Source organism: Arthrospira sp. PCC 8006, assembly GCF_046480465.1.
GTDB lineage: Bacteria > Cyanobacteriota > Cyanobacteriia > Cyanobacteriales > Microcoleaceae > Limnospira > Limnospira platensis.
The window spans coordinates 1-57,671 of sequence record NZ_PKGG01000007.1 but is presented as its reverse complement, the minus strand read 5'-3'; the positions used below and the strand labels follow the sequence as shown (position 1 = coordinate 57,671).

The 57,671-nt window shown below is 42.2% G+C and carries 47 protein-coding genes and 1 pseudogene (1 of these 48 running past the window's edge); 19 read left to right on the top strand and 29 right to left on the bottom strand.

Going from position 1 to position 57,671, the window contains the following annotated elements; all coding sequences use genetic code 11:
• The 4 genes from B9T16_RS02400 to B9T16_RS02385 form a co-directional block, all read left to right on the top strand.
• Positions 1–573 carry the 3' portion of a glycoside hydrolase gene (locus B9T16_RS02400; RefSeq protein ID WP_410244036.1) on the top strand. 240 nt of this gene lie to the left of the window's left edge, so 573 of the gene's 813 nt are visible here — the last part of the coding sequence; the start codon falls outside the window, past its left edge; it ends in the stop codon at positions 571–573.
• A gap of 521 nt (positions 574–1,094) precedes the next feature.
• Positions 1,095–1,907 (top strand): sulfotransferase domain-containing protein, encoded by an 813-nt coding sequence (locus tag B9T16_RS02395; RefSeq protein ID WP_006619774.1) that lies wholly within the window; start codon positions 1,095–1,097, stop codon positions 1,905–1,907.
• Positions 1,908–1,968: 61 nt separating this feature from the next.
• Complete coding sequence (locus B9T16_RS02390) at positions 1,969–2,787, top strand: hypothetical protein (RefSeq protein WP_014276870.1); 819 nt, start codon at positions 1,969–1,971, stop codon at positions 2,785–2,787.
• 37 nt (positions 2,788–2,824) lie between these two features.
• Positions 2,825–3,889, top strand: coding sequence for a polysaccharide pyruvyl transferase family protein (locus B9T16_RS02385; RefSeq protein ID WP_410244035.1), 1,065 nt, complete (start codon positions 2,825–2,827; stop codon positions 3,887–3,889).
• 61 nt (positions 3,890–3,950) lie between these two features.
• On the opposite strand, the pseudogene B9T16_RS02380 reads toward B9T16_RS02385, so the two are convergent.
• From B9T16_RS02380 to trxA, 11 genes and pseudogenes are all read right to left on the bottom strand, one after another.
• A pseudogene (locus tag B9T16_RS02380) lies at positions 3,951–4,976 on the bottom strand (polysaccharide pyruvyl transferase family protein).
• An 85-nt stretch (positions 4,977–5,061) separates the two neighbouring features.
• A complete protein-coding gene (locus B9T16_RS02375; RefSeq protein WP_006619769.1) occupies positions 5,062–6,090 on the bottom strand; it encodes an Npun_R2821/Npun_R2822 family protein in 1,029 nt (342 codons plus the stop codon).
• Positions 6,091–6,119: 29 nt separating this feature from the next.
• Positions 6,120–7,001, bottom strand: a complete 882-nt coding sequence (locus B9T16_RS02370) for an Npun_R2821/Npun_R2822 family protein (RefSeq protein WP_006619768.1) — start codon at positions 6,999–7,001, stop codon at positions 6,120–6,122.
• A 14-nt stretch (positions 7,002–7,015) separates the two neighbouring features.
• On the bottom strand, positions 7,016–7,990 hold the full coding sequence (locus B9T16_RS02365) for an Npun_R2821/Npun_R2822 family protein (RefSeq protein WP_006619767.1): 975 nt from the start codon (positions 7,988–7,990) through the stop codon (positions 7,016–7,018).
• A 32-nt stretch (positions 7,991–8,022) separates the two neighbouring features.
• Positions 8,023–9,192: an acyltransferase family protein gene (locus B9T16_RS02360; RefSeq protein WP_014276873.1), complete on the bottom strand. Its 1,170-nt coding sequence runs from the start codon at positions 9,190–9,192 to the stop codon at positions 8,023–8,025.
• A gap of 15 nt (positions 9,193–9,207) precedes the next feature.
• Positions 9,208–10,167: a glycosyltransferase family 10 domain-containing protein gene (locus tag B9T16_RS02355; RefSeq protein ID WP_006619766.1), complete on the bottom strand. Its 960-nt coding sequence runs from the start codon at positions 10,165–10,167 to the stop codon at positions 9,208–9,210.
• Positions 10,168–10,184: 17 nt separating this feature from the next.
• Positions 10,185–11,387, bottom strand: a complete 1,203-nt coding sequence (locus tag B9T16_RS02350; protein ID WP_006619765.1) for a glycosyltransferase — start codon at positions 11,385–11,387, stop codon at positions 10,185–10,187.
• 14 nt (positions 11,388–11,401) lie between these two features.
• A complete protein-coding gene (locus tag B9T16_RS02345; protein ID WP_410244034.1) occupies positions 11,402–13,423 on the bottom strand; it encodes an ATP-binding cassette domain-containing protein in 2,022 nt (673 codons plus the stop codon).
• 26 nt (positions 13,424–13,449) lie between these two features.
• Complete coding sequence (locus tag B9T16_RS02340) at positions 13,450–14,625, bottom strand: glycosyltransferase family 4 protein (protein ID WP_014276876.1); 1,176 nt, start codon at positions 14,623–14,625, stop codon at positions 13,450–13,452.
• Positions 14,626–14,833: 208 nt separating this feature from the next.
• Positions 14,834–16,105 carry a glycosyltransferase gene (locus B9T16_RS02335; protein WP_410244033.1) on the bottom strand — a complete coding sequence of 424 codons (1,272 nt, stop codon included), beginning with the start codon at positions 16,103–16,105 and terminating at the stop codon, positions 14,834–14,836.
• Positions 16,106–16,227: 122 nt separating this feature from the next.
• Positions 16,228–16,554: a thioredoxin gene (gene trxA / locus B9T16_RS02330; protein WP_014276878.1), complete on the bottom strand. Its 327-nt coding sequence runs from the start codon at positions 16,552–16,554 to the stop codon at positions 16,228–16,230.
• A gap of 102 nt (positions 16,555–16,656) precedes the next feature.
• Between trxA and fabG the strand changes: the two genes are divergently transcribed.
• Both fabG and groL read left to right on the top strand, forming a co-directional pair.
• A complete protein-coding gene (gene fabG, locus B9T16_RS02325; protein WP_043469113.1) occupies positions 16,657–17,424 on the top strand; it encodes a 3-oxoacyl-[acyl-carrier-protein] reductase in 768 nt (255 codons plus the stop codon).
• Positions 17,425–17,575: 151 nt separating this feature from the next.
• Entirely contained in the window at positions 17,576–19,252 is a 1,677-nt protein-coding gene (gene groL, locus B9T16_RS02320; protein ID WP_014276880.1) for a chaperonin GroEL, read from the top strand.
• A 120-nt stretch (positions 19,253–19,372) separates the two neighbouring features.
• Here the strand turns inward: groL and B9T16_RS02315 are convergent, their stop codons facing one another.
• From B9T16_RS02315 to B9T16_RS02305, 3 genes are all read right to left on the bottom strand, one after another.
• Positions 19,373–20,482, bottom strand: coding sequence for a hybrid sensor histidine kinase/response regulator (locus tag B9T16_RS02315; RefSeq protein ID WP_006619756.1), 1,110 nt, complete (start codon positions 20,480–20,482; stop codon positions 19,373–19,375).
• A 90-nt stretch (positions 20,483–20,572) separates the two neighbouring features.
• Positions 20,573–21,679 (bottom strand): ATP-binding protein, encoded by a 1,107-nt coding sequence (locus B9T16_RS02310; RefSeq protein WP_006619755.1) that lies wholly within the window; start codon positions 21,677–21,679, stop codon positions 20,573–20,575.
• Between the two features lie 96 nt (positions 21,680–21,775).
• Positions 21,776–24,925 carry a PAS domain S-box protein gene (locus tag B9T16_RS02305; protein ID WP_410244032.1) on the bottom strand — a complete coding sequence of 1,050 codons (3,150 nt, stop codon included), beginning with the start codon at positions 24,923–24,925 and terminating at the stop codon, positions 21,776–21,778.
• Positions 24,926–25,286: 361 nt separating this feature from the next.
• Between B9T16_RS02305 and B9T16_RS02300 the strand changes: the two genes are divergently transcribed.
• Positions 25,287–25,601 carry a hypothetical protein gene (locus tag B9T16_RS02300; protein ID WP_006619753.1) on the top strand — a complete coding sequence of 105 codons (315 nt, stop codon included), beginning with the start codon at positions 25,287–25,289 and terminating at the stop codon, positions 25,599–25,601.
• A gap of 196 nt (positions 25,602–25,797) precedes the next feature.
• Here the strand turns inward: B9T16_RS02300 and B9T16_RS02295 are convergent, their stop codons facing one another.
• Both B9T16_RS02295 and rnc read right to left on the bottom strand, forming a co-directional pair.
• Positions 25,798–28,044: a tetratricopeptide repeat protein gene (locus B9T16_RS02295; protein WP_410244031.1), complete on the bottom strand. Its 2,247-nt coding sequence runs from the start codon at positions 28,042–28,044 to the stop codon at positions 25,798–25,800.
• A gap of 56 nt (positions 28,045–28,100) precedes the next feature.
• On the bottom strand, positions 28,101–29,288 hold the full coding sequence (rnc, locus tag B9T16_RS02290) for a ribonuclease III (RefSeq protein WP_006619751.1): 1,188 nt from the start codon (positions 29,286–29,288) through the stop codon (positions 28,101–28,103).
• A 441-nt stretch (positions 29,289–29,729) separates the two neighbouring features.
• Here rnc and B9T16_RS02285 point away from each other — a divergent pair, with 441 nt between their 5' ends.
• From B9T16_RS02285 to B9T16_RS02275, 3 genes are all read left to right on the top strand, one after another.
• Positions 29,730–30,392 (top strand): vWA domain-containing protein, encoded by a 663-nt coding sequence (locus B9T16_RS02285; protein ID WP_410244038.1) that lies wholly within the window; start codon positions 29,730–29,732, stop codon positions 30,390–30,392.
• A gap of 33 nt (positions 30,393–30,425) precedes the next feature.
• Positions 30,426–31,208, top strand: coding sequence for a PP2C family serine/threonine-protein phosphatase (locus B9T16_RS02280; RefSeq protein ID WP_410244030.1), 783 nt, complete (start codon positions 30,426–30,428; stop codon positions 31,206–31,208).
• 91 nt (positions 31,209–31,299) lie between these two features.
• Positions 31,300–34,428, top strand: a complete 3,129-nt coding sequence (locus B9T16_RS02275; protein WP_410244029.1) for a diguanylate cyclase domain-containing protein — start codon at positions 31,300–31,302, stop codon at positions 34,426–34,428.
• Here B9T16_RS02275 and B9T16_RS02270 read toward each other — a convergent pair whose 3' ends face one another.
• The 3 genes from B9T16_RS02270 to hetZ all read right to left on the bottom strand — a co-directional run bounded on the left by B9T16_RS02270 (position 34,429) and on the right by hetZ (position 38,997).
• Positions 34,429–36,771: a DUF3488 and DUF4129 domain-containing transglutaminase family protein gene (locus tag B9T16_RS02270; protein ID WP_410244028.1), complete on the bottom strand. Its 2,343-nt coding sequence runs from the start codon at positions 36,769–36,771 to the stop codon at positions 34,429–34,431.
• Positions 36,772–36,848: 77 nt separating this feature from the next.
• A complete protein-coding gene (locus B9T16_RS02265; RefSeq protein ID WP_410244027.1) occupies positions 36,849–37,844 on the bottom strand; it encodes a hypothetical protein in 996 nt (331 codons plus the stop codon).
• On the bottom strand, positions 37,837–38,997 hold the full coding sequence (hetZ, locus tag B9T16_RS02260) for a heterocyst differentiation protein HetZ (RefSeq protein WP_410244026.1): 1,161 nt from the start codon (positions 38,995–38,997) through the stop codon (positions 37,837–37,839). Before hetZ ends, B9T16_RS02265 begins: the two co-directional genes overlap by 8 nt.
• Before the next feature lie 191 nt (positions 38,998–39,188).
• Here hetZ and B9T16_RS02255 point away from each other — a divergent pair, with 191 nt between their 5' ends.
• A complete protein-coding gene (locus B9T16_RS02255) occupies positions 39,189–39,677 on the top strand; it encodes a hypothetical protein (protein ID WP_006618858.1) in 489 nt (162 codons plus the stop codon).
• A 289-nt stretch (positions 39,678–39,966) separates the two neighbouring features.
• Positions 39,967–41,406 carry a CHASE3 domain-containing protein gene (locus B9T16_RS02250; RefSeq protein ID WP_410244025.1) on the top strand — a complete coding sequence of 480 codons (1,440 nt, stop codon included), beginning with the start codon at positions 39,967–39,969 and terminating at the stop codon, positions 41,404–41,406.
• Between the two features lie 91 nt (positions 41,407–41,497).
• Here B9T16_RS02250 and sds read toward each other — a convergent pair whose 3' ends face one another.
• Positions 41,498–42,469, bottom strand: coding sequence for a solanesyl diphosphate synthase (sds, locus tag B9T16_RS02245; protein ID WP_410244024.1), 972 nt, complete (start codon positions 42,467–42,469; stop codon positions 41,498–41,500).
• A gap of 733 nt (positions 42,470–43,202) precedes the next feature.
• Between sds and B9T16_RS02240 the strand changes: the two genes are divergently transcribed.
• Positions 43,203–43,325: a hypothetical protein gene (locus B9T16_RS02240; protein WP_006625852.1), complete on the top strand. Its 123-nt coding sequence runs from the start codon at positions 43,203–43,205 to the stop codon at positions 43,323–43,325.
• 460 nt (positions 43,326–43,785) lie between these two features.
• Here the strand turns inward: B9T16_RS02240 and B9T16_RS02235 are convergent, their stop codons facing one another.
• From B9T16_RS02235 to B9T16_RS02225, 3 genes are all read right to left on the bottom strand, one after another.
• Complete coding sequence (locus B9T16_RS02235; RefSeq protein WP_006618861.1) at positions 43,786–44,400, bottom strand: 7-carboxy-7-deazaguanine synthase QueE; 615 nt, start codon at positions 44,398–44,400, stop codon at positions 43,786–43,788.
• Positions 44,397–44,762, bottom strand: a complete 366-nt coding sequence (locus tag B9T16_RS02230; protein WP_317270874.1) for a translation initiation factor — start codon at positions 44,760–44,762, stop codon at positions 44,397–44,399. Before B9T16_RS02230 ends, B9T16_RS02235 begins: the two co-directional genes overlap by 4 nt.
• 136 nt (positions 44,763–44,898) lie before the next feature.
• Positions 44,899–45,477, bottom strand: a complete 579-nt coding sequence (locus B9T16_RS02225; protein WP_410244023.1) for a pentapeptide repeat-containing protein — start codon at positions 45,475–45,477, stop codon at positions 44,899–44,901.
• 311 nt (positions 45,478–45,788) lie between these two features.
• On the opposite strand from B9T16_RS02225, the gene B9T16_RS02220 reads away from it, so the two are divergent.
• A complete protein-coding gene (locus B9T16_RS02220; protein WP_410244022.1) occupies positions 45,789–48,071 on the top strand; it encodes a pentapeptide repeat-containing protein in 2,283 nt (760 codons plus the stop codon).
• Here the strand turns inward: B9T16_RS02220 and B9T16_RS02215 are convergent.
• The 3 genes from B9T16_RS02215 to pgeF all read right to left on the bottom strand — a co-directional run bounded on the left by B9T16_RS02215 (position 48,068) and on the right by pgeF (position 50,376).
• Positions 48,068–48,616 (bottom strand): hypothetical protein, encoded by a 549-nt coding sequence (locus B9T16_RS02215; protein WP_006617407.1) that lies wholly within the window; start codon positions 48,614–48,616, stop codon positions 48,068–48,070. The two genes, B9T16_RS02220 and B9T16_RS02215, sit on opposite strands and share 4 nt — an antisense overlap.
• A 68-nt stretch (positions 48,617–48,684) precedes the next feature.
• Positions 48,685–49,293, bottom strand: a complete 609-nt coding sequence (locus B9T16_RS02210) for a CPP1-like family protein (protein WP_006617406.1) — start codon at positions 49,291–49,293, stop codon at positions 48,685–48,687.
• A 285-nt stretch (positions 49,294–49,578) separates the two neighbouring features.
• Positions 49,579–50,376 carry a peptidoglycan editing factor PgeF gene (pgeF, locus tag B9T16_RS02205; RefSeq protein ID WP_410244021.1) on the bottom strand — a complete coding sequence of 266 codons (798 nt, stop codon included), beginning with the start codon at positions 50,374–50,376 and terminating at the stop codon, positions 49,579–49,581.
• An 82-nt stretch (positions 50,377–50,458) separates the two neighbouring features.
• Between pgeF and B9T16_RS02200 the strand changes: the two genes are divergently transcribed.
• From B9T16_RS02200 to B9T16_RS02180, 5 genes are all read left to right on the top strand, one after another.
• The gene (locus tag B9T16_RS02200) at positions 50,459–51,166 is read left to right on the top strand and encodes a biotin--[acetyl-CoA-carboxylase] ligase (RefSeq protein ID WP_315669835.1); all 708 of its coding nucleotides are present in this window, start codon (positions 50,459–50,461) and stop codon (positions 51,164–51,166) included.
• 212 nt (positions 51,167–51,378) lie between these two features.
• Complete coding sequence (locus tag B9T16_RS02195) at positions 51,379–53,040, top strand: M23 family metallopeptidase (protein WP_410244020.1); 1,662 nt, start codon at positions 51,379–51,381, stop codon at positions 53,038–53,040.
• Between the two features lie 10 nt (positions 53,041–53,050).
• Positions 53,051–53,200 (top strand): hypothetical protein, encoded by a 150-nt coding sequence (locus B9T16_RS02190; protein ID WP_410244019.1) that lies wholly within the window; start codon positions 53,051–53,053, stop codon positions 53,198–53,200.
• Between the two features lie 26 nt (positions 53,201–53,226).
• Positions 53,227–53,943: a Uma2 family endonuclease gene (locus B9T16_RS02185; protein ID WP_014276891.1), complete on the top strand. Its 717-nt coding sequence runs from the start codon at positions 53,227–53,229 to the stop codon at positions 53,941–53,943.
• Between the two features lie 51 nt (positions 53,944–53,994).
• Positions 53,995–54,477 carry a low molecular weight protein-tyrosine-phosphatase gene (locus B9T16_RS02180; protein ID WP_410244018.1) on the top strand — a complete coding sequence of 161 codons (483 nt, stop codon included), beginning with the start codon at positions 53,995–53,997 and terminating at the stop codon, positions 54,475–54,477.
• On the opposite strand, the gene B9T16_RS02175 is transcribed toward B9T16_RS02180, so the two are convergent.
• The 3 genes from B9T16_RS02175 to B9T16_RS02165 all read right to left on the bottom strand — a co-directional run.
• The gene (locus B9T16_RS02175; RefSeq protein WP_410244017.1) at positions 54,470–55,138 is read right to left on the bottom strand and encodes a response regulator transcription factor; all 669 of its coding nucleotides are present in this window, start codon (positions 55,136–55,138) and stop codon (positions 54,470–54,472) included. The genes B9T16_RS02180 and B9T16_RS02175 overlap by 8 nt on opposite strands.
• A gap of 246 nt (positions 55,139–55,384) precedes the next feature.
• The gene (locus tag B9T16_RS02170) at positions 55,385–57,121 is read right to left on the bottom strand and encodes a hypothetical protein (RefSeq protein ID WP_410244016.1); all 1,737 of its coding nucleotides are present in this window, start codon (positions 57,119–57,121) and stop codon (positions 55,385–55,387) included.
• Positions 57,122–57,183: 62 nt separating this feature from the next.
• Positions 57,184–57,671, bottom strand: a 488-nt coding sequence (locus B9T16_RS02165; protein ID WP_410244015.1) for a tetratricopeptide repeat protein, incomplete at its 5' end; no start/stop codon positions are given.

Sequence of the window (57,671 nt, the reverse complement as noted above, 5' to 3'; positions counted from 1 at the left end):
GACCACCATCCTAGTAATGAATGGCCACCGTTAGTGATGCGCGGAGGTGATCCCTACATTCGATCGCTCATGCGGACAATTTCAGCCAGTGAATCTAATTATCGGCGACCCTATCATGTCATCTACGGTGGCAAGTATGTCTCAGATTTGAGTCGGCACCCCGATCGCTGTGTTACCATTGTTGCCGGACCAAATAAAGGTAAATGCACCACGGCAGCCGGACGTTACCAGTTTTTATCATCTACCTGGGAACAGATGGCCGATCGCTACCATCCCAAACCTGCTAGATTTTGGTATTGGCATCCCTATAGTTTTGAGGCGGAATATCAAGACATAGTAGTTTATCGTTGGTTATTGGATCAGGATTTTTGGGGTGTCGATATTTCCCAAATGTTACAAGAGGGACGACTCAATGAAGTTTTGAAGTTGCTCTCAGGAACTTGGACCAGTTTAGGATATGGCATTGAGGATAATATGATGACCAGTTCCCTCCCCAGGGTTTATGAACAAGTCCTACAAGAGGAACTCTATCTCAATGGAGTAAAAGCATATCCATTTCATCCCCAGAGTTAGATCCATTCGCTTTCATCCCCGCATCCCTACCCTTTAAGTGGGTGTCGGGACGAAAGCCAGGCGTTTGCGAGTCCCCCTCAGAGTTATTATCAGAAAAAGTATTGAGCGACTGTGTGGCGACGGAGAGGGTAGATAATCCTCCACCATCAACCCAGTGCTGCTAGTTTATTATTGAGAAATTCTTACCAAAATGCTTTACATTGTACCCAACTATTGATAAACTTAAAATGGTGGGACTATGAGCAAGCATAGCTGTTTTTTAGTGGACGTGAAGTAAATCGCCTGTATATCTTGGTTTTCCCAAGGTGATTTGTAGGTGTCAATTGTGCTATTTCTACTTTCCTGTTATGGTGCGATCGAGAGATACCTCCACGTCTGATTTTTGAGATTGTGCAATACTCAGAAACTTCCGGCTACCAGATTTTTCCTGGTTAAATGTATTTAAACACATCAATATGATGTTTGATAAATCATCTGATCTGGTCTGGTTGTAGTGAAATTAGCAAGGTTTACTAAATCTCATGAAAACCAAAATTCTGGCTCTCAAAAAGCGAATTCAAGCCATTATTGACCCCCATAAAAGCAACGAAGAAAGAGAGCGTGATGCGGCTGAATACTTAATCATATCACAACCGAATAGTGGCAGAACTTGGCTGCGGGTCATGATTGGAAATGTCTTCCAATCGTTATCAGGCTTGAAGAATATAGACCCAGAAAATATTTCCTATTTTGCCGAATTAAGTCCTAAAATTCCTTATGTAAAAGCCGTCCACGAGCGATTTAAGAATCCAGAGGATTACCGAGACAAGAACATAATTTTATTAGTTCGAGATCCGAGAGATGCTGTGATATCTAACTATTTTCTCAAAACTAAGAGAGATAAAAGTCCTAAATGGATTCCTAAGAGTTTATCAGAATTCATTCGCGAAGGGTATTATCTGGACGACTTCATCGCTTTATGTAATGCCTGGAAGGGATATCATGATCTACCTAAATCATTTTTGCTATTACGATATGAGGATATCCGTCAAGATACTCAGAGAGAGTTGACAAAAGTCATGAAATTCTTGGATGTACAAGTTAGTGACAGCTTAATTCAAGAAGCAGTAAAACGGGCATCATTTGAGCAAATGAGAGAGAAAGAAACTCAGAGTAAGTTGCCAAACGAAACCAATCCAAACATCGATCAAGAATCCTTAAAAGTCAGAGAAGCAAAAGTGGGAGGGTATCAAGATAAAATATCACCAGAGGACATCGATTTTATCGAGAAAAAACTTGCTCAGGAGTTAGACCCCAGTTATGGTTATAATTACTTTACAAAACAACACAAATGAGAACTACCTTCAACTCTAATCTATGGTAAGATGGGATATATAGCCATAGTAGGGGCAAATCATGATTAACCGTGATAAAGATTTTTGTTTTTGTACCTTGGCTCTGGGTGAAAAGTACCGACGGTTAGTGAAACAACTGGCTCAGGATATCCAACAGTATTCTCCAGGAACTTCATTAGTCGTTTATACAGACTTACCGGAAGATTTAAGGGATCAAAACAATATTTTAGCGTTTCCTCATCAGTCTCAGGGTGTCCTCTACTGTTTCCACGATCGCCGTTTCGTAATTGAAAAGGCTTTATCATTATTTCGGGTTGCTATTCATATTGATGCCGATACAACAATTATTGAAGAAGTTCCGGAAATAGATTGGCAGCCTGGAATTACATCTGGCGAAGGTAAATTCCAAAATATTATCGGCCATCTTGATGCGAAAGAGAAATATCTGGGAGAAAAAATACCGAAAGAACGAGAAGCTTTTCAAAAAATAGCCTCCAAACTAGGGATTTCCTTAGAGAATACCTTTTGGATTCAAGAAGCTCTGTATATTGTGGCGAGGGATGAAGGCAGAGAAAAAGAGTTTATTAAACAGTGGGGTAGAATTGGCAGATATTTGGAATTGAGACAAATTCATCGAGGAGATGGAAATGCGATCGGTTTAGCGGCTGCTCAGGTGGGATGGACTGTTAATACCCACGGTTTTCAAGATTTAATTAAAGTGAGGAGACATCTGGATGCTTCTAAAGACCCAACGGAAAAACTGCCTAATTCCAAACTGAAAACCATGGGAGACGAACTTAAATTTAAACTGAAGTACCACTCTAGGTTAAACTGGGCTCGCATTAAAGCCTTGAAAGATTGGGAATTTTATTATGGTTAGAATCTCCCAACTTGTATTTACTAATCAGGAAAAATAAATGGATATTTCCAAACCAGAAAGGATTAAGGAAGAGCTGCATAAGGCTTTGGGAAACTTAGGAAATTTTGAAAACTGTGCATTGCTTAACTACCCTAATTATGGGAATATAGGAGACCACTTAATTTGGTTAGGAGCAATTTTGTATCTAACTGACGTGGTTGGCTGTACCATCAACCATGTCGCAGTTCAGAAGTTATCAAAAGATCAGATTGAGCAAAAGCTCGATCAACAATCTCCTCTAATCTTTACGGGTGGAGGGAATTTAAACGATATTTATAAACATATAAATTTTTATGAAGAGATTATTTCGGAGTATGGCGATCGCCCAATAATTATCCTATCCCAAAGCATTTATTTTACGGATAAGGAACGTTTAAATAAGGTCGCCAATCTATTTAACTCCCACCCCAATCTGACCATATTTGCGCGAGAAAATTACAGTTACGATATCGCCCTTGAATATTTCCATAGCTGTCGAGTGTTCAAAGCTCCCGATCTGGCTTTTCAACTGGTTAATATGCCAGGTTTGGCAAACAAAAATCATCGTTCTAATTCGATCCTTTACCATTGTCGAACCGGGAAAGAGTTAAACAAAGACTCAGCGCCAAAAACCCTGAATTTGCCCAATGTGGTGACACAGGATTGGGCATCCTACGAGTATCAAGGGACTCCGAGTGCTTTATCGATCAAAGGCTTAACCACTCTCATTCGACAAGGTAGATTAAAGGAATGGTTTTCTCGGCAACAGTGGAAGTTATTCCATCCCTATGTTGCTAAATTTCGGCAAATGGATAACCCCTCTTGGCATCTTAACTCCTGGAAATTTATGCATGATGGAGTTTATCAGTTTAAACCCCACGGTTTAGTTATTACCAACCGTCTCCACGGTCACATCCTTTGCCTTTTATTAGAAATTCCCCACGTTTTTTTGGCAAATTCTTACTACAAAAACAAATCTTTCTACGAAACTTGGACTCATCAAATTCCCTTGTGTAAATTTGTTGAAGACGCTTCGGATGTCGAAGATGCTGCCAGAGAAATCTTGAAAAAATATCCGATTTAACTGAGAATATATAGATGAATCAACCCAAGTTTCAGAAGGAAATTGCATTGACAATTAGTTTTTACTGCCCAATGATTTCCAAACATTTTTTGACTTGTTCAGACTCATTTCTAATAAATGCCTCTGGACGCTGATATTGGGTGAAAATTTTCTCCATCCGGTCTAGTCCAATCTCTCCCAGGACATCGACCCTTCTCTCCTGTGGCAGTACCCCTGTTTTCTGAAGATAGTTGTCAATTTTAGAGCCAAATTTTTGGATACCTATATTGGGAACTCCTAAAATATCAGCAATGATAATTGAGTGCAGTCGGTTTCCGAGGTGAAAGTCCATTTCACTTAAAATTTTGATAAATTCTTGTGGTTCTTGTCATGAGTGTAATTGGCAATTTTTCTCTGGCAGATACTTCCTCAACAATTCATGAAACTGATTGTCATTTGTTTCGTCTCCCACATGACTGGGAAGTAAATGAATAACTGAGTTATATTTTTCAATAACTGGAATCAACTGTTTGGCATAAAACTCACCTCTTCCTTCTCCCCACCAATATTTACCAGAAAATGATATATTTTTGAATTCAGACCTATTTTTGGTCGCGATAAATGGTTCGTAAAAACTGAGTTCTAAAAAAGCCAAATCTCCTCCCAAACAAATAAATTGTGTATTCTTAAAATGATTTAAAGCCAGTTCATAAGAATACTTATCTCTCAGGTAGAGCAAATAGCACTTGTCAAATAACGGGTAGCTTTCGGAATTACTCCCTTCCAAACCCACTCCCAAAAATCCAAAGCCTTTGCTCATTAATTTGGATAAAGTTTTCAGCCTCAATAAATTTTTGGGGGGGCTACTTCCAATATTTAATGTACCCCCTCCCCAAAAGATATAATCACTGCGTAAAATCAATCCCAGCTTCTTTAATTTGGGCAAGTTTGATTCGGAAAAATAAATAACTTTTTCGCTGATTTGTGGGTAATAATCTTCCTTGCATAAAACGAAAACTTTGCCGACATTAGATTTGCCGGAAAAATAATTGGTTAGCTGTTTGACAAACAAATCATCGCCGATATTTCTTTGTCCGTAATATCCCATTAGCAGGATGTTCATTGGCTTTATCCTGTTCGTTTTGGTGAATTAAAAACATTAATTGTGATGCTCACTTATGGTTCGGAAAAAATTATGATAAACTCCGTTTAATTTTACGCATTTTTGAGCTGACGCGATCGCTTATTTTGGCGATCGCATTCTTAACGTTCCTCTGTACCTGAACCAACCAACTCGGTGGCTTCAACTGAGGACGGTCTGACGGTGATTTCAAATATCGATAATGCAAAAACACATCTTGATAAGGAATTTTGACATCCTCACCACCGCAAAGCTGAGTAAACTTACCAGCAGATATGCTCATAAAATGAATGTAAGTAATTTTCTTACCTTTATCATAAAGCACGTTATCCACGACATCAAAAGTAGAAGACCAGTGGCTTCCGGTGGCTTGTTCTAAATTATGGTAGGCAAAATTGTAGAAAGAAATATTGCTCCGTAAAACCATGTAATTCAATAAAGATTGATCAGGTCCAAACAACGCCATGGCATCAGATTCTCCCATTTTTAAATTATGCAATATATGATCCAAAATTGCCTGCGTAAAAATACCCCGTTTCGACGCGAACCAACCGGCACAAAAAATATGGGATTTGACATATTGGGGATCGAAAACTTGATAGAATTGCCCTTCAGGGCGATCGAAGATATATTTGATATCGGATTTGTATTGAAAATCATTTGTCACCCAGTCATATTGATCTAACTTTTCATAAACTGCGTCTAAAGGCCCCATCAACAACGTATCCGCATCGAAATAGACGAACTTATCAAACGGGCCATTAATGCTACAGAGTTTTCGATGCATGGCTAGACGGTAAGGCGAGGAAAGTCCCCGTTCCGCCCAAATTTTTTGTGCTCTGTCGTGGGTATTCCAGGCTTGAGTTGAAAAGTTTTCCCAAAAAGCAATTGATTCTTGATTGTCAAACAAAGTGACAAGGCTACGTTTAGCGACTTCCGCACGAATTTTATCTAACTGAGCATTATAAGGAATAATACAAACAGGGAGTTCTCGACCTCCATTGACTTCAATGCTATTCAGTAAAGCAACGAGTTGGTCGTAAACGACATCATTAGCAAAAGTATAGATACCGTCTGTCATCGGTTTAATCCTTGTCTAGGTCTAGGTTTTTAGGGTTTTACAAAAGAAAATAAGCGGCTCAATTTTCTCTGCCATGCTGGTTTCCCTTCATGGAGATAACGATAATATTCCCAGATATCCCAATAGTTTTGCCCAGGCTTTAAGGGAGTACCTGCCCAGTGAAGGTACTTTAAAGGTTTCTCCTTATCATACAGGATATGGTTTCGCTCCTGAAAGTGTTTAGAACCGGCCCAACTCCCGACATCTCCTCCGGGACGCTTGACCAAATTACCACGTTTGGGAATATGTTTGAGTACCAGATAGTTAAAAATTGGCTGGTCGGTGACACCCTGTGTAAAGTCAAAATACTCCCGGTGTTGGGAGCATTCCTGTAAGGTTTGGTAGAGTTCATCTAAGGTAATTGCACCCTTTTTAGATGCCCAAAAACCGCTATTAAAGACATCTTCTAAATCGGTTTCAGTGAAGATATTCCGTTCGAGAACGACGGGGGAAAAAATGTTTCGCAATTTTTCGCCAGCGTGGTGATAGTCACAGCAGAAAAAATCGACTTCGGATAAATAATCGAGGTTGGCTGCAATATCTTCAAAAACAATAATATCAGTGTCAATATAAAGGAAATCTTGTAGCGGCCCAAACCAGACTGCCAGCTTTCGCATTTTATTGGGGAGTTTGAGAAAATCTCTGTCAAAAATTGATCCCACTTTTTGGGTTAATTCTTCGAGGAATTCTAAGTTAGGAAATAGCTGCACCTCATGGAGACGATTTAAGGTGTTAAAAACTTGATGATATTCCTCATTAAAGGGAATCATCACCACGGGAACACTCTGATTATGGCGACGAATGCTATTCAGGAGGGCGATCGCATTGTCCATGACGCGATCATTGGCGACAATATAAATTCCTCGGGTCATACATTCTCCTGTTGTTAACGAGTTAATTTCAATTTTCTGAGAATTCGTTTCATCAAACTCGGTTGGGTTTCGGAATTCTCAGTTTTGGGGGGTGTGGTAAACACTGGACGCCGCTCCGGTTCGTGCAGATAGCGATAGTGCAGAAATACATCCCGATATGGAAAACCAAGATTTTCACCCGCACAAACGCGAGAAATTAACTGAGGTTGAACGCCGATATAATGGATGTAGGTGAGTCGATTGCCTTTATCATACAAGATGTGGTCTCGTTCTTCAAAATGTTTGGAAGTTGCACTGCACCCCGTCTTTTGTGAGTCTGGCAAACCTTTGGCAAAATTGTAACTGGGAATTCCAGAACGCATGACCATATAATTGAGCAAGGGCTGTTCCCCCGCCCCTGGATAGAGAATCTCATACTCTTGCGCTTTTAAATTCGATAACAGCTCGTTTCTGGTTGCTTCGTCAAATACCCCGCGCTTGGAACCGTAGAAACCGGAACAGAAGATTTCTGAATCGATCCTCTGTTTGTCAAAAACTTCTCCCAATTTTGGGGACTGTAAGTTATAGATTTTAGTCGGATCTGTGAATTGAAAATCATACACTACCCAGTCATACTCTTGTAACTTGTCGAACACGGGATCTAAAGAGTTCATGACCAGGGTATCGGCATCCATATAAATGAATTGGTCAAAAGGACCATCGAAGGCACAAAATCGCCGATGAGCGCCATATAATCTAAATTTCTCTTTATTAAGTCGTTCTGGAGCCGCCGCAGCCATAAAACTATCCCAACGCTGGATTGATTCGTGATCATCGTAAAGGGTGACGTTGGGTCGGCGGTCAATTTCCGCCGCAATTTTATCGATGCGATCGTCAAAGGGATAGATACAAACGGGAGTTTCCGGACCCAAAATCGCATCTATGCTGTTGAGAAGTCCTACTAACTGATCATAAACAACATCGTTACCTAGACTGCAAATACCACGCATAATTTTGACCTCCTTAAAATCGCGAGTTGGGTTCAAGTTGATGACACCAACTTATTCTGATATTCTTGATATTTTAACCTTAACCACTGATTGGCGGGTAGTTCTATCATAAAAGTGATAGCAGATGCCAAAGCTATAGACAAAATGATGGCTAGGATAATACTTAGGTTAGGATTAAAACCATATTGGTAAAGTTGTCTAATTAAGGCATAGCCGATATTTTGGTGGATTAGGTATAAGCTATAAGAAATTGTGCCTAAAAAAATTAACGGCTGCAACCTGAGCCATTTCAGATAACCCTGAGTTCCCAGATATAGTAACACTATAAAACTTGCTACTATAATAGTTGTAGACCAAGAATTTTCCCAGGGATAAGCAAATCTTTGGGCTAAAATACAAATCATAATTATCAGGAATCTATGAATCGAAAAGCCTTGCTTATTTACCTTGTAAATCATTAACCCTGCTATGAATAAATGTGCATATTTTATGATGACTAGCTCGCGTACTATACTTTTTAAGTTGCCGATTATTCCCATTGACAAATAATCAAAGTTATCGGCTATTAAACTACCCATGAATAAATGATTATTTGCTTGTAAGTAATTTGCATTCTCTAAAAATCCAAATCCTCGGCTTGCCATATAAGTTTTAATCGAATAGAATAAAGTTAATGCTAACCATCCTGATACGACTACTTCCACACGCTTTAAAAGTCTCAGTTTATAGATAAGTAACATCATTATATAAAAACAAATTTCAATTCTGAGGGTCCAATATACCTTATCTACATTGGGAACATTAAATAACCATTGAAACATTGTCAGATTTAATACAGCGTCTGGGAAGCTGACTTGCAGCTCTGGTAATTGAGCGATCGCTGTAATTGTAAATGTCAAAATAATCCCCACCCAGTAAGCCGGATACAGTCGAGAAAAGCGCTTGATTATAAAGTCTAAACAGCTTGTCGTTCTTTCCAGGGTAATCAAAATCACAAAACCACTGACAATAAAGAAAAACTCAACTCCATGTCGTCCCAATCCCCAATAAAACCAGACTTGATCGGAATGCCCATACAGTGTACTATACTGACTGGTGTAATGAAATAAGACGACACTTAATGCTGCTATTCCTCGCAGCACATCCAACTCCCACAATCTTTGAGAATTTTTGGTATTTCCCTCTTGAGAATTATTAGCCATTGAGTTGCTCCATGCTTAATGATTTTTGGCAAAATTGTCCAACCAAGCGAGTAAGTTAAGCTTGTGCAAAATAATTTGTCTGGCTTCGGCGATCGCCTCTCTAGCTTCATACCAAGCATCAGCAGTAGCTGTCACCTCCTTAATGTATTCTAACCCTTTTTCATCCAGGCTTGGCAATCTCAGAAAACTGCCAGGTGGTAATAACTTATCGGCCGCCGGTCCTCCATAATAAATTGGCAAACACCAAGCCAACAAAGAATCCCAGAGCTTTTCACTCACATATAAATCATTGTCAGCATAATTTTCAATCGCTAAATTATAGTAGTAAGGTGCCATACCCTGCCATTTATTACTCAGTTGTCCTCGATAGTTGGAGGCGGGAGGCAACTGGCGGCCATACAAATCAAACTCTACATTTACCTCTTGCATTAGTCCTAAAAAATTCAACCTCTGCTGATGGTTTTCACTGCGATTAATTCCCGAAGTAATCCAAGAACAAAAAAGCTCTTTGGTGGGTGGTTCCATTTCATTAAGTTCTCGAAAGGAATTATGATGATACCAAATGGCTGGCATATAATCAGGAACTGGAGCAAAGTTATCTGGTCCAGAAACATAATCACAATACAATTCAGCCTGCTGGTAGTTATATTGAGTTCTTTCAACGACTTTACTTAAAGGCGGTTCTCGGAGCAGATAAATCATGCGTTCTTTGGGAACACCCCTAAATTTTTCCCTGATATCGGGTGATGGTTGCTGTGGTTTAACCAAGTCTCGCAGGCGATCGCGCCAGGAAGTTTTTTGACGAGGCTTAGGAAAATCCAATTGATACAGGAGTAAGAAATCAGGATGTGGATGAGTTGACTGGATCGCGATATTTCCCCATCTGCCAAAATGATCAGGGGTTTGTTGCCACAACCAATCTGTTTGATTGGCGTTTGGGTAACTGGTAATCATACCAACAATTTTGGGTTCCATTTTGATTGTACCTATGATTAATTAACTAACTCTGGTCGCATTGATTCATCGACATAACTGAGAATTTTAGTGATTCGATTTTCACAAGAAAACTGAGTAGCAAACTCAATAGTTTCTGGATATCCTCCTGTCTTTCTCGGATAGGTTGACAAAACTTGTTCAATACACTCAGCGAAAAGCGTGGGATGGTCTGGTTCACACCATCCCACCGCAATATTTGATGACTTAAATTCCCTTAACGGAGGAATTTCGCTGGCGGCAATGGGGGTTCCTGATGCCAGATAATCAAAAAACTTTAAAGGAGACGTAAAAGTGGCTGCCTCAGTCATCAGATGAGGATGAGCTAAAACATCAGCCGCTTGCAGTAAACTGGCGAGTTGCTCTTGAGGGAGAAAACCCAGAAAGACAGCATTATCAACTTGGTTATCTTTGGCTTTCTGTTGGTATTCTAGTACCTGAGATTCATTACCTCCAGCAAATGCAAATTGAATTTTGGGTAATTTTTTAGCCACATCAATGAGCATATCCACACCTTTAAATGGATAAAGTCCCCCGGAATAAACAACTAGATGTTTGCGTTCATTTGGGATAAGTTTTTGTCGCCATTCTTCGGCTTCTTGTTCATGTCTACAGATAAATAGGTGATTAAAGCCGTTATGAAGTTTGATAGTTTTTTCGGGAGGCATACCGTTAGCAATCAAATTATCTTTAACGGTATCTGCTACTGTAACCGCTATTTGAAACCAGGGAGATCTAACAATTTCTGGCGGAAATTTTTTCTGATCATAATGGTGTTGTTCATAGATGACTGGTAATCTATGTTTAATGGCAGCTTTAGCGAAATTCCAGTCTCGAGTATGAACAATTTTAGTATAAGGTTTGATATGAACAGGCAAGTAGTATTTTGATACAACAGTGCTAGAGTTTGTCCATTTACCGCCCCACTTGGCATTCACAGGCCACGGCATGGGTAAGGGAGAGACTTTCAGATGTTCTTGGATATTATATTGTTGAATAAGTTGTGGGTCTGGCTTTTGGGGATTAAAGGGTCGCATTAACCCAATTGGGTTAAAAGTGGACTTTTGGGGACTCATATAAGCCAAAACAGTTTGGTAGCCCAAATTAGCCGCTGCATTGGCAGAATGAACCACTTGAACTAAACTCGCTACGTTAGGTTGAGGGAGAGTCTTTTGAGTAAAAAATAGGTAATGTTTAGCCATGTCAAATTTATTCCTTAATTTGAGGATGATTCTTGCCTTTTACTTAGCCGCAGTTTGACACTTTGTTCGATAAACTCTAAACTTTCCAGAATGTGGGTAGCCGAATGATAAGACTCATTTAAGAGTTCTTCGCGTTCTTCGGGTTCATCGATCATATCCTCTGACAGTAATTGCAGAAAACCAATCATGGGATTGAGACGAGTCCGAACATCGTAGGAACTCTTGATAATTGCTTGATCGCGTTCGGCTTCGTCGGCAAACTGCAAAGTATAGAGGCGGGCATATTTTCCCCCTTGAGCTAGTAGTTCATCATGGCTGCCGACTTCAGCTACTTTTCCTTCATCTAAAACTGCAATTTGATCGGCTTTTTGAATAGTGGAAAGGCGGTGAGCAATCACTAAAGTTGTCCGTTCTCGGCTGAGTTCTTCAATGGCTTCTTGAACCAGCCTTTCTGAGACTGTATCCAATGCACTGGTGGCTTCATCTAGGATCAGTATATCGGGATTTTGTAGCAAAGCTCTAGCAATGGCTAGTCGCTGTCTTTGACCTCCCGATAATAACACACCGCGATCGCCAATCTGGGTATCTAACCCCTGGGGCAAATTTTCAATAAATTCATAAGCATTGGCTCGTTTAGCTGCATCAATGATTTGTTCTTCTGTGGCATCTGGCTTTGCATAAGCTAAATTGTAGCGAACTGAGGCATTAAATAAAAATGTATCCTGGCTCACAATTCCCATAGCCTTTCGGATGCTTTTTATGTCAAAATCACGCAAATCTTTTCCATCTATCATAACCGCACCCTGAGTGGGATCATAAAACCGAGGGAGTAGGGATGCTAAGGTTGATTTTCCTGAACCAGAACCACCAACCAAGGCCAAGGTAGTTCCCCGTTGCAAGTGCAAATCGATATTTTTTAAGACCATATCTTGATGCCCTGGATAAGCAAAAGAGATTTGATTAAAATGAATTTCCTTCTCTAAACGCTTAAATTCTTGGTCACCATTCTTCATAAAACTTTTGTTATCCTGCCTTAAAAAGTCATGCACAATTTCTACGGATGCCGATTTATTTGCTGCTTGACTTCGGGAGCTATTTAGGGTAGAAATTAAGGGCAGAGTTCTAAAGAGTACAAATAAATATGTGAGCAGAACGGTTGCCAATGATGATACTTGTTCTTGCAAAAATATCCTGCCGATCATCACTAACAAAAGAATCACTAAAATATTAACGACTTCATTGATGGGTGCAATAGCTGCTGAGTTGACCTGCTCCTCAAAATCCGCTTTTTCGCGATCGCGAATTAACTGACTAACTTGTTCATATTCTTTTTCTTCATTTCCTGTCGATTTAACCAATCTAATACCATTAAGAATTTCTAATAGCTTAATTGAGTAACCTCTTGATAGTTCTGACAATTTTTGGCCAAATCTTTTAGAGCGATTAACTATTATCTGATTAATGGCTGTAACCAATAAAAGCAAAACTGTAGCTACCAATGTCAGTTGCCAGGAAATTGCCAACAGCATCGCCACAAATACTAAAATTGTAATCGATGTTATAAGCATCCCGATGTACGTGCTAATGGTACTTGATGCTCTACTGATTTCACCCCCTAATCTGTTGACGATATCCCCCACCTTCATTTGAGAGTAATAGTCTAAATCTACATTCAGCAATAACCGTAAGCCTGACTCTCTCATATCAGCGGTTAAAGTGCGAGTTAACGAACTGGACGCCAAACTTTTAACATAGTTAGTTACATTTTTTAAAATAATCGCTAGTAAAATAGCTCCTGTCATTAAAGGCAGACGGTATATTTCCGGCACTGAGTCAAATGGAGACATGATATTTTGAATCAATGCCGGGGCATCTTTTAGGTTAGCTTGCACCCCTAATATATTGAGAATAATCGGGACAATTAGGGTCGTACTGATCCCATTGAATATCGCCCCTGAAAACCCCAGAATGACGATCACTACAATTCTGATCGGGTATTTTCTAGAAAAATTTAACAGTAATTTTTGCGATGACATCAATTATTCCCCAGAGTTGTAAAAATTTACATAACTTGATCCATCACATTAGACAGAACATTCGCCATCGCCTCAATACTGTACAATTCTACACATCTTTGTCTAGCCTGTAATCCTCTATGATTAGCCACGTCTAAATCTTCAAATATCAGTTTGAGTGTATCTGCAATTTGTTCGGGAGAGTTCGGTTCGACCAAATACCCAGTATCTCCTAAAATTTCGGGAATGTCACCAACCCGGCTCGCCAAGACAGGTTTAGCCATCGCCATCCCATCGGTCAGCTTCAGGGGAAACTGAGCCCTAGTCGCCGGGTGATCGCGCTGGGGAACCACAATAACATGGGCGGCGGCAACGATCTCCGGCATCTTTTCGGCTGGAAAGTTTGGCAATTTGATAATCCAGCGTCCCCACTTTTCCATGAGTATATCATCATAATTATCATAGGGGCTACCCCCAACAATTACCAACTTCAAATCTGACTGGTCGATCAGATCGAGAGCCATCAATACATCTTCTACCCCTTTATAGGGTCTAGGAGCACCCGGAAACATCAAAATCCGATACCCTTCCAATCCATAATTTACCCGACTTTGGTGTGGCTCGTACCGACCCGGATCGAACAAGGTCGTATCTTTTCCGTTGGGAACCATGATTCCGCCAAATCGACTTTGCAGAAAGCGAGTGTGAATAGTGACAGCATCAGCCTTAGCCACTAACTTTTCTGCCCATTTTAAATATATTGAATGATCGGTGTTTTGCAATGCTCCACCCGGTTCCAATATATCCTTTAATAGTTGAAATATCGAGGGTTTATATTGATACTCATCACCACCATTCCAACTTAGCTCCCAATCATCAATATCTACAATTACTGGACAGCCACTTTTGATTTTATGTAGCAAAGCTATACCTAAGCTGGGTAGTTTCACCTTATAAGCGTAAATAACATCTCCAGTAATGTGACCAAACAATTTGGGTACTGAAGCCAAAAACTTGGGATAGGACGGATGAGTTGGGATGGCAATGATTGGCACATCTGGACTAGAGCTTAACCCCTCTTTATCTCGGCGAGAGAAACCAACGATTTCCACCTCACAGTCTATTTTTTTGAGGGCTTTAGCCAACAAAAACGGTCGCACAGCACCACCCCACCTGCCGGCCCCTTGGGAGGATAAATCGCTAACAATTATAGAAACTTTCATGATGATAAATTATGTCCTTCATAGAATTTTCTACTTTGATGAAATTTACTAATCAATTAACTGATTTATGTATAAGTTTTTAGGTTTTCAATACCTGCTGGGGATTTGAGCAAATCATCTGGGTCTAAATCACATAAGTCTTGGGTGTAAAAATTGATCGATTTTTTCCATAAATATGAGGTTTTACTTCTAGCTAGAATCGCCAAATTTACGGTTTTACCTCTGTAACTCGCCAACTCAATTTGAGGTTAACCCAGAAATTCCAAAATGTCACGATCGCGATCGCACCCAATTTAGCCATATAGGCATTTAAGCCCAACACTGAAACCAACAGGTTGAGTATGATTACATTCAATCCTAACCCCATCAGGCAAATCAAATTAAATTTTAACAATCTTTTAAGTCTTTGATGACCGCCAGACTGTTGGCGAGACAAATCCCGAAAAGTCCATTGATCATTCCAGATAAAGTTATTGATAATCGCCATTTCCGCCGATAGCACTGCACTTAGGGTCAGGGGTAAACCCCAGCCATCTAATAACAGATAAAAGATAGCCATATCAACAAATAAGCCACTAAACCCAACCACTGCAAATCTGAAAAACCGACCCACTGGCCAATTATCGATCCGCAATCTTAGCAAATGCTGTAAATACTCAAAATACTGCCTACTGGTAACTTTACTATATCCCTCCTGACGTTCTTGGAAGACATAGCCCACTTCCTGGATGTTAGCAATTCTCCCCCGACCCAAGACCTCAATCAAAATCTTGTATCCCACGGGGTTGAGGTCGATATTAGCCAGGGTATCGCGCCGCAGCATAAAATAACCACTCATAGGATCACAAACCCGACCCACCACCCCGGGTAAAATGATCAACCCCAGCATTTGTGCGCCACGAGATAAAATCCGTCGCGCCAAACTCCAATCACTAACCCCACCGCCGGAAACATGACGACTAGCCACAGCTAAATCAGCCCCGGACTGAATTTTAGACCACAATTGTAGTATAGTTTCCAATGGGTGTTGTAGGTCAGCATCAATGACAGCTAAAACCTCACCCCCCGCCACCTGCCAGCCTCTAATTACGGCCGTTGACAGACCCCTTTCTCCTCGGCGACGCATAACCCGCAACTGGGGATAATAACTGGCTATGTTGGCGGCGACTTCCCAAGTGCGATCGGGGCTATCATCATCAATTACAATCAACTCATACTGTCGAGGAATTAGTTGATCTAATAACCCGGTGAGGCGATCAATCAAGATGGGTATGTTTTGGCTTTCCCGAAAAGTAGGAATAGCTACGGACAGCAGAATTGACGGACGATCTAAATCCGTTGGTGGTGGAACTTCTCCAGAAATCGTTAACGGACCTTCGGGAACAGGTAAAAGACCATAAATCTCCGGGGTGCAAGTATTAATAGCTTTACTATTGTGTGGTTTCATGTCACCACAACCGGAACCAGAAAAGGGATACATCCAGGACTACCACACCAAATCTAAGCCTAATCACCATAAGGGATTTATTGAGGAATTTCAAGTATGATGGCCGATCGCCTATGAAAGGAACATCCCCACAAGCGATCGCTACTCCGGGTAGTTCACAGCAACCCATAAAGCCATTTAATCAGTTCTGGTGCGCGTTTAACCCCCTCAAAACGGTCTACGGGTTGACCATTTTTAAAAAATATCAAAGTTGGGAGAGCTTCTATTTGATAATCCGAGGCAATTTGCGGATATTTATCGGTGTCAATTTTGACGATTTTGATTTGTTCTTTCATCTCTTGGTTAACTTCCTGCAAAATCGGAGCCATCATTTGACAAGGACCGCACCAAGTCGCGTAAAAGTCCACCAAAACCGGGACTTCGGAACCATCAAGAAGTTCCTGAAAATTATGAAACTGCTTTTTAACTGCCATAATCCCCATGAATTAGCTATTGCTCAAGTTCCCATTATATATCCCGATACCTCAAACCCCATTACCCTTATCATAGTTAAGTTGGAAGTTAACCAGAAAGGACAAATGCCGATGGAAATGTTACCAGAATCAATGCAGCAGTTAAAACAGCAGGTGGCCTTAGTAACTGGTGCATCTAGGGGTATTGGTTCAGCGATCGCATTAGAACTGGCCCAACAAGGGGCTAAAGTAGTTGTCAACTATGCCAGTTCTAGCACAGCGGCCGAGAAAGTAGTAGCCGAAATTACGGAAGCCGGAGGAGAGGCGATCGCCATGAAAGCCGACGTATCCCAAGCCGAGGAAGTAGATCAGCTAATCAAAGATATTGTAGACCAGTGTGGTGGCATCAATATCCTAGTTAACAATGCTGGTATCACCCGCGACACCCTATTGTTGAGGATGAAACCCTCCGACTGGGAAGCCGTAATCAACCTTAACCTAACCGGAGTGTTTCTATGCTGTCGCGCCGTAGCTAAAATCATGCTGAAAGCGCGATCGGGTCGGATCATCAATATTGCTTCCGTAGCCGGTCAAATGGGGAACCCCGGTCAAGCCAACTACAGCGCCGCCAAAGCCGGAGTCATAGGTTTAACCAAAACCCTAGCCAAAGAATTTGCGAGTCGGGGAGTATTAGTTAATGCCGTCTCCCCGGGGTTTATAGCCACAGACATGACCAAAGACTTAAAGAATAGCGAAGAGATCCTGAAATTTATTCCTCTCGGTCGTTACGGTGAACCCAAAGAAGTCGCCGGGTTAGTCAGATTTTTGGCTGCTGACCCCGCCGCCGCCTATATCACTGGTCAGGTTATCAATGTTGATGGTGGCATGGTCATGGCTTAGACCTTGAGACCCAATAACTATTTTTAGCTTAACCGCACAAGAATAATCACTTGGGACCATCCACACCCCAATTTGGTACGGTTTCCACTAATTAGCACTCGTACACCATGAGTGCTAAATTGACTATTTGGAGAGCTAAATTAGGTGTAATATGGCAAAAATCGTAGCCTTTGACGAAGAATCACGGCGAGCGATCGAGCGGGGAGTCAACGCCCTAGTAGACGCAGTTCGTGTTACCCTCGGTCCAAGAGGTCGCAATGTACTGATAGAGAAAAAATTTGGCGTACCGGATATTATCAGTGATGGAATTACCGTAGCTAAAGCGATCGAATTAGGAGACCCCCTAGAAAATACAGGGGCGCGGTTAATTCAAGAAGTAGCAGCTAAAACCAATGATGTGGCTGGAGATGGTACTACCACCGCAGCAGTTTTGGCTCAAGCCATGATACAAGAAGGCTTGAAGAATGTGGCGGCCGGTGCCAACCCAGTAGCTTTGCGGCGGGGAATTGATAAAACCATTCAGTATCTGGTTAAAGAAATTGAATCCTTAGCCAAACCCGTTGAAGGAAGTGCGATCGAACAGGTAGCCACAGTTTCCGCCGGGAATGATAAGGAAGTGGGAGAGATGATCGCCCTAGCCATGGACAAAGTGACCAAAGACGGAGTAATCACCGTTGAGGAGTCCAAGTCCCTAACCACTGAATTAGAAGTTGTGGAAGGGATGCAAATCGATCGCGGTTATATTTCCCCCTACTTCATCACCGATAACGAACGGATGATAGTAGAGTTAGATAATACTCGTGTGCTGATCACCGATAAAAAAATCAGTGCCATTCAGGATATTGTCTCCGTCCTGGAAAAAGTCGCCCGTTCTGGTCAACCCCTGCTAATTATAGCCGAAGACATCGACGGGGAAGCCCTAGCCACCCTAGTTGTCAACAAAGCCCGGGGTGTGTTGAACGTAGCCGGTATTAAAGCCCCTGGCTTCGGTGAACGTCGGAAAGCCATGCTCCAAGATATTGCCATTCTAACCGGAGGTCAGTTGATTTCCGAAGAAATCGGCTTAAACTTGGAAACAGCGACCATAGAGATGCTGGGAACAGCCACTAAAGTCACAATCAACAAAGACTCCACCACCATTGTTTCTGGTTCCGGTCATAAAGGTGAGATCCAACAGCGGGTCGAACAATTGCGTAAACAACTCGCAGAAACTGATTCCGAATATGATAAGGAAAAACTGCAAGAACGCATTGCTAAGTTAGCTGGCGGTGTGGCTGTGATTAAAGTTGGTGCCGCTACGGAAACTGAACTAAAATCCCGTAAACTCCGTATTGAAGATGCTCTGAATGCCACTAAAGCTGCTGTGGAAGAGGGAATTGTTCCCGGTGGTGGTACAACCTTAATCCACTTGGTCAAAAAGGTAGAGCAACTGGCTTCGACTTTCACCATAGAAGAGGAAAAGCTGGGAGCTAAAATTGTGGCACGAGCTTTAGAAGCGCCTCTGCGTCAAATTGCTAATAATGCCGGGGTTGAGGGTTCTGTAATTGTTGAACAAGTCCGTAACAGTGACTCTAATATTGGCTACAATGCTTTAACAGGTAAGTTTGAAGACCTGATTGTGGCAGGCATTTTAGACCCCGCTAAGGTGGTTCGCTCTTCCCTTCAAAATGCTGGCTCAATTGCGGGAATGGTGATTACCACTGAGGTTCTCGTGGTTGAGAAGCCTGAGCCTAAACCAGCAATGCCAGATATGGACGGCATGGGTGGTATGGGTGGTATGGGTGGTATGGGTGGTATGGGTGGCATGGGTGGCATGGGAATGATGTAATTCCTGCCCATCAACCTATATCCTCAGTTCATCGAATAGGGAGTCTTGCTGCTATTGAAGGACTCCCTGTCCTCATGCTTGCTGATACCATGTTTTGTGCGTTTTGTCAAGCTATTAAGTTCAGCTTGGGAGTACATCCAAGCCTAGGGGTAACTCTAGGGAAATGGTGGTTTGTTGGTTAGGTTCGCTTTCAAGTCTCCACTGGCCGCCATGTAGTTCTACAATACATTTAATGATACTCAGTCCTAGTCCTGAGCCTTGCTGTTCGTACAGTTTTCGCTCAAATTGTATATGAGCGCCGATTTTGCTGACTTGTTCTGGGGTCATCCCTCGACCGCGATCGCTTATTTTGAGTAATAAAAATTCCTCACCTACTTGACTAATTACTTGAATTGGTGTACCGGGTTCCGAAAATTTACAGGCATTATCAATCAATTCTACTACCAATTTTTCAAGCTGGTTAGCTGCCATCTGTACTGTGGCATTTTCTAGGTCAAATTCTAGGTCGGTCTCCCTTTGGTGTTCTTGGGCTTGTTGGGTGGCGGCTTTGATAATAACTGATTGGCTGTCTTTGACCTGAATGGATCGGAGCGATCGCACTTTTTCTACATTTAAACCGATAATTTCTAAATCTGCATATAGCAAAAAATTGATGATTAAACGATAGAGGCGGCGACCGGAAATCCTAATATCTTGCAAAATTTCCTTGATTTCATCCGGTTCAAATAAGTCTAAATTTGAGAGTAGTAACTCCGTATTACTGATGATGCCATTTAGGGGGGTTCGTAATTCATGAGGGAGGGAATGGGTGATATTTTCCCGTAATTCCCGCATCTGTATTTCCGACTGCTGTTTAATTAAAGACTGTTTTTCTAATCTGATGGCGATCGCTGTTAACAATTCTTCCATAGAACAGGGTTTAGTTAGGTAATCATCCGCTCCTAAATTCATCCCCTCCCGTAAATCATCGCGATCGGCTTTAGCCGTTAAAAATATAAACGGAATTGTCGCCGTTTCCATATGGGATCTTAACTCCTTTAATACTCCATAACCATCTAACTCAGGCATCATCACATCACAGAGAATTAAATCCGGTAAATGTTTATGAGCCTGTTGTACACCCAACTTGCCATTCTCAGCCGAGATCACATCAAAATCTTCTATCTCGAGTAATTCTACCAAATTCTCCCGAATTGTCTCTTCATCCTCAATTACTAAAACTTTAGCCATATTAATTCTGCTTTCGTTTATTCTAATTTTGTACCTATACCTAGATCGGTTAAATCAGTTAATAGGTTCAATTATGCCATATTTAGATATTTAGGAAACCTCTGTGATTGGCAAAATCACTGTAAATGTGGTTCCCTGTCCTAATTCACTGTCAACAGTAATCTCTCCTCCATGCAAATCTACAGCTTGCTTAACAATAGATAATCCTAATCCTGTACCTTTGATGTTTCCGACATTAGAACCACGTTCAAAGGCTTGGAATAGCTTTTGTATATACTCTGGTGGGAAACCTATACCCGCATCCTTAATCCGAAAAATTATCTGATTTTCTTGGCGAATAACATCAAAATTAATCACCCCACCATCGGGAGAATATTTGATAGCATTGGATAATAAATTAGCTAGAATATGACCCAGCAATTTGTCATCTAACATGATCGGATCATCTAAATCTCCCGAGGTTCTTAATTCGAGTTTGTGTTGGTCATTCACTTGCACCATTAACTGGTCTATTAAGAGTTGGATAAACTTGACCACATTAACTAACTTAGGAGCAAAAGTCAATTTTCCCGAACTAGACTTACTTAATGTTAAGACATCTTCTAGTAATTGATTCATACTATTAATTGATGACTGGATTCGCTGAAAATGTTTAAGTTTTTTCTGCTCATCTAGTTTCGAGTCATATTTAGCTAACAAATCCGTAGACATTTGAATAGAAGTTAGAGGGTTTTTTAAATCATGGGATGCTATGGATAACAGTCGTGTTTTTTCAGCTTCTAACTCCTGAAATAAATTCAGAGATTCCTTGACTTGTACTTCCTGCTCATATCTCTTTAATGCCATGCGAATAGCTGCATGAACTTCTCGCTCCTTAAAAGGCTTTAAAAGATAACCATAAGAGCCAGTAGATTCGGCTCTTTCTAGGGTGCTATCATCAGCATAAGCCGTCAGGTAAATTACCGGAGTTCCATATTTTTCCTGGATTTTAGCGGCGGTTTCAATCCCATCCATATCCCCTTTAATAACAATATCCATTAACACCAAATCTGGGTTGGTTTCGGCTACTTTTTCAATCGCCGCTATTCCAGAAGAAACAATCCCCACTACAGTATATCCCAAAGACTTGAGTTTTCTGGCCAATCCTTTAGCAATTAATAACTCATCCTCGACAATCATAATTTGGACAGTGTTCATGGTATTGCACCTAGTTGGTTTGGTATACTGAAAATTATCGTAATTATACAAAATTTATCACCATTATTGATGTTCTCATATAACAACTTAATAATTTCAATATCTTTGTCTGTAGGACAATTCCGAGAAAGTCAGTTTAAATGCTGTTCCCTCCGTTACGTCCAATAGTTCTAAGTTACCCTCTATCTGCTCAGTCAGAGTCCAGATCAACTCCATTCCTAGGGATTCCACATTGCGAATATCTAGTCCTTCTGGAATCCCCACCCCATTATCTCTGATAATCAGAGTAATAATACCCAGATTGTCTTGATGAAGTTCTAACCCAAGTTTACCGGGACGTTCATCTACAAAGGCGTGTTTAAAAGCATTAGATATCAGTTCATTGACAATTAAACTACAAGGGTTAGCTGTTTCTAGGTTAAGTTCAACGGATTCTATATCTAATTCTAACTCAACTGTGTGAGCCTCTGTACCGTAGGAGTCAAATAGTTGCTCAACTAAATCATTGAGGTAGTCCCCAAAATTAATCCGATCCAGACCAGTTGACTTATAGAGTTTTTCGTGAATCAGAGCCATAGATTGAATGCGTTGCTGGCTATCTGACAAAAGTTTGATTACTTCCGGGTTGTCAGTGTAATCAGATTGAAATTCTAATAAATTGGAAACTACTAGCAAATTATTTTTAACTCGGTGGTGAATTTCTTTCAGCAAAATTTCTTTTTCTTTAAGGGAGTTCATTAATTTATCTTCGGCGTGTTTCCGTTCGATCGCCGTTGCTAAAACATTAGCTACACTTTGCAGAAAGTGTACATCTTCCTGCACAAATTCTCTAGTTTCGGTCGTATAAACTCCCAAAATACCATAATAAGAATTTTGGCTTTCAATGGGAATACTCATACCATTAATATGAGGAAACTGATAAATATTGGAAGATAGTTCTGGTCTGAGCTTCCGGTGGTGGCTAGGAGAGGGTGTAGTTGATGATTCAGGTAAAATAAATGAGTAAACCTGGTGATATTTGTCAGTTGTTAAGCGATGATTATGGGTGTGTTGATGGTTAGCGATCGCCACAGTCAGGCGATCGGGTTGAGACACCCGTATTTCTAATAACTTACAATAATCCACCTGTAAACATCGACCCACCATCCCGACAATATCCTGAATTAATATTTCCGAGTCAATACCCAAGAGAGCTTTTTGTCCAACTTCAGCTACCATAGCCTGCTGATAAGCCTTAGTCGCAATTTCCGCCTCAATTTTTTGTCGCTCCGCAATTTCAACTCGCAACTTTTCGTTAGTTTCTTGTAGTTGAGATGTTCGCTGTTCCACCAGCATTTCTAAGTCTTGGTTCAATTCTTGCAGAGATTTTTCCGCGGATTTTAGTTCACTAATATCAGTGAGAGTTCCCACAAAACCAACTATTTCATCATCATCATTTAGCTCAGGAACAGCTTGGGAAAAAACCCAAACCACCTGGCCTTCACCATGACAAAAACGATATTCTAACTGAAACATTTGATGATTATTAACGCATTTATTCCATTCATTAATTACCCGCTCTCGGTCATCAGGATGAAGCCTTTTAGTCCAACCATGCCCAAACATTTCCATGACTGAACAGCCAACCAAATCACATCCACGCTCATTGATATAGACAAATTTACCTTCAGCATCAGTCCGAAATATCCCCACCGGAGAAATATCTGTAAGAGTCGCATAGCGAGCCTCACTTTCCCGCAAAGCCTCCTCAACCTGACAACGTTCAATTTCTAATAACTCCCGTTCAGTCACATCTTGAACTAATGACAAAATCGATATAACCTGATGGGACTCATCCCGTAATACTAAGTTATACCATTCACAGTAGATTACTCTCCCGTCTTTGGTATAGTTACGATTCTTACAAATATTTTTATTGGTTTTGTCTCCGAGTAAATCACCGATAACTGTTTCTACTAATTGTAGGTCTTCTTCAAAAACAATTGGCCATTCTCCCCAATAAATACCTATGATTTCTTCAGCCTTCCACCCAAAGATTTTTTCCGCTTGCTTTCCCCAATATTGTACCTTAAATTCTGGGTCCCATTCAATCACAGCTAGAGGAGAATTTTCCACGTGCGATCGCAGTTTTTTATGGGCTTTCAATAACTCCTTTTCTGACTCTTTTTGTTGTTGCAAGTACCTCGTGAGCATTTCATTAGTTGTTTGCAGTTCAAGGGTACGTTCTTGTACCCGTTGTTCCAATTCCGCCGTCAGACTTTTTAAAGCTGATTCAGCTCGCTTATTTTCAGTAATATCACGAGCAACCCAAGCTACAGATTCCGAGGAAATGGGGGAGATATTTGCCGAAAACCACAAGCAATCACCTTCCACATTCAGATGATATTCAAAATTGATAATTCTCCCCGTTTGCAAACATTGATTAACTTTTTCTCTAAAAATATTGTCCGGGTAATCAGGAGAAAATAGCTGCCGAGTTTGGTTAATTATTGGAGATGTATTACCCTCGTATTTTGTACCTAGGTATTCATGATTATTTTGCCGGGACTTGCGGGGAGTCTGAATCGAATTGGTGCGAGTATTAATAATCAGGATAATATCAGTCAAAGCATCAAAAAATGTCAGAAAATTCGGTTCACCAGTTCGCAATTTTTGTTCAATCATGCGGATGATACCCCGTTGACTGATTTCCCCCTGTAGTTGGGCATTGGTATTTTGTAATTTAGCCTTAAATTGTGCCAGTTGCTGTTGCAGCTTAGTGGGGCTAATTCTACTGAGAATATCATGGTTAGTATGGGAATCAAAAAGTTTTTCTATCACCCGATACTCAGGAATTATTCCAGTTAAATAATCTTTCTCATCTAGAACTGGGATATAGTGAATTTTATGGGTTTTTAATTTTTGAATAATTGCATAAATGTCCAGCTCATCTGCTTCTCGCAGAACTACCGGGGGTTGTCTCATCACCTCAGACACAACCAAGTCCCCCGGATTTTCCCCCGCACCAATTAGCTGCACCACGTCCCTTTCCGTCCACATACCCACCAATTTCCCATCTTCCACCACCAGTACACAACTGTTAGGGGGGAAGTTTTCTGTTCCCCACTGGTCTGAGGGCTCCTGACTCATTAAAGCCATGACCTCCATGAGGGAGGTATTAGGAACAACCGCTAGGGGGTCTCTATGGATGATGTCGTTTAAAGTTGGACTGGACATAAGCCAAGGGTTAATCGTGGGTGTAGACATTGATTCCCCTACTCTCCTTGATCAGATATTAGGATTAATAACATAACAACTTATCACAGTTTCAGCGGTTCCGATCAAGTCAAAGCCATTGACAATCAACAGTTGAACCTGTTAGTTAAGTTATATAGAGTATCTTGTGACTGATTTTTATGATTAATTAACCATTGGTATAATTGATAGCTTAATCAAATTTATGATAGTAGAATCAACAACCTTTCATCGAAGGGGGATGAGCAATTTTTCTGATTTTGATAGATTTTGAGCCTCCCTTAATTTGTTGGTAAATCTTGATTTTTCCTAGAGACTTTTTAGCAAAGTTAAGTTATGCTCAAACTACAAACAAACTTGAGCAATAGGTTTCATGAAAACCAAATCTTGGTCTTTAATGGCAGGTATAGCTTTGACCGCATTTTCTTGGGGAATTGTCCCAGCTTGGGCGGAAAATTGGATTTTTATGGGTGAGGCTGCCACCGGGGAAGATGTATATGTAGATGCTGATAGTATTTCACGGAACCGGGAAGGGCTGAGATTTATTTATAGCATTGGTGAAGAAACCATCTATGCAATAGCTTACTGTGACTCACGCACCTGGTATGTCAGCGGTTACGATGAAGTATATTCCCCAAGCAGTCACGCCACATCTAATATGATTGATTATGTCTGTTCCCAGGAATAACCAGTCTCAGTAATCTTTTAACCACAATTTAACTATCCATGGGGAGTCAATAAACCGGAGATTTATTACTGCGGGTATAGTACCAAAGTAGAACCCTTGGAAATCCTCAAATATGGATGAGATAAAGGCGATCGATTGAGGAACTGGTGAAAGGGGCGGGATATCCGTTGCTGTATATGCCGCCCTATTTTTAAGATTAAGCCAAACCAGCGGCTTGAATTGTCTGCATAAGCCTGTCGATATTGATGACAATATTAATATTTTTGCCGATAAGTTTGGCTTCATTTTCCGGCAAATTATCTCCTAATATCGGATAATATTCGAGTTCACAAATACCACTCAATAATCGATAAATTGACGGACAATAATCTGGGGATAAGATTTCAATAACTGTGGTATCAGTTTGACAGAAAGCTAAATTAGTGAGTCCCGCACCGTGGGGGCTAATAATCACTTCGGAAGTAGCGAAAAGTTCCGCTTGTTGTTCAAGAGTCATTGATTCTAATTGTACTGGTTTAATATTAAACTGTGTTAGGCATTCTATCACCTGGGAATTATTCAAGACCTGGCGAGATGGTGCTAGGGTGCGATCTATATAAATTCGCTGTTTAGTATCCCCCAAACTCGGACAAAAAGTTTGTTTGAGAAAATCACAATTCCACTGGCTAATTTGTAAGCCTCGGTGGGATGAAAGGTTAGGAGTTGGGATAATTATTTGCGTGGCTTTCAGATGATTGATATCTTTATTACTGATGATTTTTTTGGGTGGAATTTTTAGGGTCTCTAAAGCCTGTTTCTGGTAAGGTGTCTCCCAAGCATTTACCACAAATTTATCAATTGAGTTCAGGTCAATTCCCGCAGCTTCTAATAAATGAAAACGTGCCATAATATCTAACATCCAGTGAAAATATCCCCCCCCAAAACGCACCGACAAAAACGCAACCACCCCATCAATTTCCTCCGGTGGCGGTAGGTGTTCCGATACCGCCACAAACTCCGCCCCACCACTAGCTAAATCAGTCACTAATTTGCCATCATCTGTGAACACTGCACTGGTCGCCATATCTCCCCACACACGCCCATTTTCTACAATAGCCACGCCGAAATCTCCCGTTGATATCTGACAGGTTGTCAATGTTTCGGGAAGGTTAGGAATTAAAATATTGGCTGGTTTAATCTCAAGGGTCTGGGCTGGGTATATCAGGATGTATTTAATACTGAGATGAGTCTGGCTATCCGTCGTTTTTTCTGATAAATTAGGCAATATTTCCTGGATAAATTTTGATGATAATTTCTTAAAAATCAACGCATTATTAGCCTCCTCAATTAAACCCCTATTTTTGAGTATTTTGCTCAAATGATGATAGGCTTTTATAAAGTCTGGTTTGCGCTTCAATGCCTCTATACATAGGTCTTGTACTTCCTGCCAACGTTCCTTTTCCGTTAACAGTTGTGCTAGAATATCATAAAGCCATATTAACTCTGGTTTCAGGGCGATCGCTTTTTCATAAGACACGATCGCCTCATCAATATTACCTACTAATTTCAGCGCGTGACCTAGTTTTTGATATAACCATGAAAGCTGAGGATTGAGTCTAATCGCTTCCCGATAATTAGCGATCGCCTCTTCAATTTCTCCCGTCGCTAGTAAACTATCTCCTAAATTCATATACAGCCAATCTACATCAGGTTTTAAAGCGATCGCCTGACGACAAACCGGAATTAATTCCGACCATTTTTCCTGAGTTTTCAAAACTTGCGCCAGTCCATAATAATAGTAAAACTGGTTAGGGTTAATTTCGATAGCCCTTTCATAGCATTTAACCGCCTCTTCCCACCTTTCCTGCTGTCCGAAAATTTGCCCTAAATTATGATACAATACATCTGATTGCGCCGGATAGTTTAAAATTCCTTTTTCATAAATAGCGATCGCCTCTTCTAATTGCTGCTGCTGTTGTAACTCATTCCCCAAATTGAGATAATCCTTAAACCTCACCCCGTCCGCACTTACCAAAATAGCCTTACACCAATATTCTGTCGCCCTTTCTGGCTCACCACATTGCCTAAAAACCTTAGCCAAATTCCGATAAACTCCCCCCATATCAGGGCGAATCTCAATAGCCCTTTCATAGGCATTTATCGCCTCATTCCAGCGTTGATTTTTGGCGTACAGACTCCCCAAATTAGCATGAACCTCCGCAAAATTAGGCGCAATTTTCAAAGCACTATGATAACAACACTCCGCCCCCACATAATCCCCTTGTAACTGTCTGATAGTTCCCAAAGTTTGATAAGACAACGCAAAATTAGAGTCAATTTTTAACGCTTCTTCACAACAATTAATCGCTTCTGCCCAATTCCTTGCATTTAAATACAAAACCGCTTGCTCATGGAGTCGGATAACTTCCGGTTGCACATTTTCATCATTCGCAGAAATTGACATTTTCCAGTAACTCCAAGTTAATCACAATTTCAGGTTATCTAGTCAACATTTACCCATCATAAACCCAGTTTATAGATTTGATCCAGAGCCTTTTCCGCCGCCTTTTTACTAGCCTCTTTCTTGCTCAAACCCTTACCCTGTCCATAAACCTTACCCTCAACCATAACCTGTACAGTGAACTGTTTTTGATGGTCTGCTCCTTCCTCCTTAATCGTCTCATATTCTGGTGTAATTGGACCTATATTTTTTTGCACCCATTCCTGTAATCTATTTTTCGAGTCCGCCGCCACTTTCCCCGAATTACCTTGAGAAAGCGAAGTGATTTCAGCTATCACCGAATCAAACAAAGGTTGTAGAAATTCCTGTACTTTCTTCATCCCAGAATCCAAAAAACAAGCCCCAATCATCGCCTCAAACGTATTGCTTAATAAGGAAGGATTCAGCGCCACCCCTTTCCCTAATCTGATATATTGTTGTAGGGCTAATTTTTCCGCAAACTTAGCCAACTGCTTATTTTCCACCAAAGCCGATCGCAACTTAGTTAAATCCCCTTCATTACCCACACTTTTATACTTATGATAAAGATACTCCCCCGATATAAAATTTAACACCGAATCCCCCAAAAACTCCAACAATTCATTATCCCGCTTAACTTCCTTCGGGTGTTCATATAGATAGGAACTGTGAGTTAAGGCGTGATTGAGTAAATCCACATTTTGAAAAGGTATTTTTTTCAGCAATTTCGATAATTCTCGCCGCAGTTTTTTTTCTCGGTCAGGATCCATATTTTGGTCTTCGATAATTTTACTTAACATAATCTCCTGATGTTGTTTTAATTGATTAATTATGGATTTTTCACCCTGAAAAGCCATCAACAGCAGCACCATGTTATCTATAGCACGTTCTGTATCTCGGTCAGAAAATTCATTCCCATGAGCCCAGTTATTCCTAAGTTGGATTAACTCAAATATTATCCCCTTATGTTGATTATCAACATTTTCATTGTTTTTAAAAATACTATCCCATTTATTCGATATAACTTGCAGTAATGCTCCGATATCTTGAGATAGCCTCTCCTCCAATTCTCGCTTTTTCATGTTTTTGTATTTGGTGATATATTTTTGAGCTTCCTCCTGCCATTGGTCTGAATATTTGTTTTTCATTTCCTGTTTAAACGGAGGATATAAGCCCTCAGCTAATAACTCTAAAGCGTCCCCAATTCTTTCTTTATTGCTAATCATCATTTGCTATCTAATAATTAATTAGCGACTATTATAGCTAATCTTCCTAAACAGACTATTGATATAGCTGGCTATTCATAATTTCTGATAATCTACAATCCCCAAGGTATTGGATTTTCAAAAGACTGTTAAGAATTATTACAGATTTATGGAAAATTGCTCGCAAAAAGTTGACGAGATTCTGGGGGTTATGATAACATCAAATAAATCGCATCCAATTGCTTACTATGTCTTTTTGCAAAAAAATAGCCTACAACCCCGATTATATCGCGATTAACATTATTCTCTCACGAAAATATTAAACTGGCGATGCACGAGTTTTCTGGCCACAAGCGATCGCCTTTTTTATGCCTATTGACAAAAACGCCACTTTGTGCATTGTTCATTGTTGATGATTCACTGGTATTCTGGGTGATGTGGATGGTCAGAGTCAAAAATCAAAATATGAGACTTGAGGAAGCGGTTGAATTTGCCGAAAACCCGGAGCCCCGGTGTCCCTGTGTGTTATTGCTAGACACATCAGCATCTATGCAGGGAGAACCCCTAGATGGTCTCAATGTTGGATTAATGACTTTTAGGGAAAACCTCATCAAAGACGAACTCGCCAAAAAACGGGTTGAGATTGCCGTCATCACCTTTGATAACCAGGTAAAAATCATCCAGGATTTTGTCACAGCCGATCGCTTTGAGCCCCCCATGCTAACCGCCCAGGGTCAAACCTATATGGGAACAGCCATAGGCGAAGCCTTAGACATGATTGCCAGTCGCAAAGCCGAGTATCGCAATAATGGCATTACCTACTATCGTCCTTGGGTGTTCATGATTACCGACGGCGAACCCCAGGGAGAAATCGATCGCATCACAGAACAAGCCATTAAACGCATTCGAGACGAGGAAGCCAACAAACAGGTCGCATTCTTTGCAGTAGGCGTAGAAGGTGCCAATATGGAGCGCTTAGGAGAGATTGCCGAACGAACCCCCCTGAAACTGAAAGGGTTAGATTTTCGGGAAATGTTCATTTGGCTATCGGCCAGTATGCAAACAGTTTCTCACTCCAAAGTTGACGAACAGGTGGCCCTACCACCGCCAGGATGGGGAACTGTCTAGCCAAAAACTGATGCGATCGCAGACCTTTTTACCATGAACCCAAATTCTGCCTACTGGCAAATTATCTCAGCCTCCGTGGCTGGAAGCAGTCACGAAAAGCAAGCCCTTCCCTGTCAAGACGCTCATATTTATCGGGAGATTGACCCCCATCAATTCATTGTAGCCGTAGCCGATGGTGCCGGTTCAGCTTCCCTTGCTGATGTCGGAGCGCAACTAGCAGTTAAAACCGCCACCCAATTAATCGAAGAGTATCTATCCTCCGTTGAGGATACCGCCGCCGTGGACTGGAATACTCAATTGTTAGCCATCGTTAACCAAACCAAACAGGCGATCGAAGCCGAAGCCGACCACAGGGATATATTGGCGCGGGAACTAGCAACCACATTGATTTTAGGGGTAATTACCGATTCTACCATTGCTATAGTTCAGATAGGCGATGGCGCGGTCGTAGTTGAAGATCAACAGGGAACTTTAATGGCTTTAACTATTCCTGCCAGTGGCGAATATTTAAACGAAACTACCTTTCTGGTTTCCCCCAATGCTTTAGAATCTGCTCAAATTCATGTATGGTCTGGAATGCCTAAGTATCTGGCTATATTTTCCGATGGTTTACAAATGTTAGGATTAAAAATGCCGGAAGGTAAACCACACCCTCCATTTTTTTCGCCCTTATTTAGATTTGTGGAAACTATCGGCGATCGCACAGAAGCCGAACAACAGTTAATTTCATTTTTGCGATCGCCTAGGGTCAATCAGCGCACCGATGATGATTTAACCCTCATTTTAGCTGCCAAAATGCCATCCTCAGCCACATAAATACTACTATACACTTGTAAAGTAGTAACTATCTATCGGAACCCCAACAGCTATAATATACCCAATATAGACTCTTGTTATATGGGGGTCAGTGGCATTGGACCTTTTACATCGATGGTTACACTTAATTAAAAGGCGATTTAAAGACTACTGGGTAGCTTTATTCATTGGTGCGATCGCCACTCTCGCCATTCTACTGATTTGGCAAAAACTCTACATCCGAGAGCAACGGCATTTTGCACAACTGGTTCAGCAAGAAGCCAACAACATCCAATCTATCCTCAATCGAGAGTTATCCAGTCGTATTGTATCCTTAAACCGTCTCGCCAAGCGCTGGGAACTCAGTAATGGTACTCCCCGAGAATTTTGGGAAGCTGATGTCAGCAACTATTTAGATGATACTCATGGCTATCAAGCCATCCATTGGGTAGATCCATCTTTTATCATCCGTTGGATAGTTCCTTTACAGGGAAATGAACAAGTCCAGGATATGGATTTGACACAAGAACGCCGTCGCCGAATTAGTTTACAAGTAGCCAGAGACCTCAATCAGATTATTCTGAGTAAACATATTTCATTAGTTCAGGGAGGCGAGGGATTTCTAGTAATTATTCCCCTATTTGTGAATGAGCGCCATGATGGTTTTATTGTGGGAGTCTTTGAATTTACAGCTTTATTTGATGGTATTTTGCCCATATCTCCCTTATATACGACTCAAATATATGACCGTGGGCATTTGGTTTATAGCAGTGGTGATTTCTCAGAATCCCCCTTTCAACAAACCTCCCTAGTCCGCGCCTATGGGTCGGATTGGACAGTCCAAGTTTCTCCTCAACCCCTTTGGATTGAACAGGGAAAATCTCCCCTTCCTACCATAGTTTTATCAGCCGGTTTAATCATAGTTTGGACTATGGCACTCACCGTCTATTTAGGTCAGTATTCTTGGCGTTATGCTCACGAAACCCGAAAAATTAACCATAAATTGCAAAAGGAAATCATCCACAGACAGCAAATAGAAGCCATCCTCCTAGACTCCCAAACACAATATCAAACCCTCGTCGAAAATTCCCCGGATATTATTCAACGCTTTGATACCAATTTTAAACATATTTATGTAAGTCCAATTTTAAGCCAATTAACCGGAATTCCTAACCATACTTGGATTGGCAAAACTTGCCGCGATTTGCCCTTCTCAGCACCCATGGCTGATAGTTGGGAGGCGGCAGCGAATCAGTTACTAACAACTGGTGAAAAACAGATGATTGAATTTGAAGCCGAGACAGTTAATGGTTGGCGTTATTTGGAAATGGCGATCGTCCCAGAAATTAACGAAGCCAAAAATATTACATCTATCCTTTGTATTTCCAGAGATGTCACCGCACGCAAACAAGCCGAAACTTCTCTTAAACTTAGTCAAGCCAAGTTTGAAGCCTTGGCAACTAATATGCCGGGAATGGTCTATAGTTACTGTCCGCACAACTCCGAAAAGCCTCATTATTTTAAATTTGTGAGTCATCACTGTTTGGATATTTTTGAATTAGAACCTAATAGGATTCTAGCGGACATCAATTCTCTGATCAACTTAATCCATCAAGATGATTTGCCCTCTTTGCGTGCTTCAATGAAACAATCTTTTGAGCAATTTTTGCCATGGTATTGGCAGGGTCGTATTATTACTAATTCGGGCAGCATCAAGTGGGTAGAATGTAATGCCCAACCCCAGTCAACACCAGAAGGCAATATTTGGCATGGCATTGTTTTTGATATTAGTGAACGCAAAAAATATGAAGAAAATCTGCGCCAATTTCAGGGTATTGTTGCCGCTACAGCGGAAGCGATCGCCTTAATTAATCGTGATTATATCTACCAAATTGTTAATAAAACATACGCCAATTTAACCGAAAAATCTGAGGATTATATTATTAATAATACCATCGACAATGTATTGGGTAAACAGATTTTTACTCAAACAGTTAAACCTCTTTTTGATAGATGTCTAGCAGGAGAAATAGTCCGCTACGAATCCTGGTTCAATTTTCCGGGAAAAACCAGGTTTATCGGAGTTACCTATTCCCCTATTTTGCAACCTGATAGCACCGTCAAGGAAGTGATTGTCACTGTCCGAGATTTAACCTCCTTAAAACAGGCAGAAATTGCCATGAAAAAGCAATCTGATAGACAGGATATCTTATCAAAAGTCACCAATAGAATCAGGCGATCGCTCCATCTTCAGGATATCCTTAATACTACAGTTGTCGAAGTCTCCAAAGTTCTGGGAAATGACATAGTTTTAGTCTGTAAATTCCAGTTAAATTGGAGTCATCAAATCATTGCTCATTCCGAGGAACTATGTAGAGACTCTCACCGACTTTTTTGTGTCATAGATCCCGTAATGACCATAAAAATTGACCAGATAATTTGGCAAATTGCCCAATTATGTCGCAGCGGACAAATTAATGCTTCTGTGGAAATGTGGCAACAATTTCAAGGACCGACTCATTTAATCTTCCCCATTTGGTTAGAAGACGACGAACTTTGGGGACTACTTATCGCTTATTTTTCTTCAGAAGATAGCAACTATAAACCCCCAGAAATCGAGATGCTGAAACAACTAACAGAACAGTTAGCGATCGCCATTCAACAAGGCGAACTCTATCATCAGCTTCAGATGGCCCATCAGGAACTCGAGAAAGTCTACAACCTTGATGCTCTGACCGGAATTCCTAACCGCCGCCATTTTGATCACGTTTTACAGCAGGAATGGTTACAACTGCAACGGGAACAACAACCCCTATCAATAATTATGTGTGACATCGATTATTTTAAGTGTTATAATGACACTTACGGACACATTGCCGGGGATAAATGCCTGCAAAAGGTAGCTCATGCCTTAAAAAAATGTCTGAAACGACCGAGGGATTTAGTCGCCCGTTACGGTGGTGAAGAATTTGTTATTTTATTACCCAATACACCCACAGAAGGTGCCATAGAAATTAGCCAACAAATACAGGAAGCTGTGTTTGAGTTAAATATGGAGCCCGGCGCAATTCCCGCTAACTTCCAACGGGTGACTATGAGCATGGGAATTGCCAGCCAAATTCCCACACCACAACAATCACCAACTCAACTAATTTTTGCTGCCGACTGCGCCCTTTACCAAGCCAAAAACAATGGCAGAAACCAATATGTTATTGGCGCAACAGATAGCCATAGGCTCTAATTATCTGCGTCCGTATCGGTGCCGAAATCCCTTGAAGTTCTGGGCTTGTTCCAAATTTTTAACTAGCTGTTGCAGTTGAGTTAAATTTGTGTTTCTGCGTCCATATCGCCAATGTACATAAGTTTGACAAACCTCTGAGATCGCCTCAGCTTCATCAATAGAACATTGATTAGCGATCGCCTCTGCATACTCTACCGGAGTTTGGGCCGGATGTTTCGGATAACCCCGTTGGGCTAACAATGCCAAAAGTTTTTGATATAGTCTTTCTTCCGGCGGTAATTTAGCCAAGCGTCGCCTCTCCCGCCAATTTTTCAATCCATCCCACAGCAACCAACTTACGAACCCGAAACCAGATAAAGCGATCGCAGCCGTAAACAAGCCAACCCACCCCCTAGTAAACAGATCCATAAACCAGCGGATAACCATATCCACCGCCGCGAAAATAGTCGCTAATATCCTCTGCAAACTATTTGTTACCGGAGAAGGCAACCATCCCGCCACCCAATTCCAAAAAGCCCTCAGCGCACTAAAAGTTTGATTTTCCTCAATAGAAGGCGGAATTAAATCCATTCCCGGAATCGGATTAAAAGCAAACCAACCATAGTCAGGAAAATAAACCTCAGTCATGGCATGGGCATCAGTATTTTTAATCACATATAACCCCGTAAATGGGTTAAACTCACCCGGATCAAAACCTGCCGTTAGTCGCGCCGGAATGCCAATCGAACGCAACATAATTGTTAATACCGTCGCAAAGTGATCTGGATAACCGCCTCTGATAATTTCTCCCTCTGGACTATCTTTATAGCCAAACAAAAACGCCTCCACCAAATCCTCATCAGGTCTCAAAAAAGGCGGGTCTTCTTGTAGCTTATAAACCGGACTTTGTTTTAAGTATTGAGCCAAATAAAGGGCTATTTCATAGGGAGATGTTAACCCTTGTTGCTCAGGGTTGGATTGATTCCGCGCCGCCAAAATCTCCTCGGTTCTTTCCCGCACCCTGTCCCTAATTTCATCAGGAACCTGTAAATAGTAATCACGAATAGCTTGTGTGTAGTCTGTGGAGGCTTGACCTAACTGGGTGCGGTTACGATAGGGGACTCTGGAAATCACCGTATAGGTTAATCCCTCCCGCAACATCAAAGGCGATCGCAAAGTTCCCTCTGAGTCTATCGCAATTTCCTCAGTCGGGAAATACAATTGTTGAGCCTGTTTTAAAGCCGGGATTAAATTAGGTAATTGAATCACCGCCGTATAACTTTGGATTACCTCCCTAGTCCTAGCCTGTGTCGGTCGCTGAAACAGATTAAACAGATAGGACCACCAAGCGCGTTGGACAGTTTCTGCTTGCTCATTACGGGAAATTTCCCATCCCTGACCCGTGTACTTATCAAAGCCAATCACCCGAAAAAATCCCCGCGCCTGCGATCGTACCCTCAGCAAAACCTGCGGCCTTAAATTTCCCCTAAGATTCTGATTAATCCGAGTATTAAAACCATAATATTGAACCTCAKCTAAAATACCCGCCCCCGACTCCTGATTCTGTCCAGTTCCCGACCCTGTGCCATCTCCAGAATCTCCCGTATAACCAGGGTTAAAAATTTGTCGCCCATCAAATTCCCCTCGTGGCATTTGAATAGGGGAACTCATCGGAAAGTTCCGCAGTTGATAGCCAGGAAACCGAGGAAGCAGCGCAAAAATCACCAATCCCAAAGCCACAATAGCCAGAAAGCTAACCCCCAAAAACTTGAAATTCAAGTTAGGAGGAATCCTCAATTTTGTAGAACTAGCCTCCGACGGTTTCAACTTCTCCAATCCCAACCGGGAACGATAATCTAAGATTAAAGTCGGCAAAGAGATCGCCAAAAACACCAAAATCACCGGCCCAAAAGTCAAAGTTTGGCTAAGAGTACCCGCCACCCCAAGTAAAATCAACCCAATGACCATCGAATAGCCTAGATCCTTGCGTCGTGGCAGATCAAAGCTATGGAGAACCTGCAAATTAATTAACAGTTGTGCCAAAACAATTCTGGTATCGATCAACTCCAGCAATAGACGACTGAAAAAAACCGCCATTGCTACCAACATTCCTATAGCAATACAAAATTTAGTGGGCACATTACGATGACGACGACGAAACCAACTCCAGGTCGCCCCCACCAAACTGACAGGGATAGCCCATAGATTTAGTGGCTCTTCGATCGCTACATCAGTGGCAATAATGCCAACCACCACTAATAACTGCACGAAAACGCGGAGCAGAAGTGAGTCTTCTGGCTCAGGTTGAGGTATTGCTTCGATCCGTCGCCACAATTGGCTCAAGATAGGGATATCGGCTGTCATGGATTTGAAAATTGGGTAATCACTCTCAGATTACTGTAACCCATATTTCTAAAAAAATCAGCTTCACCTATCAATATTTAACTAATCATCCGAGGGTAAATCGCAAAACAGAGGGGACTTTGTTCGCAGTCATAAAACAATACATTCAGGCGATAGATATGATTAGGCTCTGGATCTACCAGTTCCATGGTCATATATCCCTCTGAGGTACGTCTAGCCGTGGTTTCGCCATGATTTCCCTTCAATTGCAGACATCCACCCGCCGGTAAGTTAGCCAAAATCATTAAGCAATTACCATAATCGCGGGTCTGATATTCGGCTTGTACTGTTAAAACTCCTAAGCTAGTTTCCCACTGCTGAAGCGCTACCGACTTATTCAAAAAACAAGTTATCGTCAGCGTATCGATAATTTCTCGCGCCGCCAGTAGCAGCAAAACCATTTGCTGTTGTTGACTAGCGTCCTCATAGGCGGGGAGTTGTAGCTTCTTCAACTCAGGATCACGAACTTCCCCTAAAACCAGCCTACCTGCCCATTCATTAAGCAAATCAGAGGCTTGTGGGAAAAAACTTTCCACCGCTTCCACCAGTTTCGCTCCCTGTTGTCGGGTTGAATGCAAAACCTTCTGAGAAGGAGTCAGAAGAGCAGCAAAAACAGTTTCTGGTAAAAAAGTAGACCATTTCAGGTTTTCCCTTTGAGCAGTCCACCAAGAAGGGTTGGGAACCATCGGATCGCTAATCACGTCTGGATAGATAGCATCAGCGCCGAGTTCAGTTTCCCAAGGGAATAGCGGTGGTTTTTGTTGGATCTCAATTCTTAACCTGTTTTTTAACAGGCTCTCAAATCTGTCTTTCACGGTTGGTATCTCTCCCAGTTTAATTGGTTCGTCGTTGGGGTAGAAAACGTCAATCTCTTCATAGTCGGGTAGGTCGGCTTCTGACCACCCTGGTTCTTCGACCCTAGAACTATTTGCTAATTGCTCTGCTGAGGAAGCAGTTTCAAGGGGTTGTGATTCAGACCCATCGAAAAAATGGCACTCGGAGAGTTGACGATCTGGATTTATTTCGTTATTCATCAGTAGATGCACTCGCTCCGGACACTGAACGATTTCTAAGCTCCCAGGCTAATTCTAAAACTTTAAACCACCGCTTTTGTGCTTGAGTCGCCTTGCAACCTAGCTTTTCGGCGATCGCATGATCAGATAGCCCCTTTTGCTTTAACCTTAGCAAATCCTTTTGATCTTGGCTAAGTTGATTCTGGAAATCATCCCACTCCTGCGGGAGTAAACCTAGATTACGATCTAAGTCCACTTCTAACCACTGATGCACCAATTCCCAACGATAACCCAACGCAAATCTCAACAAATGATATTTAAATCGCTGTTGAAGATAATCCCGTTGGCGAGGGGTTAGCCCCAAAATTGCCTCTATCTCTCGAGTTGGCAAATCTTGCATTCGCAACGTGAAATAATCGGCGCAGTCTTTTTGATTGTGTTCCTCAAGATATTTGATTAACTCTTCTACAACCGTTTGTCGTAGAGATTCTAGTTCTGGTTCGTTCGACTCAGCCACCATCGCGGCTCGCACCTCTTGTACAGATGAGTCGTTCCAGGTTTGATCACAGTCCGGTCCGCTTCCCTCTGCGGCTTGCTCAAGATCAACAAACGCTTCTCTGGGTTGTTGTTGAGAAAATGTCTGCGATCGCAGAATGATGAGTTGTTGACTACGACCCCTGGCTAGAGGAATACGTCGTTTTCCATATCGTTCCGTAAAGGCTAGATATTCGGCTAGTTCCAGTAATGTCTGGGGACGATAATCTACCGAAACTTGGTTTTCCTTACGGAACGCATTTAGTGATTCAACATAAAACCCCTGTAAAAAGTCCCTAATTAGTTCCAATCTCGCGTGATAACTTGATTGAGCTTGGCGCGGTGTGATATATCGATAAACAATGGCACTCAAAGTGCTGTGGAGTTCCAACGGTGCCTGCTTTGACCTCAGTTGGTAATAGTGAAGACATTGTTGTAAGCGATGCTGTGCGAGTGTCATCGCCCAAGTCTCCACATCCCCCGAGGCTTGGATGCGCTGGCTTTCTGTGCAGATCCGAATTGCTTCTTCTGTTAAACGCCAAGCGATATCCTGACAGTTCTGCTCAGATGCCTGGGTAGCCTGTTTTAGCTCACCGGACAACCGTTGAAAAATTCTATCGCTCTGGCAGATTTCCCCCATGATGATAATTTAGTAACAATGACCCTAACCTATGCTTTCCAGTAAAGCCTCTGAGTTTCCGGAGGGTTTCCCAATCGGGTCGTGTTTAGTTACGATCACAACACTGGAAATTTTCTAGTCACCTATCTGATCAATTGGGGTTTTCTCGGTTATCATGTAGCGCGAAAATCAGCACCTACTCAACTTTAACAATGGATTTAGACCAACAAATTCAAGCCTTGATTGAAAATGCCCCCCAGGATGGTTCGACTCCTGACATTATTAAGGCGATCGCTCCCGGTCTCAAGTTACTGGCCGCCCAATTAGTACATCTACAGTATTTTGTTTTGACCAGTGTTGACCAAAATTGGGTATTAACTACTCTCGGTAATGTGGATAATCCGGATCTACAAAAGCAAGTTATTTATGCTTTTTCTAGTTTAGATGATGCTTCCGTTCACTCCACTATCGATATTTCCACTTCTGTTGTCGCTGTCCCGGTTCCCGTCATCCACATTTTATTTCAGGCGATCGCTATTCCCCAACTAGATAGTTTTATTTTCTTTGATCAACCTGGTCATCTTGATGCCGCTACCGAGGTCAAACGTCAAGATGTACAGGATACTATCCAAGTTTACCTACAACAATATCAGTCTCTGCGTCGCTCTAAATCTCGCCCTATCCCTCCAGATATTGCTTAAATCAGTTGACTGTCCCCCCTTCTGCCTACCTTCTCCCTGCCCCTACCCTCTGCCCCTGCCCTTTAACCCCAAAACTCCGTTTCTTAATTGTTTCTTAATTGCCAAAATTCCTAGGGATTTTATATAATAAAAACGACTATTAATTAACCCCCCCCAACTTTTTCCTAAATCAGCTCCTTGCATCTGCCCTTTCCGCCTAGGGTTAAGGTGGGACGAAGGAGACAGGATCCATCACAATAACTGCTCACACCGTCAAATTTTTCTCTGCAAAATCTGGCAGCTTTTTATTATGAAAATTAATCGAGTCATCTATTTAGGATTTGGTGCAATTTTTCTATTAGTCGGCATCAGTAGCCTAGCGTCAGAGTGGCAACAAAGAAATCAAGATCAATCATTTAAATTGGTAGTTCATACCTACGAGATTAAGCTAAATTTACAGGATATTCAAAAAACTTTAGTGGATGCCGAAAATTCTCAAAGACTATTTATTATTACTGGAAATGCCAACTTTTTAGAACCCTATTATTCAAGCCAGAGAAAAATTCGGAGTGATTTAGAAAATTTATCCCAATTGCTGCAAGTTAATCCCATACAAACCCAGAGATTAACCAATATTCAAAACTTAACCAACCAAAAATTAGCGTCACTTGAACAAGGTATCAACTTAGCCGGAGCCGGAGAATCCGAACAAGTTTTAGCCTTGGTTGGGGGTGTCGGAAAACAAATTATGGATAATATTCGCCTTGAAATTAATAGGATGATTGACGAGGAACAAAAATTATTGAGTGACCGAAATGAGAGTTATCAAGTCATTAAACAATGGGCGGCAATCATTAATTGGGGTACTTTTATTTTAATAATTACAAGTGGCTCGATAATTAGCTTTATTGTAGTTCGTGTTATCATGAGCCCTATTCAACAAGTTACACAGGTTATTGCTACCTCCTCAGCGGAAATTGCCGTGGCTACTGAACAACAACAGAGACTCGCGAGCCATCAAGCTGTTTCTATTAATCAAACCACTAATGCTATTGAACAAATTAGTGAAGGTGCTAAACAGTCAGCCGAGGATGCTGATCATGCTTTAGGCGGGGCTCAACAGGTTTTAGATATCAGTGAAAATGGCAATAAAGTAGTTCAACAAAACTTGGCAAGTATTGTCGAATTAAATAATAATGTGGCAAATATCTCAGAACAAATTGAGGTTTTGAGACAGCATACCGGGGAAATAAGCACTGTATCTAATGTAGTATCTAGTTTAGCTAATCAGACTAATATATTGGCTCTGAATGCCTCTGTTGAAGCTGTGCGTGCAGGAGAAGCAGGTCGAGGATTTGGTTTGGTGGCGGTGGAGGTTCGTAAGTTATCAGACCAAAGCCAAAAATCAGCTAGACAGATTGATAATTTAGTTAGCCTGATTCAAAATTCCCTCAAATCTACCATTGAAGCTGCAGAAAAAGGAACAGAAAACGCTAAGGTGGGTATGGAAATGACCGAAAATACTGCTCATGTATTTGTAGAAGTGGCTGATGGCATTAAAAATGTGGTCAGCAGTAATCAAAAAATTGCTCAAATTTCCCAACAACAGGCGATCGCTATTCAGCAAGTTGTCACAGCTACTAATTCTATTAATCATGCAGCAGTGGAAACTGCTAGTGGAATTAAACAAACCCAAGTCGGTTTGGAAAACCTGAATCAGGCAGCCCAAACTCTCCAGGTTTTAGTTTGACAAAGTATCAAAAACTGGCAATTGTCACCATGGAAATTGACACAAAATCCTTGATGGGGGAGATTTCGCCACCCCCACCGAACCTAATCAATTAGTATATTCTACTCACCACATAGTCCCCTAATTCCACCAGAGCTTGACGAGACTCCGAAGGGGGTAACTGGTTGATATGTTCTACGGCGACCTGGGCGTGGTGGATGGCGAGTTCTCGGGATTTATCAATCCCAGAACTTTCTTGAATTAAGGCGATCGCCTGTTCCAAGTCCCCATCTTGAGCAAATTCGCGATCGATCAGAGTTTCCAGAAAAGGCTTTTCTGCTAAAGCAAACAGGGTCGGGGCTGTCAGGTTTCCGCTTTTGAGATCCGAAGCAGCCGGTTTACCTAGAGATTCCGTCGAACCTGTAAAGTCTAAAATATCATCGACAATTTGAAACGCCAAGCCAATATTACGACCATATTTATACAAATCTTCTGCTAGTTCTGCTGAAACTCCACTTAACAGACCAGCCGCCTTAGAGCTATTAGCGATTAAAGAAGCTGTCTTGTAGTAACTCTTTTCGAGATACGCTTCAATGGACAAGCTAGTATCAAATCGATTCAGTCCCTGTTGAATTTCTCCCTCCGCCAGATCCATGATCACTTGTGACAGAAGTTTAACTACCTCTAAGTTGTCCAGGTTGGCTAAATACCAGGAGGACTGGGCAAATAGAAAGTCTCCGGCTAAAACCGCCACCCGGTTATTAAACAAACTGTGAACTGTCGGGACACCCCGCCGCAGTTCTGATTCATCCACCACATCATCATGAACCAAACTAGCAGTATGGATCATTTCTGTGATTTCAGCTAGACGGCGGTGCTTAGGTATGATTTCATGATCGGGCATGGTTGCCCTAGATATTAGCAGCACGATCGCCGGACGCACCCGTTTTCCCTGTACGCTAAATAAATGCTCTGCTGCTGCATACAGGATCGGGTGACGAGCGCCCACCAGTTCTTTCAGGTTATCGGTTAGCAGTTTTAGGTCTGCTTCAACGGTCGAAAATAGAAGAGTGCGAGAGGTCATGGGTTTGCCAACTCAGGCTGGATGATTAACAAAATTTTACATATTATAGTTTGATTTTAAGCTAAGGCTATCATCTCGCCAAACTCTCAACTAGGATTATACCCCAACGGAGCATCAACTTTGATATTCACCACACCTGCATCACATCTAATTGATTGTGCAGGCCCCCTCTGTATCATAATCATCCCCTATTGTCCATTGTCCTGATAGTAGCCCCAGAGCTGGCCCAGACATCATAGATATCAGATCTGAAAAATTTTTTCTCATAATTGGTACAATTCGTTAATTTTGTGTTAGCTTAATTATTAAGAGTTTAAAAAAATTCTACACATTAAGGGCAACAGGTGTGGCAGCCAAATATTAACTGGCTGTTGTTGCACAGGTTATCCACGGAAAAGGGGATAGCCAGGGGCGATTTTAGAAGTTCCTAAGCTGGCATCAGATTGTGGTGTGGCAGCTTGGTGAGTTCAAGACCAATCAGCACGGTCTAGGGCTATATTTAGCCGGCAGACTTGCTGTAGCAGTCTGGTAACTTGGCATAGGTATTAGGGAAACTTTCTGGAGTTGCAAATCTCTGGTTAGTTAGTGTTGATATGCCTGGTGGTATCCCCTATTAGATAGCGATCGAAACCCAGCTATAACCTGCCGTTGGAAACCTGCCCCTATGTATATGTAGCGACTGTTAAACTCCCATATATGCTCCTCTCTCACACACAGACTAGCCGCACCACCTATGAACTACCACGAATTACCGTTAATGATTCCCTTACTCGCCACCGGTTATGTGTTGACCATTTATTTGCTGTTGATGGTGGCTAAACATACAGCAGCCCGATTTTCTCGCTTTCGCTCTTAGTTATTTTGTAACCGATTATTAATTGACTGAAAACAACCACTCCCATTTTGCGGAGTGGTCTTTTCTGTGATGAAATATTATTCACGCAAACAGACTCGGTAAAATTACTTAGTTATATAGACAGTAGGCGATCGCGATCGCTATGCAGATCGACTGACAGTTAGCCGCCGGTCTGAAATAGAGGTGTCTAATTTTTCCCAAGAGTAAATAAAAGGGAAACTTGCCAGAGAGCAAGATTCCCAATCACTTTGCACTGAACCATGGAATAACTGGCAAACACCACCTCGTCGCCCCTCCGATTTATAGTGGAGGCAATTGCGACAAGTGGATGGAGTAGTCGGTGGAGTAGAATTTTTGATCGGCATGACAAACCTCCCGAGAGCCCTTAATTTATTGTTGATCAAAATCAATCAAGAACCTGTTATCTAAACTACAGTTTGCCAAGAAATATCAATCAATCTTATTGCACACCAATATACTTATGAAGCTGAACGGAAAGCCGATAACCTGGAAACTGTTTTAATTTTTCCAATACCAAAGGCAAAGTGCGCTCTATATCAGTCCACTGCGGTTGTAAAAACACCGGAATCGTAGAATTTTCCGCCAAACGGCATCCATAAAACTCCAACTCATCCCCCACATCAATCACCAACTTAATTTCCGAAGCCCGTCGCCACATTGGTGACACCACCGGATAACCGGGGCTGATATGTTCCTTGGGACTCAGAGTTATCCAGCACAGATCAGAAACATCTTGCCAAAATGCGCCCGATGTCTCAATAGAAACCTGCCTCCCACTGTCTTCTAATACCCTCACCAAATCAGGTAACTGAGGATATATAAACGGTTCACCCCCAGAAATTACCACCCTTGGCGACACCAACTCCGCCAAAAGTTGATCAAAACTACGCACATTCCGGGGTAAACCCTTCCCCCCGTCAGCATATCCGGTATCACACCAAGGACAGCCCACCGGACACCCTGCCAACCGAATAAAATCTACAGGAGTTCCCGCCCAATAACCCTCTCCTTGGATAGTTTGCTGAAAAGTCTCATGTACTGGAATTGTAATCATCCGCCGCTTTTTTTAGCTTTATATCCCAATTGAGTCAGTATTTGCAGCAATTTATCAGTATGATCACCCTGAATTTCCAGAGTTTGGTCTTTCATGGTTCCCCCAGTGCCACACTGATTTTTCAATTGTTTTAATAACTTACTCAGGGTCTGCTCATGGCTTTGAAAGCCAGAGATAACTGTGACTGTTTTACCACCCCGTCCCTTACGAGTTGCCTGCACTTTTAAGTTTTGCTGCTGGGGGGGTAAGTCCGGCACTCCTGGTTCCATAGCTTCGGAATTAGAAGAATTGCCAAACTCTGAGTAAGCAATCCGATTTTTCTGAGAGGATTTACTATCAAAATTTCCCTTAGATGGGGCCATAACTCATTACCCAATAACATACTAAACTGGGAAGTCACCCCTACTTGCATCTTCCGACTCAGCAGGGGGAACTATTTAACCTATAGCGGAAAACCGCCAAGAGTGGCAAGTTGATAATTGTTAATTGGGTGCTGTGTCAGCTAGTAACTTTGGAGTTGAGGGTCGGACTAGGAACTTCCTCAAAAATGGCTCCCTGTTCTTTTAACTCCTGGATACGAGCCGCATTTAACCCGATAACCTGTTGAAATTTGACGTTTTGTAACAATGCCCCAGTTAGGTTAGCTTCCTTGAGGTTCGCACCCTGAAATTTAGCGTGACTCAGTGCTGTATCTACGAGTTCCGCTCGCATGAGGTTGGCTCGACTCAAATCGGCATAACTAAGGTTAGCATGGGTGAGAATTGCTCCGCTCAAGTCCGCCCCACTGAGATCGGCCCCACTGAGATCTGCACCTGTCAGATCTGCCCGGGTCAGGTTGGCTCCGCTGAGGTCGGCTCCGCTGAGGTTAGCACAATACAGGTTTGCTCCTATTAAGTTAGCATTAAATAGACTAACACCAAGCAAATTGGCTCGAAATAGGTTCGCCCGAAATAGGTTCGCCCGAAATAGGTTCGCGCCACTGAGGTTCGCGTTACTCAGCTCCGCCCGGAATAAGTCTGTATCTCTGAAATTGCGATCGCCTGCGGCATACAAGTCGAGCAGTTCTTGTGAATTCATGATAATTTCCTAATCTCCAATATGATTAACTGCAATTGTGCCGAAGTTGTTGCTCAATCGGGCAAAACTTTATTTTAATTTAAAAAGCCACGGGTATCAGTAAGCCCCACATCCTGCACATCCCCTCAAATCCAAGTGGGCGACTGCACAATAGGGATTATGTAATTTAGGAATTATTGACATTAATTTGGGGTTTTGATATGATTGGTGTTATCTCACCCCCTCGGCTGATTCGGTAAGTGCGATCGCTAAATTTCTAAGTAATTCAACAGACTTGAGCTAGTTTCTTGTCATTCCGAAAATACAATCTTATGAGCAACACTTATAATTCCGGTGCTGACCTGCTAGACTCCTCTGGCAATCTGGATTCTGATCAAGATGGTAGAGAATTACCAGATATCATCTTTGATTTTTTGATTAAGATTGTTAAAGACTATGACTCAGAGACAGTATTAGAAGAATTTATCGGATTATTTTGGCATCTCAACTGTAGCGATGAACAGGCTAATCATGCTTTGAGAAATCAACTGCAGCAGCTACCATCAACAGCTACCATTAATCCCCTATTAAAAAGAAGTTGTTATATCTTAGCCAACAACTGGTATATTAGTCGCAATTATCAAGCAGTTCAATTGCTACTGGAAAAGCTAGAAAATACCGAGAGCGATGAATATGACATTCTCGATCCTGAATTAGGAAAACTCAGAAATCAGGTTAAATATTTTCTGCAAAGTTCTGATATTCAAGAGATTCGTAATTGTGTATTACAGCATTCTCAGGGCTGGAGTAGTCGCTATAAGAGTTATTTATTAGTTAACCAATATATTGACCCCAATAACTCTCAGGAACAGCAGGAGGTAGCCCGCAATATATCCAAAAAACTGCGAGAACAGTATAAATTTGAGTTGGCGATGTATCTGGCTCGCTCATCACCAAAAACTCAACTCCGAAATGAAACCCAAATCAAAAATCCTACTCAGTTAGGAGAGCAAGTTTTAGATATACTTAAAAAAACTATTTCCACCCAGCGAGTTTCCAGCTATACCCATCAAGCTGAATTGTTTTTGAAACAAACTCATAAGGTTACTTATAGGGATTTTAAAAGCGCCTTACCTGAATACTTAATGCTTCAGAGTGGGGAAAAATCTACTACCCGGATTTTGCGGGACAAAATTTCCGCCCAACTCAAAGATTTGTATAATTTCCATGATTATAGAATTATCAATGACGATTTAAAAATTCGGACCTGTAATAGCCTCATCGACTTTTTGACGATAGAGGATGGAGAGAACCCCTCTTTTATTTTTACATTTATGATTAATCAGGGTAGTGTATTTACCTTGGCTATTTTGATGCTTAAAGTGATTTTATTAGACCATTCATCTAAAGTACACCTAGAGTTAAAAGTGGCTCAACTGATTCAATTTTATCAAAAATATGAAGAAGAACGCTGTCGTCAGTTTATCTTGTTTTTGGAAATTTTTAATCTGGTATTAACAATTTTTACGGAAAACGTCCAATATCATCTGGTCAAGATGGATCAGGATGATGTATCAGGACCTCTGACGGATAACTTGGATGCTTACCGGGTTTTCTCTCAAAGTAAAGGACTTGATCTGCGTGAGGCTAATCTAAATAATCTTAACTTAAATAGTTTGGATCTGAAGGGAGCAGACTTTAGAGGTTTGAATATGAGCCAGATGGATTTGAGCGGGCTTGATCTGCGGTTGGCAAATTTAGAAGGTGCTAATCTCCAAGAGGCTAATCTTAATGGAACTCAGTTATTTATTGTTAATTTAAAACAGAGTAATTTGCGAGAAGCGAGTCTGCTAGATGCGAATTTGGCACGGGCTGATTTACAGCAGGCTAATTTAAATCGTGCTGATTTAACGGGGGCTAATCTGCATAGGGCTAATTTAACTAGAGTAGATTTGAGTGAGGCTAAGTTATGCTCAACTAATTTAGAAAATGCTGATTTACCAGGGGCTAATTTAGGGTTTGCTAACTTACAAGGTGCTTGTTTAAGTCAAGCTAATTTACAGCAGGTGAATTTACGGGGCGCTCAACTGCGATCGGCTCATTTGCGAGGTGTGGATTTAAGGGGGGCTTACTTGGGAGAGGCGGATCTGACTGAAGCTGATTTAACGKGGGCGAATTTGGAGGGGGCKAATTTGKAGKGGGCGAAACTAGACGGGGTTAATTTGAACGGAGCGATGCTTGAGCAAGCTAATCTTTCCTATGTTAAACTTAATCAGGCTAGTTTAGAGCGATCGCATTTAGTTGGTGCTAAGTTAATTTATGCTCAACTGCGCTATAGCTTTTTAAGCCACGCTAATCTAATGGGTGCTAATCTCAGCTATGCTGATTTAACCCGTGCTAATTTAGCTGGTAGCAATCTTAGTCACACCAATCTATTTAGGGCGGCTATTCGTCACACTGAACTCGCACAAGCAGACCTATCCAATGCTAATTTATTGGGTGCTAATTTATTTGGTAGTAATCTGACTGAAGCCCATATCACAGGTGCAAAATTTGGGAAGAATTGCGGACTGTCTGAGGAAACCAGAAACTGGATAGGTTCACGGTTGGATTAGTCAGTAAATACTCGAAAATCCTGAATACGCCACCCTCTAGATTCTAGGTGAATTTGGCAGTTTAGGGGACAGACCTGGAAATCACAGATGTAATATCCGACTAAATTACCTAAATCGTTACACACCCGCAAATTATATCCATAGCTGCGGGTAAATTCGGCAAAATGATGGATAAATATAAACTGATCGAGATAGCGTTTCTGGTTCCACTGGAAACGGTTAACCACTAAAGTGATAGACTTGTCAAGATATACATTTGGTAGAATCGGGGTAGAATCCTCTCCTATAAACCACTGATTGAGTGTTTCGCCGCCGTAGCGTTTTTCAGCTAACCAAAGACTGGGAACACTCAGTTCTGTTTGAGATAGGGGTGGTGGTGGTAAGGTAGTCCGTTGAGGAAAGCAGGGTTTGGCGGTTTTATTAAATTCTACATTATTGGGTAAAGTTTGCGATCGCCCTATTTCACCCCATCCGGTAATAGTAAATAAACAGAAGCACAAAAAATATACCCTGGTTATCCAGGGATATTGCTGATGTAAAGCCATGATCATCTAATGTCCAGTAAAACCTGAAAAATCAGGCTATATCTAGGCTTGCCTTGCTTACTGTACCCTTACCGGAGAAAGCTACTAACCAACCACAAAACTATCAGGGTGACTAAGGTAATGAACCGTTCAACTGATAGGGTAGCTCCCGCCATGGGACTCAGTAAACTTCCCAAGATTAATCCTAGAATTAACCCCCCCACGGTCAACAAAACCGAACGACCAAATTTGTTCTCTTTGCGATTGAGAAAATACAGGGAGGTAGCCACCCCCAAGGCGAGGGGAAGTTGTAGCAGGGAGATCTCAATAGCTGGATACAGGCTGACAACTCCCAAACCCAGGTAAATCAATGACGGCCACATCAACTCCGAACGACTCGGCGCATCGAGCATTCCAGTTAACCAGGAGACTTTAGGACTGGTCTGGGGTTGAATTTCCTTAGCTGGTGGCCCCGCGATGCGTTCAGGAAAGCGAATCCGCTCAGGGACTTTGATTTTACCCTCTTGGCGCATTCTGAGGCGATCCATCAGGATGGCATCATAAGCGGCTTCAATAGATTCTATCACTTGGCGCTCACCGGTGTGCTGTTCTCTCAGGCGATCGCGGGCATCCTGAATTTCATCAAAGGATGCGTCAATCGTAACCCCAAGCTGTTCATAAGGACTTTGCTGGCTCATCGCATTTAATTTAACTGGAGTCTAATCAATTGACATTGGACCCGCCGTCAAACGGACGGGGATTCCCAAACCTGACGATTTAGGTTTACTGTTTCATCGCATCCACCTCCACTATCAAGGAGTTTTTGGTCTTCTGGTCTGGACCCAGACTATCCCCGCCAGCCTTGCGGTTGTGATGAGTCGATAAAAACTCCTAGAGATGAGATGATCAGATGATGGGTTGATTCTAACACAATCTTCTATTTAATTGTGTGGCTGGGGTGGTTTGGTTTATGGGCAACAAGATTAGGAAAAACTAACTATTCCAGACCATTGAACCAATTTCAGCCGATCGCGCCTATAGGAAAATAATAGCTCAGGCTGGCTATAGGTACACTCAGAGCAGATAGCTATTTGCTGAGGGTCTAAACCTACGGCTTCGAGTTGCAAAGCGTTAAAACGGCGAATATCGACCCGTAGGCGATCGGGTTCCGGGTCAGACAATAGGGGTGGGTCTGGTAGGTGGAATAAGGGTTCTAAAATTTGGGAGATACTGCTGGCTGTATCCATTATTTGTAAGGTAGCAGCTAGTTTGACTGCTACATCCTGTGAGACTTGATAGCATTCCCCGGAAATAGCTGGACCCATTGCGACTCGTAAATTAGCCATCTGGCTGCCTTGCTGTTGAAATTGGGCGATCGCTTCTGGTAGAATTTTCAAAGATGTACCGCGCCACCCAGCATGAATGGCAGCTACTCGCCCGGTTACCACGTCACCGATAAGCACAGGAACACAGTCAGCACTGGCTACCCATACTGATTGACAGCCTTTATTGGTTAGTAAGCCATCAGCTTCCGACAAGGATATTTCCTCGCTATTGGTTTCAGTTTTGGGAATGGGGGAAACCTGAGTAGTTTTTAACACTTGGTTGCCATGAACCTGTTTGAGGCGGTATACCAGGGCGGCGGGTTCGAGAACCTGCACTAAATCAACGGGAGAACGGGGGCTAAACCGTCGCGAAAAAAAACCATGTTGCCAGTTTTCTAGGATACTACAGGTTAAATAGGGCAGTTGTTGCCACTGATGCCAAGTCCAAATGTGCATTGTGTCAGTGAAAAGAGATTTCAGGGAACAGCTTAACCGGGAAAGCGCGATAATTATTAAACTTAGCGGGATATTGGATTAAATGGATTGCGATCGCATACTGGGTGCTTTACAGGCTTTACAAGAAAATGTCGTAGCTGTTTTATCTAACCCGGTCTCCTACGTTGATGCTTCTCCGTCTATCTTGATATTTGATAGGCTCGGTTCTACAAATGAAACCCTGTGGGAGTTGATCACCACTGGTCTAGCTACCCCTAGAACTACAGTGATCGCTCTCCAACAAACAGCAGGACGAGGACAATGGGGGCGTGAGTGGCAGTCAGAATTGGGGGGATTATACCTGTCTTATGCCCTCACTCTCCATGAGAGTATCACAGATACTGCTACCCCAGAGCATAACTATATGGCCTGGTTAACTCAATGTAGCGCTTGGGGTATTGCTACAGTTTTACGCGATCGCGGTGTTCCCGTAAAGCTGAAATGGCCAAATGATTTGCTGCTGAACAAACGCAAATTGGGTGGTATCCTAACAGAAACTAAAGTCCACAACGGAGAGATCAGCCAAGCCGTGATTGGAGTCGGCCTGAATTGGAGTAACTCTGTACCCCCCACTGGTATTAATCTGCACGAATTTTTAAATGCACATCCCACCACTGCTGGGGTAAACTCTATAGAAATGTTGGCAGCTATTGTGATCTGGGGTATCGAGTTAGGACTAATGCACTATGCACAGAAGGGAGGTGAGAGTCTGATGTCATCCTATATGGAACTGCTAAAGGTGCATCAGTAGTTGTGATCACGGAACTTCTTGGAGTGTGATCTGACGGCTTATGGCTAACTCTGGGTTGAACTGCAACCCTTTCGCGGAGCAACTACGCAGTAGTATCGCCCTGGAACATTATCCTCAGAAATTGGTCTCTCGCCCGGTACAATGAAACTCGGTTACACCCTAAAGAACTCAATTCTAAAATTGCCCAATTTATCATCTGGTTGTGTGAGGAAATGACAGAATCCAGTTACTCTAAATCTAATTTAAAATCTACCCAGCCTATTCCCCATAATAGTAGATTTTCCTGGCGCTCCCTGGCTTTGGGATTAAGCTGTTTGAGTGGGGTAGGATTGTTGGTAAATCGTGCGATCGCCTATGAAGAATTTTCTATCCCCTTTGATAACGAACCCCTAGAATCCTACAACACCTACACCCCTGAACCAGAACCCTATTACGCGCCGCCAGTTCAGGAATCTTATATAGCGCCAGAACCTTATTACGAACCAGAACCCTATTACGCGCCGCCAGTTCAGGAATCTTATATAGCGMCAGAACCCTATTACGAACCAGAACCCTATTACGCGCCGCCAGTTCAGGAATCTTATATAGCGCCAGAACCCTATTACGAACCAGAACCCTATTATGAGCCACCCATAGAAAGATCAGGTGGTTACATCGCCCCACCAGAACAGCCCATTTATCTGCCAGAAAAGCATCAAACAGCATCGCCACCGTCAACTCAGCATATTTCTCCCCCGTCTGCATCCACAGCCCAGGGAACACCATTTAATAACCCCGATCATAACTTTATCGACCCTACAGATTACAGTATTGGGGCTACAGGCGGTGGTTATGAAGCGCCTTCAACCGTCATCTTTTCCGAGCGCCAGACAGGTTGTGAAACAGTCGTTGGAGTCGGTCAAGCTGTTGATAGATTGTGTGTTCCGCCACCCGCACCTATTGCTGAAATTCCTAGTCAGTCTACTTATGCTACAGGATATCCCACCGGGGGACGCAAAACAGTTACTCAGCACCGTCAGCCTTCCTATTCTTATGGTCAACAAGCAACAGGAAGAACTCAGTCAGCCAACAGCAGAGGCTGGGGAACTGCAAACGTCGCCGCCAGTTATGGTGGCTCTCCAGACTATTCCTATCAAGTCCCTGTCGCCGGATTAAGTCCCGTGCAAGTGGGACCCATCAGCATGAGTGCCATGAGTAATTCAGGTATGAGTTACTATAACCGCACCATGCGACCCCCCAGAGTTCCCGGAAATTCAGATACTCACCTGCTTTTCCCCCTCAGTATTCCCGCCCCAATTACCTCATTATTTGGTTGGCGACAACACCCAATTTTGGGAACTGGCCGCTTCCATACAGGTATTGATTTCGGAGCAGATACGGGAACTCCTGTCGTGGCATCTTATTCGGGAGAAGTAACCCTGGCTGACTGGTTAGGGGGATATGGTTTAACGGTAGTTCTTAACCACCCGAAAAAATCCCAAGAAACCCTTTATGCTCACCTCTCAGAATTGTTTGTTAAACCCGGAGAATTTGTCGAACAAGGGGAGGTAATTGGACGGGTAGGAAGTACAGGAATGTCTACAGGACCTCACCTGCATTTTGAGTTACGGAAGCTGACTAATGAAGGCTGGGTAGCTCTCGATCCACAATTACAGATAGAATTTGCCCTCGCCCAACTGATCAATACTCTACGGGTGGCTGAGGTACCAGCAGAGGAGTTTATTGCTGCCCTACCTAACCAAACTAAGAACTGGGAAACTGGTTTGCCTCAACTGCCTCCCCTGCCTCCCGGTATGGATATCATTGTTCCTAATTTGGAACCACCTACCATTAACTTTGGCTTTCAAGAAAATATCGAGAAAGCACAACAATAAGCCATAAGTTTTGCGCCACAAAAAAACTGATAATAAACCCGCATTCGATAGTACGGCGGGTTTATTAATTGCTAATTCACTGGCAAAAATATCTGTCGCTCCCCTGAAGTGCAGAAGAGAAGCCAAGGAGCGATCGCCTTATCAGATATGCTATAGTTAACTCAGAACTATGGGTTCTCTATTTATATGACTATCACTAAATCCTTAACGACTCTACCGGATCATACCCAACTTCCCTGTGAAGACGGAACCTTTGTGAAAAACTTTCAAGAACACCCCCAAAGTATCCTATTAACTGATTCTATTCGTCCGGTTCTTAATCAAATACATCCAGACGGACAATATTGCATTGGTCAAGATAGTGGGATTTACTGGCGCATGACCGACCCACCCCAGAAAGGAGCGGAAGCACCGGACTGGTTTTATGTGGCGAATGTTCCTCCTACCCTCAATGGTAAGCTGCGACGGTCTTATGTGTTGTGGCAAGAATTAATCCCTCCGAAAATTATCATCGAATTTGTATCTGGGGATGGTTCAGAAGAACGAGATAAAACTGATTGGAAAGGCAAGTTTTGGATTTATGAAACGGTAATTAGAGCGCCATATTATGCTATCTATGAAGTCGAAAAATCTCAGGTAGAAGTGTATCGTTTAGAGGGTAGTTTCTATGAGTTGCTAACCCCAAATAACCGCAATCATTACCCAATTCCCGAAATGGGAGTAGAGTTAGGTATCTGGTCGGGAATATATCAGAACGTGGAATTACCTTGGTTGCGTTGGTGGGATAGTGAGGGTAATTTACTGTTATCTGGTGAGGAAAGAGCGGAACGGGAACGACAACGAGCCGATCGCCTCGCAGCTCGTTTGCAGGAATTGGGAATTGATCCTAATGAAATTATGTGAAATTATATAATTGTGGCATTAGTGCCATAGTCAAAAATCGTCTTTCCAACTATGTCCTATAGATTGTTATTTGTTTGTCTGGGAAATATTTGTCGATCGCCTTCAGCTGAGAATATTATGAATCATCTGATCGAAGAGGCTAATTTGGGCGATCGTATTGTCTGTGATTCGGCGGGGACATCGAGCTATCATATTGGTTCGGTCCCTGATTCTCGTATGACTATGGCGGCGAAAAAACGGGGCATTGTCCTCAAGGGTTCTGCTCGTCAGTTCACCGCCTCCGATTTTGAGAATTTCGATCTAATTTTGGCGATGGATCGGGACAATTATCAGCAAATTATGTATCTTGATCGAGGGAAAAAATATGGTGATAAGGTTAAGCTAATGTGCGATTTCTGTCGGCATCATAACCTCAAAGAAGTTCCCGATCCTTACTATGGCGGCCCGGAAGGTTTTAATCAGGTGATTGATTTGCTACTAGATGCCTGTGAAGGCTTACTAGAATTTGTAGTTAATCAACCATCGGTTAGTTAATTAGGTCATTTTCTAAGGCAAACCTTACCAGTTCAGCGCGGTTACTGCTGTCAGTTTTGCGGAGTAAACTGCTAACATACTTTTCGACAGTGCGAGAACTCAGATGCAGAGAATCTCCGATTTTGATATTGGATAATCCTTCTGTAAGTAAGTTCAAAACCTGTTGTTCTCGTTCGGTGAGATGAATGTTAGTGGTTGAGACACTTTGAAAATGATGGCGTTTATGACTGGGACTGGTATGGTTTGATAGGGGTTCATTAATCCGAGACCTCCATTCGGCTTCAATTAGTTGCGATCGCTCTAAAAGCGATCGAATCACCACACCTAGCTCCTCCAATTCAAAAGGCTTAGGGAGATAATTATCACATCCGAGTTGATAGCCCCGTATCCGCTCTTCCGTACTGGTATGAGCGGTTAAAAAAATCACTGGCAACAAGCGGAAAATAGGCTGGGAACGAACTCGCTTGACTAGCTCAAAACCATCCATTTCTGGCATGGCAATATCTGTTACTATCAGGTGCGGTTGATGCTTTTCTACCAATTCGAGTGCTTCCTGACCATTGGTGGCAGAAATGACCATATATCCTGACATTTCCAGATAATCGCTAATCGAAAGGCGAGTTCCCAAATCATCATCAACGACTAGAAGTGTCAAAGGCATAGGAACTGGAGATAAAAGACTAGAGATTTAGATTCTCTATGGGTTTTAGAGATAGGCTGACTCACAAAAAACACCTCACCAACTAGGAAGTTAATACCAAATGCTGTAGCTATCCTCAAATCGCCACTACTTAAATGATTATTTGGGATTGTTTATTTTAACATTATATGTAGTTGACAAGTGGATAGCTTAAGGGATAAGTATTTATCCCTGTACTGAGCAGTGGCATGGCAGGGGGCTGTATGATTAGGCATACATCTGAGTTTCCAAGGCTTTAATGGTTTGCTGACGAGTTTTCTGATATGTAAATAATTGTCTGACGTTGAATTGAGAAGATAACACTCTTTCCGGCAGCCACTCCCCCGGCTGAGTTATGGCTTGTAAGCCTTGGAGTTCTGTGATCATGTCTCTATAGGCAGGTAAGCCAGATAATTTACTAGATCGAGGGTTGGGTGTGTCTCCAAAGGAACCCACGGCTTGCCAATTTTTACCTGTGGCTGTGGTGGTGCGATCGCTATCATGGCCTATACCTAAAGCCATTTTTTCGGTAGCGGGAAGTAAGGCTACTTGGGCGATCGCTACTTGGGCGGCTGTTTCAATTAATCCTGTTATCCCCTCTAGCATTGGTCTTCCGGACAACAGACCTAAACCACCACGGGAGACACTGTTATAGGCTGACTCGGCTAGAGTTCCAGGTAAAACTTCAATGGGGGGTAAATTGACCGAGGGTTGAGGTTGTGTCTCGTTTATATAGGCTTTCGCAGTAGCGATCGCCTTCCAGGACTGTTCCCAATCCTGTGATAGTAATTCACTGTTCAACTGAAAGCTACCTTCTCGCCATAGGTAAAAAATCACCTGACACACTGAGGGAATTTCGGCTTGTGCTATCCAAGCATCAAAGCGTTTAAATTGGGGCTGATTCCGAATATTTTTCCCCTGACGAAACTTGGTAAATATAGATAAAAAATCTGGTCGTTCTTCCTGTGCAATCGTCTGGCTGGTATTAATACTATTAAAAATTATGGCATCTACAGTCATTGCCCAAGCCATCGCACTAGATCTCAGATAATATTGTTTGAGCATCTTAGGGAGGGAGGAATGTAAAATTATGGCATCCAGACGAGTGAGGCTGTCTAAATCAGTAATCATCTCCCCCGCACGCAAATATTGATAAGTGCTGCGGATAGCTCGTTGTTCTGTTAGTTCTAATTCCCCGGCATTTAAGGCTAATTCCATACATCTTTCAATAGCCATTAATCGCGAGTTATAACTGGCAATAAGATACCGTTGCATTAACTCTGAATAGGGGGAAGATATAAACAGATAATCAAGCAAATTCAGGGCTGGCGGGTCTTTGATAACCGAGCCTGATTGCAGATGATTATAGGCTTGAAAACATCTAATTTTACTGCGGTCATGAATAGGAGATTGGACAATGAGGTTATTAATTTTACGGTCAATATTATCAGATAGCTGGTTCCAGAAAGTATGCAAAATCAAAAAGGCATCCTCCCCCTGCAATCCACATCCTTTCAGACGCAGATTAGCTCCCTCTGAGCTATGGGCTGGGATTTTAACTTCATATCTTTTACCTGTTTTTACCATCACCATTTGAGTCCCCCCATTGGTAGCAATTTGAGCAGGTACAAAAATATGATAAAGCTCATCTGTACTCCAGTCATATTCGGGATTAGTGGGGATTTCGTCCTCGGCTTCTGGATAAATATTTTCCACCCATCCTTGAGCGTGTTTAACCACAGAAGCGCCGGATTTGGTGGCTTGATGCAGTGCCGCTTTCCCCACTTCGGAAGCACGATGAGTAATCGAATCCCCCACCTCAGTCGCTGTTTGTCGAGCTGTTTCTGTAGCCTGATCGCTCATGGATTTACCCCACTCTGATGCTTGTTGACTCAAATTTTTAGGCAGACCGGATACTTTCTGGTTTACCGAATCCCCAAAAGATTGATTTTGGCGATCGCCCATAGTCTACAACTCCATCAAAACTCGCATTAAACCAACAGTAGTGCCTTATCAATTTTTTCTGCTTAGAACAGAAATCTTAACAGTAGGGGAGTCGCACTTTCCAGAAGTTCCATAACCCCGCCATTACGCGCTCTCAGTTCCTGGGGATTTTGACGAAATTCGATAATTTCCATCAACTGAGCAGCAATTTCCTGCCCTTCCTGGCTCCCCAATCTATTATATAGTTCTTGAGCCTGTTTAGCATCTGACATAGCTCTATTTAAATCACCCAAATCGGCCCAAGCCATACTGCGAGCAAAATAAGCCGCCGCCAGGTTAGGATTGAGACTCAGAGCGCGGTTGTAGTGGTCTATGGCGTTTCTGTAGTTCCCTTCTAAGGCTTCTTTAACTCCCAAGCGATAGAAGTCCTCCGCATTACCAATATTAGTCGGGAGTCCCACCACTCCAATTAATTGAGCCTCAGTAATATTAGCATCAACGGCGATCGCATTAGCTAAATAAGCCCCCCGCAAATCTGACCCCGCCAGGTTCGCCCCGGTCAGGTTCGCCC

What these genes read in the sequence shown, in the direction of transcription:
- B9T16_RS02210 (WP_006617406.1), bottom strand. Translation starts at nt 49,293, where the DNA reads ATGAGCCAGCAAAGTCCTTATGAACAGCTTGGGGTTACGATTGACGCA.
- B9T16_RS02390 (WP_014276870.1), top strand. Translation starts at nt 1,969, where the DNA reads ATGATTAACCGTGATAAAGATTTTTGTTTTTGTACCTTGGCTCTGGGT.
- trxA (WP_014276878.1), bottom strand. Translation starts at nt 16,554, where the DNA reads ATGGGGATTATGGCAGTTAAAAAGCAGTTTCATAATTTTCAGGAACTT.
- sds (WP_410244024.1), bottom strand. Translation starts at nt 42,469, where the DNA reads ATGACCTCTCGCACTCTTCTATTTTCGACCGTTGAAGCAGACCTAAAA.
- B9T16_RS02295 (WP_410244031.1), bottom strand. Translation starts at nt 28,044, where the DNA reads ATGTCAATTTCTGCGAATGATGAAAATGTGCAACCGGAAGTTATCCGA.
- groL (WP_014276880.1), top strand. Translation starts at nt 17,576, where the DNA reads ATGGCAAAAATCGTAGCCTTTGACGAAGAATCACGGCGAGCGATCGAG.
- B9T16_RS02385 (WP_410244035.1), top strand. Translation starts at nt 2,825, where the DNA reads ATGGATATTTCCAAACCAGAAAGGATTAAGGAAGAGCTGCATAAGGCT.
- B9T16_RS02265 (WP_410244027.1), bottom strand. Translation starts at nt 37,844, where the DNA reads ATGAATAACGAAATAAATCCAGATCGTCAACTCTCCGAGTGCCATTTT.
- B9T16_RS02305 (WP_410244032.1), bottom strand. Translation starts at nt 24,925, where the DNA reads ATGTCTACACCCACGATTAACCCTTGGCTTATGTCCAGTCCAACTTTA.
- B9T16_RS02215 (WP_006617407.1), bottom strand. Translation starts at nt 48,616, where the DNA reads ATGGCTTTACATCAGCAATATCCCTGGATAACCAGGGTATATTTTTTG.
- B9T16_RS02250 (WP_410244025.1), top strand. Translation starts at nt 39,967, where the DNA reads ATGAAAATTAATCGAGTCATCTATTTAGGATTTGGTGCAATTTTTCTA.
- B9T16_RS02285 (WP_410244038.1), top strand. Translation starts at nt 29,730, where the DNA reads ATGAGACTTGAGGAAGCGGTTGAATTTGCCGAAAACCCGGAGCCCCGG.
- B9T16_RS02175 (WP_410244017.1), bottom strand. Translation starts at nt 55,138, where the DNA reads ATGCCTTTGACACTTCTAGTCGTTGATGATGATTTGGGAACTCGCCTT.
- B9T16_RS02225 (WP_410244023.1), bottom strand. Translation starts at nt 45,477, where the DNA reads ATGAATTCACAAGAACTGCTCGACTTGTATGCCGCAGGCGATCGCAAT.
- B9T16_RS02310 (WP_006619755.1), bottom strand. Translation starts at nt 21,679, where the DNA reads ATGAACACTGTCCAAATTATGATTGTCGAGGATGAGTTATTAATTGCT.
- B9T16_RS02355 (WP_006619766.1), bottom strand. Translation starts at nt 10,167, where the DNA reads ATGGAACCCAAAATTGTTGGTATGATTACCAGTTACCCAAACGCCAAT.
- B9T16_RS02360 (WP_014276873.1), bottom strand. Translation starts at nt 9,192, where the DNA reads ATGGCTAATAATTCTCAAGAGGGAAATACCAAAAATTCTCAAAGATTG.
- hetZ (WP_410244026.1), bottom strand. Translation starts at nt 38,997, where the DNA reads ATGGGGGAAATCTGCCAGAGCGATAGAATTTTTCAACGGTTGTCCGGT.
- B9T16_RS02235 (WP_006618861.1), bottom strand. Translation starts at nt 44,400, where the DNA reads ATGATTACAATTCCAGTACATGAGACTTTTCAGCAAACTATCCAAGGA.
- B9T16_RS02300 (WP_006619753.1), top strand. Translation starts at nt 25,287, where the DNA reads ATGAAAACCAAATCTTGGTCTTTAATGGCAGGTATAGCTTTGACCGCA.
- B9T16_RS02365 (WP_006619767.1), bottom strand. Translation starts at nt 7,990, where the DNA reads ATGCGTGGTATTTGCAGTCTAGGTAACGATGTTGTTTATGATCAGTTA.
- rnc (WP_006619751.1), bottom strand. Translation starts at nt 29,288, where the DNA reads ATGATGATTAGCAATAAAGAAAGAATTGGGGACGCTTTAGAGTTATTA.
- B9T16_RS02340 (WP_014276876.1), bottom strand. Translation starts at nt 14,625, where the DNA reads ATGAAAGTTTCTATAATTGTTAGCGATTTATCCTCCCAAGGGGCCGGC.
- fabG (WP_043469113.1), top strand. Translation starts at nt 16,657, where the DNA reads ATGGAAATGTTACCAGAATCAATGCAGCAGTTAAAACAGCAGGTGGCC.
- B9T16_RS02335 (WP_410244033.1), bottom strand. Translation starts at nt 16,105, where the DNA reads ATGTATCCCTTTTCTGGTTCCGGTTGTGGTGACATGAAACCACACAAT.
- pgeF (WP_410244021.1), bottom strand. Translation starts at nt 50,376, where the DNA reads ATGCACATTTGGACTTGGCATCAGTGGCAACAACTGCCCTATTTAACC.
- B9T16_RS02375 (WP_006619769.1), bottom strand. Translation starts at nt 6,090, where the DNA reads ATGACAGACGGTATCTATACTTTTGCTAATGATGTCGTTTACGACCAA.
- B9T16_RS02200 (WP_315669835.1), top strand. Translation starts at nt 50,459, where the DNA reads ATGGATTGCGATCGCATACTGGGTGCTTTACAGGCTTTACAAGAAAAT.
- B9T16_RS02395 (WP_006619774.1), top strand. Translation starts at nt 1,095, where the DNA reads ATGAAAACCAAAATTCTGGCTCTCAAAAAGCGAATTCAAGCCATTATT.
- B9T16_RS02230 (WP_317270874.1), bottom strand. Translation starts at nt 44,762, where the DNA reads ATGGCCCCATCTAAGGGAAATTTTGATAGTAAATCCTCTCAGAAAAAT.
- B9T16_RS02370 (WP_006619768.1), bottom strand. Translation starts at nt 7,001, where the DNA reads ATGACCCGAGGAATTTATATTGTCGCCAATGATCGCGTCATGGACAAT.
- B9T16_RS02345 (WP_410244034.1), bottom strand. Translation starts at nt 13,423, where the DNA reads ATGTCATCGCAAAAATTACTGTTAAATTTTTCTAGAAAATACCCGATC.
- B9T16_RS02350 (WP_006619765.1), bottom strand. Translation starts at nt 11,387, where the DNA reads ATGGCTAAACATTACCTATTTTTTACTCAAAAGACTCTCCCTCAACCT.
- B9T16_RS02255 (WP_006618858.1), top strand. Translation starts at nt 39,189, where the DNA reads ATGGATTTAGACCAACAAATTCAAGCCTTGATTGAAAATGCCCCCCAG.
- B9T16_RS02170 (WP_410244016.1), bottom strand. Translation starts at nt 57,121, where the DNA reads ATGGGCGATCGCCAAAATCAATCTTTTGGGGATTCGGTAAACCAGAAA.
- B9T16_RS02180 (WP_410244018.1), top strand. Translation starts at nt 53,995, where the DNA reads ATGTCCTATAGATTGTTATTTGTTTGTCTGGGAAATATTTGTCGATCG.
- B9T16_RS02185 (WP_014276891.1), top strand. Translation starts at nt 53,227, where the DNA reads ATGACTATCACTAAATCCTTAACGACTCTACCGGATCATACCCAACTT.
- B9T16_RS02240 (WP_006625852.1), top strand. Translation starts at nt 43,203, where the DNA reads ATGAACTACCACGAATTACCGTTAATGATTCCCTTACTCGCCACCGGT.
- B9T16_RS02315 (WP_006619756.1), bottom strand. Translation starts at nt 20,482, where the DNA reads ATGGCTAAAGTTTTAGTAATTGAGGATGAAGAGACAATTCGGGAGAAT.
- B9T16_RS02280 (WP_410244030.1), top strand. Translation starts at nt 30,426, where the DNA reads ATGAACCCAAATTCTGCCTACTGGCAAATTATCTCAGCCTCCGTGGCT.